Genomic DNA, 56479 nt, shown 5'->3' on the forward strand with positions numbered 1-56479 from the left:
GTTTAGGGTTTGGGGATCACCATGCAGTCCACACAGAATGTGCAACAGATCGATCCGAGCGAGATCGGGCTCGCCCCGGAGAAGCCGGAGAAGGCCGGCTACGACCAGCTGTATCGGCGGGTCCTGCGCGAGGTGCTGACCCGGATCGACACGCGCCTTGCGGCGATCGAGAAGCCGGGTGTGGCGGCGGACGCCGCGGCAGCGGCGAGCACCGGCCACGCGGCCGGCCATGAGGGCGGCCGCTGGGCACGCATCAAGGCGCCGCTCGGCAAGCTGCGCGGCCGCAACGCCGTGGGTCTCGCTCTGCTGGTCGTGCTGGTCGGAGGCTCCGTCGCCTGGTCACAGCGCGAGGCCGGCACGTCGTTGATGGATCGCTGGATGCCCGGCTCGAGCGAAACGTCTCAGGAGGAGGCCTCGGCCCAGCCGGGCAACGAGGATGCCATGATGTCGAATGCCTCGTTGCGCGGGACGGAGGATGGCGCCACCCCCGCCGCTCCGGGCACGCTGATGCAGCGGATGGCGCGCGACATCGCCGAGCTGCAGCAGGGCATCGAGCAGATCAAGTCCACGCAGGATCAGGCCAGCCGCGATCATACGCGCGCCATCGAGCAGTTGCAGGCCGGCCAGGACCAGCTGATGCGCCTGGTATCGCGGATGTCGAACCAGGCTGCTCAGGCGCGCGGCGCGACAGGGGCGCCGACCCCGCCGCAGCAGATCATCGTGACGCCGCAGCCGCGGACCACCACGGGGCTCGCTCGAAACCAGCCGCAGCAGCAGGGCTCGACCATCGGGACGTTCCTGACCCGCAACACCTCCGGGATTCAATCGCCGCTGCCGCGCTGATTGCGCGATCAGCAGCGGCCCGGCGCGATGCCCGCATGGCGCGGTTATGAGCAGGTGTGAACCTGCCCATCATAGCCGCGATACGTCCCCTTCGCAGCATCATAGGTCCGGAAGCTCTTGCAGCTGACGCCGCCCCGCTTCACGTCGTTCTTCTTTGCGGCGTGGCGCTTGCGCTTGGCCGGCTTGTCGTCATCGCCATTGGCGTGATGATGATGCGCATGCTGCGCTTCCGGCTTCGGTGATGCGCCTGCGCCATCCTGCTTGGTGCCGGCGGCGGTTGCGGATGCAGCCGGCGGCTCGGGCTTCTTGGTCTCGGTCGGCGCCGGTGCAGGCTTCACCTCGGCCGCGGCGGCGGGCTTTTCGACGGGTGCCGATGCAGCCGGCTTGCTTTCAGCGGCCTTGTCTTCAGGCTTGTCTTCAACCTTGGCCGGCGCCGGGACGTCCTTCGCGATAGCAGGCGTCTCAACCGCCGGTGCTGCAGGCTTCGCCTCGGTCACGACCGGCTTCGGGGCGGCGTCGGTCTCTGCCTTGGCTTCGTCCTTGGGGGCGGCCGGCTTGCCATCGGCCGGCGTTTCGGGGGCCGATGGCTTGGCCTCGGCCTCGACAGGCTTGGGCGCCTCGGCGGCCGCCGCCGGCTCGGCCGACTTTTCAGCAGCCGCCTTCTCCGGCTCCGCTGCGCCGGCCGGCTTGTCCGCGGCCTGCTCGGCGGGCTTGGTGTCGGTGGCGGCTTTCGCCTCGGGCTCTGCCGGCTTGTCAGCCGGCGCAGCGGCAGAACTCTCGGCGGCGGGCTTGGCCGCGTCGCTTGTCGAACTCTGCGCCCAGGCACTGGCGCTCGCGATCGCTCCCACGACACAGAACAGCACGCCAGCGCGGAGGATGAGGGCGGTCGGACGAACGATGGAAACTTGCATGCAGGAAATCTCGGTTATGGAGCCGGCAGCCAGCGGTTTACGTCAAATTCCTTGCCCTTTCCCCTCGAAATGCTCGCACGTGCAAAAGAGTCGCACGCGGTTTGCTTTCCGCATCGCGTCTTTGCTATCTCCGCGTGAAGCCACGCGGATGATCAATCAACGTCAGGTGATGGGCGGCCCGGCCGATTGACGCTGAGCCCCGCATTGATAGACGTCGGATGTCTGCTCAACCGCGGAGTGACTGTGATGGACCGTCGCAGGTTTCTCGCCGCCGGCCTTGCCCTCGCCGCGGCCGGTTCAGCCCGGGCACAGCAGCATCCGCATCCTCCGCTCACGCCCGCCCCCTCCTCCGTCGCGCCGTTCGCGCGGCTGCGCGAAGGCGGTGCGATGAGCGACCATCTGATGCCGGGCGAGGACGCGCAGCGCGTCGCCGACAGTCCGGCACCGGCGGGGCCGCCCGGGCGCTGGATCGCGCGTGCCGCCCTGCCCCTGCCGCGCTCGGAGATGGCCTGGGCGACCGCCTGGGCCGGCCGCATCCACATCATCGGCGGCTATGGCGAAGGCCGCGTCGACCGCACCTATCATCATGTCTACGATCCCCAGGCTGATCGCTGGTTCACGGCAGCGCCGCTGCCACGCGGCGCCAATCACGTCGCCGTCGTCGCGCATGACGGCCGCGTCTACGCACTCGGCGGCTTCGTCGAGCAGAACCGGCTCGCGATCGCCGATGCCAGCGCCTACGACATTGCATCTGATCGCTGGAGCGCAGTCGCGCCATTGCCACGGCCGCGCGGCGCGGCGGCGGTTGTCGCGCAGAACGGTCTGATCCATCTGATCGGCGGCGCCTCGGATCCAAAGGAAGAGCGCGCCAGCGTCGGCTGGCACGAGGTCTACGATCCCACATCCGATCGCTGGAGCCGCCGCAAGGCCCTGCCCGGCGCGCGCGATCACATTGGCTGCGTCGCGCATGACGGTCTCGTCCATGTCATCGGCGGTCGCTTCAACACATTCGAGTACAACACCGACCTGCATCACGTGTACATCGCCGATCGCGACACCTGGGAGACGCGCAAGCCGATGCCGACCGCGCGCTCCGGGCACGGGCTCGTCGCCTATCGCGGCCGTCTGTTCGCGATGGGCGGCGAAGCCGGCGTGATCGCCAACGGCCAGATTACTGAGCCGCGCGTGTTCGCGCAGATGGAGAGCTACGATCCGGCGTTGGACAGCTGGCAGCGGCATCAGCCGATGATCACCGCGCGCCACGCGGTCGGCGCCGCCGCCGTGGGCGACTGGATCTACGTCGCCGGTGGCGGCGCGGTGACCGGCGGTGCCGTGCAGTCGGCCGTGCACGAGGCGTTCACGCTCGCCTGATCACAGCCGCTCCTGCGCGCAACACAGACAATGTCGGCCGGAAACTCCGTTACGGCTGGGCCTGGCCGAAGCTCAGCAGATTGGCGATCCGACCGAGCACGTAGGTGAAGGTCGTGACCTCCGAGGGATAGGGCCCTCTGTTGCCTTCGATCGTCGTGACGATTCCGTCCGCATAGGAGTTGACGAGACCGATATGACCCAGCCACGGCTCTGCCTTGGTCGCGCGCGTGAACACGATGATGTCTCCGGGCTCCGGCGGATTGGTAACCGAGGCCGTGTAGAGCCAGCCCTTTTTCTTGAACTGCCCGAGAATATCCTGCGCGCCGACGGAGTATTTGAACGGAATTCCACTGGTCGAGTTCGCGAAGCAATACGACACGAAGCCGGCGCACCAGCTGCTTCCCATGGGCACGAGGCCGTTGAGATATTTCTCGACGTCGGGTCCAAGGTTGTCGCCGCCCTTCTCACCGGCTCCCCGGTCCATTTCCGCGATGGCGACCTTCAGGGCCGCGTTTCCGGATTGGGATCCGCCGCTGAAGGTACGAACCGGAGCTGACGGCGTGACGGGTGGTGGAGTTGGTGCGCGCCGGCCGAGAACCACGTCCATCGCATATTTCGTCAGCGGGCCGACTTCGCCGTCGATGACCAGAGGGGCTCCCCGCGGATCGAGATTCTGAGCTTGGAATTTCTTCACGGCGTTCACGACACCGGCATTGAAGATGCTGCCTGGAGCACTCAGCAGGCCCAACGACACCAGATCGTTGGTCAGTTGCAGGACGTCCGGTCCTTTGTCTCCGCTTTGAAGAAACATTGTCCATCCTCCCCAAGATCATCCGGTCGCGACACATGCCAGCCCGGGCCAGGCTTGCGCTGGCTCAGATGCCGACCGTCGCAACCTGCCCGTCAAGCAGTCCCCAGTCGGACAACGTGTAGTTTGCGGAATGCACGGTGCCGGCTCCGGTTGCGATCGTCATTTTTCGTGACAGGACGTCGTTCTTGTAGGTGCTGCCGATAGTGTCGGCGACGACCTGCGCAATGATCGAACGCTTCTGTTTCGCCGTCGTCGGTCGCGTCGACGCAAACGCAGCCTTGGCCTTGGCGAGACGGTTCTTGGACCTCATGCCGCCGTTCTGCACAGCCACGTCGTACAGCAGAAGATAATCGAGCTCCTGGTCAAGCTCGAGCGCACTGGCATCGCGCACGGCAATCTTCCAATAGACGTCATGCGCCCGATCGACCTGGATCTTCTGAACCTCGCGATATTTTCCGAGATCGCTGAAGTAGGTCCGCCACGGTTCTGCAACGGAATACTTCTTCGACCCGCGCGAGATCGAATCCGCCCAGGCGATCTTGTCGGCTGGGCTCGACGCCGGGCCCGTGACGGTCATGACCTCGTCGGCGTCATGGCCGAACGCCTTTGCGATCAGGTCCGGATAGCGCTGGTTGATGGTCGCCAGGACGCTCCCGAGCTCGCCGCCAGCCAAAGTGAAGCCCACGATGCCCCAGGTCACGCCGGCCCCATCGAAGTTGCCGACCACCTGCGTGAATCCCGTGCCTTCGAACGAGGCCGTCACCTGCAGCGATCGCTCGAAGATCGAGGGCGCTGGGCTGCGCATCAGGAACGTCCAGGTCGTATCCGCGACAGTCCCGGTCTCAGGGAATCCTTGCCTCGCCTGAAGCGCCGACAGCGCATCCTGCGTCTGCCGCCCGAACAGACCATCGACGGGCATGGCGTTTGCCCCAATGGCATTCAATGCAGCCTGAATATCCGCGATGACCGTTCCACTCGGTGAAACACAGCCTGGACGGGCCTTACAAAAAAAGTCACGGGGCACAGAAAAGTCCTTCCACGAAGAAAGAAGCACTGCGCGGCGAATAGCAATTACGTTCAAAATCGAAAGACAACCATAGCAAGCACTCCGTCGCATTTGCAAGCGACTTTGGCCGGCATCCGGAATCAAGTCGCCCGTTCAGGCCATGAGACCAAGCGATGGTCTCAGGGCATCAACGGTATCCGCGTCGGTCGAAGATATGTCAGGCCACTGGACGATACGCGGCCTGATCAGCGCCGCACGCATGCCGGCGCCTACGCGCTCGCCGCGTTGCGCGTGATCACGTGGCGATAGTAGGACGCGCTGAGCTTGGGCGTTCGCACCTGGCTGTCGAAATCGACGTGATAGACGCCGAAACGCTGCTTGTAGCCGAACACCCACTCGAAATTGTCCAACAGGCTCCACAGGAAGTAACCCTTCACGGGCACGCCTTCGGACGTTGCGCGCTGCAACTGGGCGAGATAGTTGCGCAGATACATCACGCGATCGAGGTCGTGGATCTTGCCGTCCGCCGTCACCTTGTCGTCGGACGAGGTGCCGTTCTCAGTGATGTAGATGGTCTTGAGATTCCAGATCTTGGCGGCGAGCTTCGGCACCCAATAGGCGGTCTCCGGCCCGACCAGCAGCCACGGCGAACTCATGTGCGGGAACGAAGCCGGCATCGGCAGCACGTCGAAGCCGGGCGCGCGCTCAGACGCCACCACATAGGCCTGCGGCGCGTAGATGTTGAGGCCGACGAAATCGACCGGCGCCGAGATCGTCTTCAGCTCATCGGGGGTGAATCTCGGCGCATCCTTGCCGGACCATGCCAGGAAGCCCTCGGTGTAGCGGCCCTCGAGGATCACATTGAGGAAGCCCGCATTCATCTCGCGCGTCGCGATCTCGGCGGCGCGGATATTCTCCGCGGTGTCGATCGCCGGCAGACATGCCGTGATGTTCTCGGCCATGCCGACGCGCGTGCCCGTCCGCCCCCTGGCGCGGATCGCCTGCAGGGCCAGACCATGTGCCAGCGCCACGTGGTGGCGCGCCTGGTTGACCTCCTGCGGCGGCAGCTTCAGGCCGGGCGCATCGATGCCGAGACCATAGCCGAACGGGATGAACCGGCCGCATTCATTGATCGTGAAGATGGTCTTGACCCGATCGCTCAGATGCTGCGCGACATGACCCGCATAGTGCGCGAAGGCCTTCGCCGCCTCGGCCGAGCGCCAGCCGCCGACGCGGTCCTGCAGCGCCTGCGGCAGGTCCCAATGATACAGCGTCGCGTAGGGCTCGATGCCCTGCGCCAGCAGCTCGTCGACCAGGCGATTGTAGAAATCGAGCCCCTTCGGATTGGGCGTCAGCCCGCCGTCGGGAAACAGTCGCGGCCAGGCGATCGAGAACCGATAGGCGCGGCAGCCGAGCTCCTTGATCAGCCGCACGTCGTCCTTGTAGCGGTTGAAATGGTCGCAGGCGACGTCGCCGGTGCTGGCGTCCTCGATGTTGCCCTGCATGTGCGTGAACACGTCCCAGATCGACGGACCGCGGCCATCGGCGGTGGCGCCGCCCTCGATCTGATAGGACGAGGTGGCCGTGCCCCACACGAAATCGGTGGGAAAACGACGCCCGGAATCATCCTTCACGGCGGCCTCCTCGGCTTGCGCGGGCGCGTTGGCCGCCCCGAGGGCTGCCAGTCCGGCCAGCTTGGCAAGATCACGGCGGGAGACGTCGTTCGGCATTGATGAACCTCAATCCTCTGGTCTTTTCGCCCCCGGCCCGGCGGGCATGGTCTACCAGGAACCATATCTCGGCGCCGATTTGAACCTGTGGAACCCGCCGAAATGAAGTTACAGTCTCGGCGAGTTCTCGCGACGCACAACCACCAGAGAAACCCTCCGCTCGACAGTGCCGGGGGATATGCCTATTTTCACGCGATGACCGACCACGATCACCCTCACGACCATCATCACGATCACTCGGAATTGTCCGAAACCGAGCTGCGCGTCCGTGCGCTCGAGAGCATCCTCACCGAGAAGGGCTACATCGACCCGGCCGCACTCGATGTGCTCATCGAGACATATGAGAGCAAGGTCGGGCCCCGTAACGGCGCCCAGGTGGTGGCGCGGGCCTGGACCGACCCGGCCTACCGGCAGCGGCTGCTCGCCGATGCCACGCCCGCGATTGGCGAACTCGGCTATGCCGGGCGCCAGGGCGAGCACATCGTGGCGGTCGAGAACACGCCCGCCCTGCACAACATGGTCGTCTGCACCTTGTGCTCCTGCTATCCCTGGCCGGTGCTCGGCCTGCCGCCGGTCTGGTACAAATCGGCGCCCTACCGCGCCAAGGCGGTGAAGGACCCGCGCGGCGTGCTCGCCGATTTCGGTTTCGAGCTGCCAGCGGCCACGAAGATCCGTGTCTGGGATTCAACGGCTGAAATCCGCTACTTCGTCGTGCCAATGCGCCCCGAGGGCACCGACGGCTGGAGCGAGGACCAGCTCGCCGCGCTGGTGACGCGCGACAGCATGATCGGCACCGGCCTGCCGAAGCGGCCGGACGAGGTGCAAAACGCTGGGGTGAAAGCCTGATGGACGGCGCACATGACATGGGCGGCGTGTCCGGCTTCGGTCCGGTCCGCCCCGAGCCCGACGAGCCGGTGTTTCATGCGCCCTGGGAACGGCGCGCGCTGGCGATCACCCTGGCGATGGCCCGACCCGGCGGCTGGAACATCGACACGTCGCGCTTCGCGCGCGAGAACCGCCCGCCCGCCGACTATCTCGGCATGAGCTACTACCAGATCTGGCTCGCCGGTCTCGAGCGGCTGATGCAGGAGCGCAATCTGGTCGAAGCCGACGAGCTGGCCGCCGGCAAGGCGCTGCACCCACCGAAGCCCGTCGCGAATATCCTGACCGCCGGCGATGTCGCGGCCATGCTGCACCGGGGCGGACCGACCGAGCGTGACGTCACGAAGCCGGCGCTGTTCGCCGTCGGCGACCGCGTCCGCGCCAGGACCATGCATCCGCCGACGCATACGAGGCTGCCGCGCTACGTGCGCGGCCATCTCGGCCGGATCGAGGCCGTCAGAGGCGTGCACGTGTTTCCTGACAGCAACGCCCATGGCGGCGGCGAGGATCCGCAATGGCTCTACACGGTGTCGTTCAACGGCGCCGAGCTGTGGAGCGATGCGCCCGATCCCCTGCTCGAGGTGACGGTCGACGCCTTCGAGCCCTATCTGGAGCACGCATGACCGCGCCCGGTCGTCACGCCGCCCTGGAGGCGACGCGCGCGCTGCCCGGCATTCCCGTCGATGCCGACGGTCCGGTGTTTCGCGAGCCGTGGGAGGCGCACGCGTTCGCGATGGCGGTCACGCTGCACGCCCGCGGGCTGTTCACCTGGCCGGAATGGGCGGCGGCGCTCGCCGAGGAGATTTCCCGGGCGCAGGCTGAGGGCGATGCCGATTGCGGGGATACCTACTACCGGCATTGGCTCGCCACGCTGGAGCGGCTGGTGGCCGAGAAAGGCGTCACCACCTCCACCACCCTCGCGCGCTACCGCGATGCCTGGGATCACGCCGCCGACCGTACCCCGCACGGCAGGCCGATCGAGCTGAGCCCGGATGACTTCACCGCTTGAGCGTTCCGTGCATCGTTAAAGTTCGATGACCAGGTTGCGCGGCATTCGACGATCCCCTCTTAACGGCCGGGTATGCATGACGCGAAGAGCCGTATTTGCGCGAAATTGAACGTTCACGAGTGTGTCCGTAGCGTCCCGCGCATCTTCGTTGCCGAAGTTGAGGGGGACGCCGAACAATGCCCGCGCCAGAGTCTTTCGCCACCATCATCGACACGCTCGCCAGCGTGCGCCGTGACTATCACGAGAAGCTGAAATCGATTCCGCAATACGAGGCCTTCCTGCTGATCGAGAGCTCGACCGAGAAGGCCGCAGGCGCGCTGCACGGCACCGATGCGTCGTCGTCGTCGATCGCCACCGACGTGATCGATTCGCTGCAATATGCGCGCACGCGCTTCGAGCAGCACATGACGTCGATTCCGCAATATCGCGTGCTCGTGGCGATCGACAAGGTCATCAAGGAAATCTCGCAACATCTGGGTCTTGCGGCCCATGAGGATGCGGTCGCCGAGCCGATCCCGGCACCTGCAGCGGCCGCGGACCATCACGCGCCCGAAGCCGCAGCAGCAGACGCGAAGGCGGTCGACGAGACCGCGGCCGCGACCGAGACCGCTACAGCCGGGCCTGAGGCCGAGCTCGAGAGCGCGCCGGCGGACGCCGCCGACGAGGCTGTTCAGCCGGAGGTGGCCGAGGAGACCGAGGTCACCGCGGACCCTGCCGCCGCCGACACGGACGACGAGGTGAAGCAGGCGGCCGAGGCCCCGGCCCTGCGCGTCGTCGACGCCAAATCGCCGTCGATCGTGCCCGCCGATCATGACGCCGATGCCAGCCATGACGATGATATCGTCGTGCTGAATGCGCCGGCGTGGGAGAAGAGCGGCCGCGACGCCAAGGACGACATCACCGCGCGTCTGGCCGCGCAGGCGGCCTCTGCCGCCATCAGCGACGCCGACGATGCGCATGACGTGTCCGATACCGATCTCGTCGTCGTCAGCAAGCGCGAGCCGTCGGACCACGAGGCGGCCTGAACGCAACGAAATCGATTTCATTGCCGATCTGATGCGGGGCCTGCGGGCCCCGCTTCTGTTTCAGGGCTGCGCGCTGCCGGCGATGTAGCCGTGCCAGCCCTTGGCCCGCAGCTCGCAAGCCGGACACTGACCGCAGCCATAACCCCAATCGTGCTGAGCGCCGCGCTCACCGAGATAGCAGGTGTGCGACTGGTCGCGGATGAGATCGACCAGGCCCCTGCCCCCGAGATCGTGGGCAAGCTGCCAGGTCGCCGCCTTCGACAACCACATCAACGGCGTGTGCAGCTCGAAGGGGCGCGCCATGCCGAGGCTCAGCGCCGTCTGCAGCGCCTTGATGGTCTCGTCGCGGCAGTCCGGATAGCCGGAATAGTCCGTCTCGCACATGCCGCCGACGATGTGGCCGATGCCGCGGCGATACGCCAGCGCCGCGGCAAAGGTCAGGAACACGAGATTGCGGCCCGGCACGAAGGTGTTGGGCAGGCCGTCGGCGCCCATCTCGATGGCGACGTCCCGGGTCAGCGCCGTCTCTGACACCGCAGCCAGCGTCGGAATGTCCAGCGTATGGCTGTCGCCGAGCTTGTCCGCCCAATCGGCGCGCAGCTGCCTCACGCCCTCGAACAGCCGGGCTCGGCAATCGAGCTCGATCGCATGGCGCTGGCCGTAGGCGAAGCCGACGGTCTCGACGCGCGCGAAGCGGTCGAGCGCCCAGGCGAGGCACGTGGTCGAATCCTGCCCACCCGAGAACAACACCAGCGCCGTTGCATTCTGCTCACTCATGGCCCCCGCTTAGCATCATCGTCCGGTCGGGCCAACCCGCCTGCCGCCGCCGCATGGCGGCTGTTTTCGCTGGGACGCATGCGCCGCTTGAGGCATACAGGGGGCGCCAAGCCGTTTGCTGCCAGGACCTGCAATGACCCCTTCCCGCGACATCTCACGCCTGATCGAGATCATGGCGGCGCTGCGCACGCCCGTCACCGGCTGTCCGTGGGACGTCGAGCAGACCTTCCAGACCATCGCGCCCTACACCATCGAGGAAGCCTATGAGGTGGCGGACGCGATCACGCGCGCGGATCTCGACGATCTGCGCGAGGAGCTCGGCGATCTCCTGCTGCAGGTCGTCTATCACGCCCGCATCGCCGAGGAGCAAGGCGCGTTCGCGTTCGGCGACGTCGTCGAAGGCATCACGAAGAAGATGATCCGCCGCCATCCTCATGTCTTCCCGGACAAGGATGGCAACGTCACCAAGCCCACCAAAGGCACCTGGGATCGCATCAAGGCCGAGGAGAAGGCCGAGCGCGCCGCGCGACGGCCGCCGGAGGAACAGATCAGCCGCGCGTCGCTGCTGGCCGGGATCAAGGCCGGGCAGCCGGCCCTGGTGCGCGCCATGGAACTGCAGCGCAAGGCGGCGACCGTCGGTTTCGACTGGAACGATCCACGTGCGGTGCTGCAGAAGATCCGCGAGGAAGCCGACGAGATCGAGGCCGCGCTCGACAAGAAGGATACGACCGAGCTGACCGCCGAGACCGGCGACCTCCTGTTCGCGCTGGTCAACCTCGCCCGTCACGCCGAGGTCGATCCGGAGACCGCGCTGCGCACCACAAACGCCAAGTTCGAGCGCCGCTTCGCTCACATCGAACACGCGCTTGCTGCCAAGGGGCGCACGCTGGACGAGGCCTCGCTCGACGAGATGGACGAGCTGTGGAACGAGGCGAAGGAGTTGGAGAAGTAGTTCGCGGCGACGCTGTCCCCGTCTCCGCCCGTCCTCGCGAGCAAACCGGAACGGCACACGGCGCCGACTTGGGACCCATGCTCCGCAGCCGACGTAGCAAGGTGAGATCGGAACGACGTGCGTGCCGCCGCACGCCATACTGCGGCTATGGAATCTCTGTCGCGGGGATGACGTTCGAGAATGAGGCGCCCCCGACCATTGCGGGCACGCCCCGCGATCATCCCGTCCAATTGGCGTTGGTGCCGCGGGTGTCGACATGCACGAAGGAATCGTAAACGCCAATGCCGCCGGCAAAGACGCCGCGTGACCGATACTCCTTCAGCTTGGCGGCCCAGATCGCCGGAGAACCGCTGTCACAGCTGAAGTCGATGGCCATGAACTGCATGTGGAAGCTGTTGACGGCCGATCCGTCGATGCACCTGTTGTAGAGCGGGGAGCGGTAGACGCTGAGGATGCGGATCGGCGCGCCGAGCTCCTCGCGCAGCTTGTCGAGCACGGCTGCCGTTGGCGCAATGTTGGGCCACAGCGTTTCGGGCGGATAGGTGTTGAGGCCCTTGCAGGAGCCTCCCGCATTCTGGCTGCCGAGGAACAGCAGCTCGTCGGCGTCGAAATGGCGCAGGCCGAGCTGGGCGACGAAGGCTGCGAACTTCGCATAGAGGGGCCAGCCGGCATGGGGACTGGCGCCGGACGCGGCTTCGACCAGCGGCGCTGAACCGCCGACCATGGCGGCCTCGCCCGCCTCATCATTGGGGGCCGTGACCTCGTCCTGCGGCGACGCCGCCACTGCGCTGACAAGATCGATGATGGCGGACGGCGCAGCGAGATCGGCGGCGTCCGCGGCAGCGGTGCTGATGCCCCAGCAGTCCAGCGAATAATCCGAGTCGTGAACCGTGCCGTTGCCGTCGACGAAGGTCATCTTGCGCGACAGCACATCCTTGCGCCATTTCGGACTGCTGCCGTCGGCGATGATCTTGGCGAAAGCCTTGCGCAGATCCTTGCCCGTCGCGGCAGAATGGCCAGCCTGCCGAAGCAGTGCCCGTTCGTCGTCGTCGAGCGAGTTCTGAACGGCCGTGTCGAACCAGAAGGCGGCATCCTGGATCGTCAGAGGCTTCCCCGACATGCAATCGGCGATGCGTGAGGTCGCAGCCTTCCAGTACACGTCATAGGCATGTTCGATCTGCGCGCGCCTGGCTTGCGGATAGGCGCCGACCCGCTTGAAGGCGTCCTTCCACGGCTTCGCCACCTCATATTTGCTGGCGCCGAGCGAGATGCTGTCGGCCCAGGCCAACCGTTCCGTCCTGGAGGCGGACAGGATCGACATCAGCTGCTGATAGAGCGCGCCGAACGCCGTCGCAATCGCGCCCGGGCGCATCGCCTCGATCCTGGTCAGCAGGTGGCCGATCTCGCCATTCGCCAGCGTGAAGCCGATCAGTCCGAACGTGATGCCGGCTCCGTCGAAATTGCCGACGACGCGGTCGAACGAGGTGCCTTCATAGTCGGCCGTGATGTTGAGGCAGAGGTCGAACAGCGCAGGCGCGCGCTCGCTGCGCGTCAGCCGCTTCCACTGCGCCGCGTCGATCCCGTCATGCTCCTCGAACCCGTTCGCCTTCTGCCAGCGCCGGAGTGCGCCCGCCGTGATGTTGCCGAACGAGCCATCCGGCTCGAGCGCCTGGCCAGACCGGATCAGGGCCGCCTGCAGCGCCATCACCAGCGGGCCGCTGGGATCGCGGAAACCGGCCGGCGCTCGGCCGAGCAGGATTTGTCCCACCGGCGTGGGCGCATGATTGGCGGGCGGCGGCGGTGGCGGTGCAACGACGACGTCGAGAGCAGGACCTCCGCCCGGATTGGGCGATGACGGATGTGCCGGTGTCTTGCCGGATTTCTGGTCGATCTTGTCCTTGAGGTCTTTCAGGTCGTCCAGGAAGAAGTTCGCGATGTTGTGCTTGATGGTCTCGATGGCAGCATCGAGAATCGCGCTGAGCCTGTTGAGGATTGCAGCCCGTTTCAGCAACTGGCCGAGCGCGATGTCTTCCTGAAGGTCGGCGAGCGCCACGAGTTGATCGCGTATCGCCTGTTGGACCTGCGCATTGCCATCAGCCTCGGCATAGGCTGTGCGCAGCTCGCCCCTGGTCTCTTCGATCAAATCGTCCAGCTCAGCCATGAGTACGTCCCCCTCGAGGGTTTGGCCGCTATTTGGCTGCCAGCTCCGCAAGATGCTTGCGGGCGGCCTGTGACGCGGTTTCGAGTTCAATTGCGACCGTGGTCAGTCCCGTGATGGTTCCGCTCACAGTGGGCGGCGCTTCGGCCGCCGCCTTCGCCTGATCGATCGACTTGATGGTGGCGTCGATGAGGATGACCCAATCGGCAAGCAGTTTTCGATAGGTCTCGAGCTTCTCGACCTCCTGCTGAGTGAGCTTGCCTTCGGCCGCGGTCACGGCCACCCGCGACCGCCGCAACGTAGCCGCCGTCAGGACCGGGAAAATCGCCTCCGTCCCCTGTCGGAGCTCGACGAGAATGGCGCGCACCGGTGCGTGATACTCGATCACGTAGTGTCTGAATTCCTCACGCGACTGATAAGTCAGCCCCATCTGAATGAACGGCTGCGCCTGGGTGAAGGCCGCGTTCAGCAGCGCACCGAGTGCCTGGATCTTGGCCTGGTTCGCGATCCCGAGCAGCGCCCCAGCCTCTCCCGCAGCATCGATGATCTTGCCGTTGAGCTGTCCAGCCTTCGCAGTCAGCGTCGCGGCGGTCTGGCCGGTCGCCAGCCCGTAGAGTAGTTCATTGTACGCCTTGACCGCATCGATCGAATGGCGGAACGCAGCCGTTCCAGGTGGATCGACAGCATCGGTGTAGTAGCGGGCGAGGTTGGGATCGAACGTCAGCGAGCCAGACGAACCATCGATACGATAGCGGCGCATGAACAGCGCGCGCTCCTGAACGGCAAGCTGATCGAGAATGGCGGTCGAGGCGCCATAGGTCTTGTCGAACGCCGTCCGATAGGCTTCGAACTGCTCGACGCCCTGGATCCCAGCGCATGACGACAGGGCCAGGCTGACGATAAACATCGTGACGAGCCGCAGGCTCGCTGCGACTGCCGAATACGCCTTAGCCACGCTTGCCCCCACAAACGAGACCCAGCTTTTTTTCTAGTTGAGCTCCGAAACTGTCGTGAGCTCTGCTGGCCGGCCCCGATTACATTGTGGCGAGATTAGGACATATCTCCGCGTGGCGCAACTCGGGCGTGCCGCCTGCGCGTCTTGATGTCTTCGGGACAAGCGCGGCGTGGGTGCGCTGAGGCAAAAAGGGTGCAAGCTCGAACGCGATGCAGCGCGCTCACACCTCCCGAGGCGCGCCATGATACCGCTCGACCACGAAGTCGCGCTTTGTGGCGTCGACGCGGACGGTCCTGTGGTCGCGTCCCTTCTGAAATTCTTGCTGAGCATTCGGCATTGCAGTGCAGACAGGAGATGCCGGCACTGTCAGCCGCATCATTGGGTCGGAGCGACATGGTCCGCGCTGCAGCCAGCCGGTCCTGGCGGCCGCTCGCGATCAGCCGCCTTTTGCCGAGAGGACGCGCTTTGCGATCGCGACGAAGTGCTGCGCCGCTGGCGACAATCCAAAATCCGCGCGGCTCAGCAACGAGACGTGCCGGTAGATCGTCGGCTGCGACAGCGGGACGGCCGCGAGCGTCGGGAATTGTGACTTCGGCAGCATGTGTCCGGGCAGGATGCTGATGCCTGCCCCCTCGGCCGTGAGCGCCAGCGCCGTCGTAATGAGTGACACTTCCAGGGCCGGCTTCAGCGTTCGCCCGGTCTGCGCCAGCGCCTCATCGATCTGACGGCGGATGCGCGTGCCCTGGCGCATCGTGATCAGGCTGGAGCTCATGATGCCGTCCCACGTCAGACGGCGGTGAGTTTCGAAGCGGCCGTCCTTGATCCCGATCGCCGAAAGCGGAGTTTGCATCAGCGGGTCGATCTTGACCTCCGGCGCCCCCTCGTCCTCGACGCTGCCGAGGCCGAACTCCGCATGCCCGGCCATCACGACTGCGAGGAGCTCCTCGGGCGCGACATCGCGCAGGTCGATGCTCACATCGGGGTAGCGCGATCGAAATGCCGCGAACACCCGTGGAAGCAGCGCCGATGCGACGCCCGCCGAGACGGCAATGGAGATCCGGCCGGCCTTGATCTCAGCGAGGTCGCGCATCCGCTGCGACAGCCCTTGCGCACCCGCCAGGATGCGTTCCGCCGCCGTGATCGCCTCGCGGCACGCCGCCGTCGGATGCAGGGCGCGCGTCGTCCGATCGAACAGCTTGAGCTGAAAGTTCTCCTCGATCTGCCGGATCAGCAGGCTGATGGCCGACTGCGTGACGCGCAGCTCGGCGGCCGCCTTCGTGATGCTGCCGAGCCGATACACCAGGGTCAGAGCCTCGAGTTGCCGCAGGGTCGGCGTCATAAGGATTCCTCATGAATGAATGAGATTTTTGGGGCTAATCGAAAGAGTCCGATCATGCAACATATTCGCAAAGAGCCGAAAGCCGCGCGCCGCGGCGAAACCGCCGCAACGAAATGGGGAGGGACATGTGACGCAAGGGATCAATCTCAATCGCTATGTCGATGAGCGGCCGCTGTCCGGTTTCCAGATCCGGGTGATCTGCCTGTGCGCGCTCGTGGTCGGGCTCGATGGGTTCGATGCGCAGGCGCTGGGCTTCGTCGCGCCCGCACTCAGCAAGGACCTGCATCTCGCGCCGGGCGCGCTGGGGCCGGTGTTTGGTGCATCCTTGTTCGGCGTCATGATCGGCTCGTTGGTGTTCGGTGCCCTCGCCGACTATCTCGGGCGCAAATGGCTGGTGGTCGCCGGCGTTCTCGTCTTTGCACTCGGATCGCTGGCGACGACCCAGGCGACAAGCGTATCCACCCTCGTCATCATTCGGTTTGTGACCGGCATCGGGCTCGGCGGCGTCCTGCCCAACACCATCGCCCTGACCGGCGAGTATTCGCCGCAGCGCCGCAGGACCCTGCTGATCATGCTGATGTTCATGACGGTGTCGCTGGGATCGGCGATCGGCGGAGCGGTGGCAGCCAAACTCATCACCGCCTATGGCTGGCAGGTCATCTTCCTGATCGGCGGCCTGCTTCCGCTCGTTCTGTGTCCGGTCCTGATCGTCTGGCTGCCGGAATCGCTGTCATTGCTGGCGCTCAAGAACAACAAGAGCGATCGCGTCCGCGCGCTGCTGATGCGCATCGATCCGTCCGACCGCCTTCCGGCCGATGCGCGCTTCACGATCGTCGAGGAGAGCGGCAAGGGCTTCCTGCTGCCGCAGCTGTTCACCAAGCGCCGTCTGGTGCCGACCCTGCTGCTGTGGGTCATGTTCTTCATGAACATGATGGACATCTATTTCCTCAACAGCTGGCTGCCGACGCTGACGCATGGGGTCGGGCTCGACGTCCAGGCGGCGATCGCCGTCGGTATCGCGTTCCAGCTCGGTGGAATGCTCGGCACCATCGGGCTCGGCCTGCTGATCGAACGATTCGGCTTCGATCGCGTGCTGTTCGTGACCTACGTCGCGGGCTTCCTCTCGATCGTCACCATCGGCGTCGCCGGCGCATCACTGCCGATCCTCGTGCCCGCCGTGTTCATTGCCGGCGTCGCTGTCATCGGCGGACAGATCGGCTGCAACGCCTATGCGGCGCGCATCTACCCGACCTACATCCGTGGCACCGGAATCGGCTGGGCCCTGGGCATCGGCCGCTTTGGCTCGATCCTCGGCGTCACCCTCGGCGGGTTGATGCTCGCCGCGCATTGGGACGTCGCGTCGCTGTTTCAGGCGAGCGCGGTGCCGCAGCTTTGTTCGGCGCTGGTGATCCTCGGACTCGCCGTCCTCGGCATGCGCGGCAGTCTTCCGACCTCCGACGACGCGCAACGCGGCGCGCTCTCGACACCCGAGCGGGCCTAGATCGAAAGCAAGAGAAGCTGACATGAAGACGATCCAAACCCAGGTCCTCATCGTGGGCGCCGGCCCCGTCGGCCTGACCGCCGCCATGGACCTTGCCTCGCGTGGCATCGACGTCGTCGTCGCCGAGATCAGGCGCGCCGGCGAGCCGCCGAACGTGAAGTGCAACCACGTGTCCGCGCGTTCGATGGAGGTGTTCCGCCGCCTCGGCATCGTCAGCCAGGTGCGAGAAGGTGGCCTGCCGGCCGACTTTCCGAACGACTGCGCCTATCGGACCGCGGTCGTCGGTCGCGAACTGACGCGCATCCCGATCCCGTCCCGCCAGGATCGCTACACGGCCTCGGGAGGACCTGACACCGATTGGCCGACGCCCGAGCCGCCGCATCGCATCAACCAGATCTATCTCGAGCCCATCCTGTTCGCCTGTGCGCAGGCGCAGCGCGAGATCAGAATCCTCAACCGGGTCGAGGTCGTTCATTTCGACCAGCACGACACCGGCGTGATCGCGCGGGCGCGCGATCTCGACGCCGGCGAGGACATCACCATTTCGGCCGACTATCTGATCGGCTGCGACGGCGGCCGCTCAGCGATCCGCAAGCTGATCGGCTCACGCCTCGGCGGCACCGATGTGGTACAGCGGGTGCAGTCGACCTACATCCACGCCCCCGCGCTCAAGGACCTGATCACCCAGAAGCCGGCGTGGATGACGATGTCGCTCAATCCGCGCCGCTGCGGCACCACTGTCGCCATTGACGGCCGCGACAACTGGCTGATCCACAACCACCTCGCGGCGGATGAGGTGGAGTTCGACAGCGTGGATCGCGATTGGGCGCTGCGCACCATCCTCGGCGTCGACGACCGTTTCCAGTACGAGATCATCAGCAAGGAAGACTGGATCGGCCGCCGCCTGGTGGCCGACCGTTTCCGGGATCGCCGCGCCTTCATCTGTGGCGATGCCGCCCATCTGTGGATTCCCTATGCGGGCTACGGCATGAATGCCGGGATCGCCGATGCGGTCGATCTGTGCTGGATGCTCGCCGGAGTCCTGCACGGCTGGGCCAGCCCTGCCCTGCTCGACGCCTATGAAGCGGAGCGGCAGCCGATCACCGAGCAGGTCTCGCACTTCGCGATGAACCATGCCCTCGCTGTGATGAGCCAGAGGCGCTCCGTGCCGGCCGAAGTGGAGATCGACGGCCCCGCCGGAGATGCGGCGCGGAGCAAGGTCGGCAAGGCGGCCTACGATCTCAACGTCCAGCAATATTGCTGCGCCGGCTTGAATTTCGGCTACTACTACGACCGCTCGCCGGCCATTGCCTACGACGGCGAAACGCCGCCGCCTTATGGCATGGGCCATTTCACGGCCTCGACGGTGCCCGGCGCGCGCGCGCCGCATGTCTGGCTGTCCGATGGACGCTCGCTGCTGGACGCGCTCGGCCCGGCCTACACGCTGGTGCGGTTCGATCCGGCCGTCGATGCCACGCCATTGGTCGACGCCGCAGCCCGGCACGGTGTTCCCCTAACGCTCGTCGACGTCGCGCGCGCAGCGTCCGGCTATGGCTTCGCTGACAGCCTGCTCGTGGTGCGACCGGACTCGCACATTGCCTGGCGCGGCGTGGCCGCACCGCACGAGCCCAACAACCTGTTCGATCGCCTGCGTGGACACGCAAATCAGCCCGAGGGCATGCGCCGTGACGATGCCGTCGTCGCCTGATCCGCGTCATCGCGCCATGACCCGCCACACCACCGCGCACTACTTCCTCGAGGCGCTCGTCGAGATCGGCGTCGACTATATCTTCGCCAATCTCGGCACCGATCATGTGTCGCTGATCGAGGAGCTTGCACGCTGGGACAGCGAAGGTCGACGGCGCCCCGAGGTGATCCTGTGTCCCCACGAGGTGGTCGCGGTGCACATGGCCATGGGCTATGCGATGATGACCGGCCGCGGCCAGGCCGTGCTGGTCCACGTCGATGCCGGCACGGCGAACGCCTGCATGGCCATTCAGAACGCCTTTCGCTACCGGCTGCCGGTGCTGCTGCTCGCGGGGCGGGCGCCGTTCGCCACGCACGGCGAGCTGCCTGGGGGACGTGATACCTACGTCCACTTCGTACAGGACAGTTTCGATCAGGGCAGCATCGTGCGTCCCTACGTCAAATGGGAATACACGCTGCCGTCGGGCGTCGTCGTCAAGGAGGCGCTGGCCCGCGCTGCCGCGTTCATGCACAGCGATCCGCCAGGCCCGGTCTCCATGATGCTGCCGCGCGAGACCCTCGCCGAGAGCTGGGACGAGGCGGCGATGCCGGCCTACCCGCCCGCACGCTATGGCAACGTCAAGGCGGGAGGCATCGAGCCGGAGCGCGTGCATGCGGTCGCGGACGTGCTCATGAAAGCGGAAAATCCGATCGCGCTGACGGCCTATCTCGGACGCAATGCCGAAGCCGTTTCGCTGCTGGAGCGGCTGGCGCTCGTCTGCGGAATCCGCGTCGCCGAGTTCAATCCGGTCACGATGAACATCTGCCAGGATTCGCCCTGCTTCGCCGGCTCCGACCCGGCGGCGCTGATCGCCGGTGCCGACCTCGGGCTGCTGATCGACATCGACGTGCCCTTCATTCCGCAGATGCTGAAGGCCGCCGATCGGCTGCGCTGGATCCAGATCGACATCGACGCCCTGAAGGCGGACATTCCGATGTGGGGATTTGCCACGGACCTGCGGATTCAGGGCGATTCAGCCGCCATTCTTCGCCAGGTCCTGGAGACCGTCGTCGCCCGCGGCGACGACACCTATCTGAGGAGAGTGCGAGACCGGATCGCGAGCTGGCAGCCGGCGCGCGAGGCAGCCCAGGCGAAACGGATATCTGCAGCCGCGCAGAAGGGGCGGACCGGCGCGATCAACCCGGCCTATGTGTTCGCGCGGCTGCAGGCGCATCTCGCGGAGGACGACATCGTCGTCAACGAGGCCGTCCGCAACGCTCCGGTCCTGCAGCAGCAGATTCGCCGCACCAGGCCGATGACCTATGTGGGCCTCGCGGGAGGCGGCCTCGGCTTCAGCGGCGGCATGGCGCTCGGGCTCAAGCTGGCCAATCCCTCGACCCGCGTGGTCCAGATCGTCGGCGACGGCGCCTATCACTTTGCCGCGCCGGATTCCGTCTACGCGGTATCCCAGCAATGCAGGCTGCCGATCCTGTCCGTGATCCTCGACAACAAGGGTTGGCAGGCCGTGAAAGCATCGGTGCAACGTGTCTATCCGGACGGTGTGGCGCAGCAGACCGATTCGTTCCTGTCCAGGCTCTGCACCGGACATCAGGGTGAGCAGCGGCGTCTGGCCGACATCGCCCGCGCATTCGGCGCCCATGGCGAACGGGTCGAGAACCCCGACGAACTCGATGCGGCGATCGAACGCTGTCTCGCGGCCCTCGAGACTGGGCGCGCCGCAGTGCTGCACGTCGACGTCACGCCATTATAGCCGTCTGGAGCCAACGCCAGATGAAGATGCGTGATCCGAACGGCGCAGGCTCACTTGCGTGGAAGCGCGGACGAACGGCTGGCTTACGCCACCCGCGGCACGCCGTGATAGCGCTCGACGACGATGTCGCGCTTGGTGGCGTCGACGCGCACGGTCATGTCGTAGTGGCCCTCGTGCAATTCCTTCGCGAGCACCTCGGCATTGCGGTGCAGCCAGGAAATGCCGGCGCCGTCGGCCGCATCGATCGTGAGGTCGAGCGTGGTCCGGGCCGCGGCGAGCCGGTCCTCGATCGCCTGCAGCAGCGGCGCGACGCCCTCCCCGGTCTCGGCCGAGACCAGGAAGCACGGCCGCTCCGGTGGCCGGCGTGCGGCGATGTTGGCGAGGTTCTCGCGCGCCGCCTCGTCGAGCCGGTCGATCTTGTTCCAGACCTCGATGATGGTGTCGGTCGCCTCGGGATCGATGCCGAGCTGACTGAGCACCAGCTCGACGTCGTGCTGCTGCGCTTCGGCATCCTCATGCGACATGTCGCGGACATGCAGGATCACATCCGCCTCCAGCACCTCCTCGAGCGTGGCGCGGAATGCCGCGACCAGCTGCGTCGGCAGGTTGGAGATGAAGCCGACGGTGTCCGACAGCATCGCCTTGCCGCCGTGCGGCAGGCCGATCGCACGCAACGTCGGATCGAGCGTGGCGAACAGCATATCGGCCGCCTGCACGTCGGCGCGGGTCAATCGATTGAACAGCGTCGACTTGCCCGCATTGGTGTAGCCGACCAGCGCCACCACGCGATACGGCACGCGCTGGCGGCCGGCGCGGTGCAGCCGGCGTGTCGCCTGAACCTTCTTCAGTTCGTTCTCGAGCCGGGTGATGCGGTCGCCGATCAGCCGGCGGTCGGCCTCGATCTGGGTCTCGCCCGGGCCGCCCATGAAGCCGAAGCCGCCGCGCTGGCGCTCGAGATGGGTCCACGACCGCACCAGTCGGCTGCGTTGATAGTTGAGATGCGCGAGCTCGACCTGCAGCGCGCCCTCCTTGGTCTTGGCGCGGCGGCCGAAGATCTCGAGGATCAGGCCGGTGCGGTCGAGCACCTTGGTGTTCCAGGCCTTCTCGAGGTTGCGCTGCTGGATCGGCGACAGCGCGCAGTCCATCACGACCAGCTCGGCGCCCTGGCTGGCGATCACGCCGGCGATCTCGTCGACCTTGCCTTTGCCGAGATAGGTCGCCGGGCGGATCTGCCCGATCAAAGCGAGGATGACCTCCGCGACCGTCAGGTTGATGGCGCGCGCAAGCCCTGCGGCCTCGTCGATCCGCGCCTCGACATCACGCATCTCGGAATGGCTCGCCGATGCGCCGTCGTCACCACGACGTGTCCGCAAATACGGGCCGACCACGATGACTCGGCCCGTTGTCTTGACGTCATCCGGCCTGGCGAGGCCGATGGTCCCTTCGCGATCGCGGGGTTCCAATCAGATCACTCTCACGCAGACGCGTCCTCGCCGCCCTCGAACAGCTGGATCGGGGCACCCGGCATGATGGTGGAGATCGCATGCTTGTAGACGAGCTGCGAGTGACCATCGCGCCGGAGCAACAGGCAGAAATTGTCGAACCATGTGACAATCCCCTGCAGTTTTACGCCGTTGACCAGGAAGATCGTGAGCGGCGTCTTGGTTTTGCGGACGTGGTTGAGAAAGGTGTCTTGTAGGTTTTGTGCGCGGTCGGCCGCCATTGTTGTTATCTCGCAGTCTTGTGCTTTTTCTTATTGAACTTTCGGCGACCCGATTGCAGCCCTCGGAAGTGCAGGTCTCGGAATCGTCGTGGTGGCCCATGATCCATTGAGATCCCCCTCGAGGGACCACGGGATGCCGGATTAGAAGACAGGCGAGCATATTAGGCAAGCCGATTACATGGACCCCGGTTCCAAAAGGACCCGATTCGTCCGTAAATATCCGGGGCCGGACGAATTTTCCAACGCATTTTCGCCCAACCCGGCAAACTTTGCCGGGTTGGCAGCTCAGCCCACTCCGAGCGCCTTCAGCTTGCGATGCAGGGCCGACCGTTCCATCCCGACGAACTCGGCGGTGCGCGAGATGTTGCCGGAGAAGCGGCTGATCTGCGCAATCAGATAATCGCGCTCGAACACCTCGCGCGCCTCGCGCAGCGGCAGCCCCATGATGTGCTCGCCATTGTTGCTGGTGGGCATCGCCGGCACCATCGATCCGACGTCGGGCGGCAGCATGTCGGCCGTGATGATCACCTCCGGGCCGCCGGCCGCGAGAATCATCACGCGCTCGACATTGTTGCGCAGCTGGCGGACGTTGCCGGGCCAGACATGCGATTGCAGCACCGCCATCGCGTCCTGCCCGATCTGCCGCTTCGGCAGGCCGGTCGTGACCGAGATCTGGTCCATGAAATAGTCGATCAGCTCGGGAATGTCCTCGCGGCGCTCGGACAGCGGCGGAACCCGGATCGGAACCACGGAGAGGCGGTGGTAGAGATCCTCGCGGAAGCGGCCGGCTGCGATCTCCTCCTCCAGGTTGCGCGCCGTGGAGGAGATGATGCGCACATCAACGTGCACTTTGGTGGTGCCGCCGGCGCGCTGGAACGTCTGATCGACCAGCACGCGCAGAATCTTGTTCTGGGTCTCGCGCGGCATGTCGGCGATCTCGTCGACGAACAGCGTGCCGCCATGGGCCTCTTCGAGCGCGCCGGTCTTGCGCGCCTGCTCGCCGTTCGACTGCTCGATGCCGAACAGCTCCTCCTCCATCCGCTCCGGCGTGATCGCAGCGGCATTGATGACGACGAACGGACCATCGGCACGCGGAGACTGGATGTGCAGGGTGCGGGCGGCGAGCTCCTTGCCGGAGCCGGGAGGGCCAACGATCAGGATGCGGCTGTTGGCCTTGGCGGCGCGCTCGATGGTCTGGCGCAGCTGGTTCATCGACGGGGAGCGGCCGGTCATGTTGCTCGCGGTCGGCGCCAGCTGCTTGAGCTCGCGCACCTCGCGCTTCAGCCGCGAGTTCTCCAGCGCACGCGTCGCCACCAGGATCAGCCGGTCCGACTTGAACGGCTTCTCGATGAAGTCATAGGCGCCGCGCTTGATGGCGGCGACCGCAGTTTCGATGTTGCCGTGGCCGGAGATCATCACGACAGGCAGATCGGGATGATCCTTCTTGATCTGCTCCAGCAGCTGCAGGCCGTCGAGCTTGGAGCCCTGCAGCCAGATGTCGAGAAACACCAGGTTCGGTCGACGGCCGGCGATCTCGGCCAGCGCCGAATCGCTGTCACGAGCCGTTCGAGTCGTGAAGCCCTCGTCGTCCAGGATGCCGGCTACCAGCTCCCGGATATCGGCTTCGTCGTCGACAATCAGAATATCACTCGCCATGGATCACGCCTGTCTCGTCAGCTGCCGGTTGCGGCTTGGATTTTTGGTTCATCGTTGGTCGCTTGAACCGGGCTTGCGGTTTCGCCGCCCGCCTCGGTCTTCTGCGCATCGCCCGTCGCGACCGCCTGTTCTTTGCCCCCAGGCTTTGCGGCCTGGCCGGACACTGCGAACCGCAGCCGCATCCAGGCGCCGCGCTGGCCGTCGCGGAAATCGGAGGCGTCCTTCAGCTCGAGCTTGCCGCCATGGTCCTCCAGGACGCGGCCGACGATCGCAAGACCGAGACCGGTGCCCTTCGCGCGCGTCGTGACATAAGGCTCGAGCAGTCGCTGCCGCGCCACCTTCGGCAGGCCGATGCCGTTGTCGATCACGTCGATCAGAACGTCGTCGCCCTCGCGCGAGGCCACGACGTCGATGCGGCCCTTGCCGAGCTCCTCCTCCGGCACCACCTCGATCGCCTCGGTGGCGTTCTTGATGATGTTGGTCAGCGCCTGCGAGATCAGCCGGCGGTCGAACTGCGCGCGCAGCGGGTCCTGCTTGATGTCGGTTTCGATGTCGATCTCGGGATGCGCGACCTTCATCAGGAACACGGCCTGCCGTACCGCATCGGCAACGTCCTCGCCCTCCATCACCGGCTTCGGCATGCGCGCGAAGCGCGAGAACTCGTCGACCATTCGCCTGATGTCATCGACCTGCCGCACGATCGTATCGGTACATTGCTCAAATATGGCCTTGTCCTCGGTGATGACCTTGCCGAATTTGCGGCGAATCCGTTCCGCGGAAAGTTGAATCGGCGTCAGCGGATTCTTGATCTCGTGGGCGATGCGGCGCGCGACGTCGCCCCAGGCCGAGGTGCGCTGCGCGGAGACGAGCTCGGTGATGTCGTCGAGCGTGATGATGTAGCTGTCGCTGGCCTGGTTGGTCTGCTCGGCGGTGACGCGCACCGACAGATTGCGCTCATGGCCGTCGCGCTGGATCGTGATCTGTCCCTGCACCAGCCGCTGCTTGCCCTCGCGCGCCGTCTTCATCATGTCGTCGAGCTCGGGCAGCACGTCCGACAGCGGATGATCGAGCACCTCCTGCTCGGCGTGACCGATCAGCTTCTCGGCGGAGCGGTTGAGAATGCCGACGCTGCCGGACGCATCGACGCCGATGATGCCGGCCGACGCCGACGACAGCACCGCCTCGATGAAGCGGCGCCGGCTGTCGATCAATTCGCTGGCGCTGACGAGCTCGTCGCGCTGCGTCCGCAGCTCCTGCGTCATCTTGTTGAAGGTCTGGCCGAGCTGGGCGAGATCGCCTTCCGAGCGGTGCTCGGGAACCCGGACGTTGAGGTCGCCCGTGGCCACCGTATGCGCGGCGTTCATCAGCTGCCGGATCGGCGACACCAGCCAGTTGGCGAAGTTCAGGCCGATCAGCACCGAGGCCATCAGGATGGTCAGCGCGATCACCGCGAACATCAGCGCGAAGGCGACCTGGATGCCGTAGCGCCGCGACTCGACCTGGGCATATTCGGCGACCGAGGTCTCGGTCTGCTTGAGCTGCGCGATCACGCGCGGGTCGAGCAGCCGGGCGACGTAGAGGAAGGTGTCGTTGAAGGCGCGCAGCCGGATCACGGCCGCGACATAGTTGGCGTCGGGGAACACCGCGATCTGCGGCTCGGTCTCGTTGACGTTGCTGAGGAAGTCGGCCGGCGGCGTCTGGAAGGTCTGCTGGATGCCGGTCTCGGCGGTCTCCAGCACGGTCCGATCCTTGTCGATCAGCATCGCGCCCGGAAGGTTGCGCGAGGCGGCGCTGGCGGTGAGCAGCTCGCGGAACGTGCCGCGATCCTGGTCGTAGAGCGGCCGCGCATGGGCGATATCGTTGGCCATGCCGAGGATGTCGCCGCGGATCAGCTGGGCGTGCTCATAGGTGTAGGCGCGCGCCACCGTCAGCGAGTTCTGGATCGCCTCCTTGGCGGGGCCCGAGAACAGCCGGTCGAGGCCGCGGTCGATGGTGACGTTGGCGACCAGCGACACCAGCACCGCCGGCAGCACCGCGATGACCGAGAACAGGCTGACGATCTGGACGTGCAGGCGCGCCGCGGCCCTGCCGCGCCGCCGCGCCTGGACCATCTGCCAGACCTCGCGGATGATGATCCCGACCAGGATCAGGATCATGCCGGCATCGATCAGCAGGAAGGTGTTGACCACCTCGGGCGTCGGCTCGATCGGGCTCAGGCCCACCAGCACGAAGAAGGTGAGGCATGCCGACAGCAGCGCGAACCCGACCGCCACCGGCGCCAGCCAGGTGCGCCAGGTCCAGCGCCGGCCGTCGGCAGACGATTGTTCGAAGGGGGTGGCCGAGGCCTCTGCGCTGGTCATTCCGGCAATGGGTGTGATGTGAACGCGGCACGTCCGGGGGAATCGGACTGATGCATTCCTACCACGCTGTTGCCAAATTGCGACTAATCCGCGGCGCGGGAGCGCGTCGCGGATATGTCTCGAATATTTCTCATCTATGGCGGCCCGGGCCACCCAATTGAGGTATTATATAACCCCTATCAGCCGCCGCTGCGGTAAACCTGGATCTCGAGGTCGCGGATCTTCTTGCGCAGCGTATTGCGATTGAGACCGAGCAGATCGGCAGCGCGGATCTGGTTGCCCCGCGTCGCCGCCAGCGCGGCGGTCAGCAGCGGGATCTCGATCTCCTTGAGGATGCGGTGATACAGGCCCGGCGGCGGTACGCCGTCCGGAAATCCCTGGAAATGCGACGAGAGGTATAATTTCACCGCGTCGTTGGTTGATTGCTTGGGCAGCAGTGCTGGAGCGAACTGGGCCAAGCCCGCGTGTCGCCCAGTTCGGTCGTCCTATCCCCCGCACGCCGTGGTCAAGTCGACGCCGGCCGTCTTCAGCAGCGGACGGATGTCGTCTGCACGCGCCGCGGTCAACCGCGTGACCGGACCGGACAAGGCGAGAGCGCCGAGCAACGCACCGCCCGGCCCGAATACGGGGGTCGCAAGCGCCGCGGAATGGGGATCCGTCACGCCGCTCGTGAAAATCGGTGGATCGATCTCCGCCGCCGTCCGGCCGCGGTCGAAGTGTCGAAGCACCTGGGCGATGGCCGATTTGTCCATCGGGCGCAGATCGCCGGGCTGAACATGCATCCGGATCTGGTTTGCGCTTTCGACCCGGAACAGGCACAGACGCTGATCGCCCCGGCGCGTGTAGAACGAGGCGGTTTCGCCCGTCGAACGCGCCAGCTGCTCCAGCACGGGGGTGACATGATCGGCAAGACCGAAGGCGTGCTGATAGCAGGCCGCAAGGCGCATCACCTCGGCATCGAGCCGATAGCCGCCGTCGTCAACGCGCCGGATCAAACCGAAGCTTTCCAACGACAGCGCCATGCGCATCACCGTCGTCTTGATCAGCCCGGTGCGCCTGGTCAACTCGGCAAGACTCACCTCGCCGTCGCCGCGTTGAAAGGCCGTCAATACGCTCAATGCGCGGTCCACCGCAGAGACGCCCTTCAGGCCCGATGATGTCTTGGGCTTTGCGGTGTTGCTGCGGGTGCTCGATTTCTTCGCCACGTCCTGATTCCCGAACCGGCCGCCGATCGGACGGCCGTTTCAGGACGGTATACACATCCCCGATGCGAAGTTCACGCGATCCGAACAGTGGCTCAGCCCATATGTTCGACGCCGCGCTTCTTCAGCTCCTCGTCGACCCATGAACGGTCGTTGCGACCGGCCGCGATCGCCGCAAGCTGCGTCGTCTCGGCATCGTGCTTCTTCTTCGCCGCGGCGAACACCGCCTCGGCGTCGGCGATCGGAACGCAGACGAGACCATCATCGTCGCCGAGCATGAGGTCGCCCGGATGGATCACCATGCCGTCGATCGCGATCGCGACGTTGATCTCGCCGGGGCCGTCCTTGTAGGGGCCGCGATGGGTGACGCCCGCGGCGAAGATCGGAAACCTGCCGGCGCGGATCGCAGCGGCGTCGCGGACGGAGCCGTTGATGACGACACCGCCAAGGCCGCGGCGCTCGGCGTGCGCGATCATCATCTCGCCGATCAGGGCATTGGAAAGATCACCGCCGGCATCGACCACGACGATATCGCCCGGCTCCGCCATGTCGAGCGCCTTGTGGAGCATCAGATTGTCGCCAGGGCGCGATTTCACCGTGATCGCCGGTCCCGCCAGCACGCCGCCGCCGTGCATCGGTCGCAACCGCGGACCTGCTGCGTTCATTCGCGACATGCTGTCGCTCACATTCGCGACCGGGAGCGCCCGATAGCGCTCGACCAGGGCGGTCGAAACCTTCTGTTTCGGATTCGGATAGATGCGGAAACCGACGGTCATGGCGTGCTCCTCATGCGATCGTCCCTGCGGCTCTGCCGATCGGCGGTTGACAAATTGAGCCGTCGCGGCGATATGTACAAAAAATGCAACGCCGTTTCAATTTTAAAATGCGGCGCGGGAAACGGTCAGCATCTCGTCAAGGAGCGGGTCTGCGGCGACAATGCCGCAGTTCGGCTGTGCCGCCGTCGCGCGCCGGTCAGTGGGCGTTGCCGCCACGAAGCAGAGGCAGCAACATGCGGTACAAACTTCTCATCACCGGGCCGGCGCTCACCGCGGAGGCGGCTGCCATCGCCGCCCGGCGCGGTGCGTCGCTGGTCGACAACCCGCATTATGCGAGCCCTCGGGAGCTGGCCGAGATCGCAGCCCGCGAGCAGCCCGACGGCATCATCGTCCGGCAGGGCATGATCGATGATCAGGTGATCGGCGCCTCGGCGAAGCTGAAGGCGATCGCCAAGCACGGGGTCGGCTATGACAACATCGACGTCGAGGCCGCCGACCGCCGCGGCATTCCCGTGTTCGTCGCCCGCGGCGCCAATTCACAGTCCGTCGCCGAGCTCGCTTTCGCCCTGATGTTCGCAGTGGCGCGGGAGATCCCGCATCTCGATGCGCGCATCAAGACCGGTCATTGGGACAAGGCGACGACGAAGGGGGCGCAGCTGTTCGGCCGCAGCCTTGGGGTCATCGGCTTCGGCGAGATCGGCCGCATTCTGGTCGGCCTGGTTCAACCGCTAAACATGCAGGTGCGCATCTTCGATCCCTACATGCCTGCGGATGCCCACGTCACGGGCGCCGTGCGAGCCGGCAGCCTCGACGAGATCCTGACGGCAAGCGACGTGATCAGCCTGCACTGCCCGTTGACACCGCAGACCCGCAACATGATCGGCCGCGACCAGCTCGCCCGCATGCGCCGCAACGCAATCCTGATCAACACCGCGCGCGGCGGGTTGATCGACGAGGCTGCCTTGTTCAAGGCGCTGCGCGACGGCGTCATCGCCGGCGCCGGCCTGGATTCCTTTGCCGAGGAGCCCGCCAGACCCGACCTTCCGCTGCTGACCTTGCCGAACGCCGTGGTGACTCCGCATGCCGGCGCCAGCACGCAGGAAGCCCGCGACGCGATGGGCGTGATCGCAGTCAACCACGTCATGGACGTACTGGAAGGCAAGACATTCGACCGGCGAGCGATCGTGAACAAGAAGCAGCTCAGCATCGCCTGAGCAACGCCGATAAACAAACTTGGGAGGATAAGATGGCTCAAGCTGCAGCGGCGCCGAGTGCGCTCGAACGGATCACCATGCGCCGCGTATCGTGGCGCATCATGCCATTCATCATGATCTGCTATTTGTTCGCGATACTCGATCGCGGCAATGTCGGCATGGCATCGCTGCAGATGGTGCAGGACTTGGGGATGTCGAAGGCGGTGTTCGGCTTCGGCGCCAGCCTGTTCTTCTTCTCCTATTTTCTAATGGAAGTGCCGAGCAACCTCGCCCTGCAGCGCTTTGGCGCCCGGCGCTGGATCGCGCGCATCATGATCACCTGGGGATTCATCTCGGCCGGTATGGCGTTCGTGCAAGGCCAGAACTCGTTCTACGTCATGCGCTTCATTCTCGGCGCCGCGGAGGCGGGTTTCTTTCCCGGCGTGCTGCTTTATCTGACCTATTGGCTGCCTGCGAACTATCGCGGCCGCCTTATCGCGCTGTTCGGCATCTCGATCCCGGCCGCGACCTTCATCGGCTCTCCGCTCGGTGGCCTGCTGCTGGGTCTCGACGGCATGCTCGGCCTGCGTGGCTGGCAATGGCTGTTCATCGTCGAGGGCGTGCCGTCGGTGCTGCTCGGCCTGATCTGCCTGGCGATTCTTACTGACCGCCCCGAGGACGCGCGCTGGCTGCGCGACGACGAGCGGACCTGGCTGTGCGCGGAGCTCAACCGCGAGAAGGCCGGGCGCCCGTCGGCGGCGACTAAGACGGGCTGGGGGTCGTTCCTGGCGCTGTTGCGTAACCCCATCGTCTGGGCCATGGCCCTCGCCTGCTCCGGCGCCTCGGCCGCCGGATCGGTGCTCGGCGTCTGGCAGCCGCAATTCCTCAAATCGTTCGGTCTCACCAACCTGGAGACCGGTTTGATCAACTCGATTCCTTACGGAGTGGCCTGCGTGCTGATGGTGCTGTGGGGCCGTCACTCGGACAAGACCCGGGAACGCCGCTGGCATACCGCGCTGACGCTGCTACTGATCTCGTTCGGCTTCCTTGGTGTCTTCGTCATTCACTCCCTGATCGGAACTGTGATCCTGCTCAGCCTGGTGCTGGTCGGTGCCTACGCATTCAAGGGCCCGTTCTGGGCGCTGTCGTCAGGCTGGCTCGGCGCCGGATCGGTGGCAGCGGGACTTGCGATGATCAATGCGGTGTCGAACCTGATCGGCGGCGGCCTCATGGTGAACATCTATGGCAGCGTGCTCGACGCGACGGGCAATTACGGCTTGGCGCTGCTGCCGATCGCGATCGTGACGATGATTGGCGCCGGACTGGTTCTCGTCATCAGCCGGTCGCGCAACGCCGAGCCGACAATTCTGGCTGCCGCGAAGGAGGCCTGACATGGAGCGATCCGCTCACCTCTCGCGGCGAAGCCTGCTGCTCGGTACTGCCGCGCTCGCCGCCCTGCCCCGCCTGGGCAAAAGCCAGACCGCGGCCCCCGTGCGATGGTCGGCGGGGACCGCGCCGCCTGCGAGGAAGGCTCCGCCGCGCGCGACCGACTGCCATTTTCATACCTATGACGCCGGTTACCCCACGGCGCCGGGCGCTGCGCTCACACCGCCGGATGCGTCGCCGGACGACTACAAGGCCCTGCAACGCCGGCTCGGCACCACGCGCGGCGTGCTCGTCACGCCGTCGACCTATGGCACCGACAACAGCCTGCAGCTGGCGTCGATGACGGCGCTGGGAGCCGACAATTTCAGGATGGTCGCCGTCTTCGCCGAAGACGTTTCGGACTCCGAACTGAAGCGCCTCGACTCGCTCGGCGCCCGCGGTGTGCGCTTCAACCTGCCATTCCCCGGCCCGCTGACGATGGCTTCGCTCGAGACGCTGTCGCCGCGGCTTGCGGCGCTCGGCTGGCATTGCGAGATCAACATGCGGCCGCAACAGCTCGAGGCCGCCCAGGACCTGCTGAAGCGCCTGCCGTCGCGCATCGTGATCGATCATCTGGGGGCGTTGCCTGCCGACGGCCTCAACAGCACGTCCTATGCGATCATTCGCCGGCTGCTCGACAAGGGCAACACCTGGGTCAAGCTGTCGGGCGCCTATCTCAACAGCCGGCCGCCTTACGCCGAGAGTGCCGGGATCACCGCGGCCTATGTCCGCGCGGCTCCGGAGCGCATGCTATGGGGCAGTGACTGGCCGCATCCGACACGGAAGGCCGACGACAAGCCTGACGATGCCGAACTGTTCGACCTGATGGCGAATGCGATGCCGGATCAGGCAACGCTGCAACGGGTCCTGGTCGACTCGCCTGCAGAGCTCTATGGATTTGCGCCATGAGTTGGTTTGCGCCGCCCCGCCGCATCGAAACCCGGATCTTCACCCGGCTGCCGGATCGGTTCCGCAAGGCCCAGCGCAGCGCCTGGGCTGATGCCAACCAGGGCGGCCGCGCCATCGACAGCTTTCTCGAAGGCCCATCTTTTGACCGCCAGGGCCGGCTCTACGTCACCGATATTCCGTTCGGCCGCGTCTTCAGCATTGATCCTGATGGCGCATGGTCGCTGATCACCGAGTACGACGGCTGGCCCAATGGCCTCAAGATCCATGCCGACGGCCGCATCTTCATCACCGACTACAAGCGCGGCCTGATGCTGCTCGATCCCGAAAGTGGCCAGGTGACGCCGTTCCTGGAGACCGCTGCGACCGAAAGCTTCAAGGGCGTCAACGATCTGGTGTTCGGACGCTCCGGCACGCTGTATTTCACCGACCAGGGCCAGACCGGCATGCAGGACCCGACCGGCCGTGTCTGGCGGCTCGGCACCGACGGTCGCCTGAGCTGTCTCGTGAGTACGATCCCGAGCCCGAACGGCATCGTGGTCGATTCCGACGAGACATTCCTGCTTGTTGCGGTCACCCGCGCCAATCAGGTCTGGCGTGTTCCATTGCCGCCGAGCGGCCTCACCACCAAGGTCGGCGTCTTCGTGAATCTGCACGGCGGTCCCGGTGGGCCCGACGGCCTCGCGCTCGACCGCGACGGCAATCTGCTGATCTGCCACACCGGCTTCGGGTCGGTCTGGCGGGTATCGCCGGTCGCCGAGCCGCTCGACCGCATCGTCTCGTGCGCCGGCGTCGGCACCACCAACCTCGCCTTTGGCGGCGCCGACAATCGCAGCCTCTTCATCACCGAGAGCCGGACCGGCTCCATCCTGCAGGCCGAATTGGAGACGCCCGGTCTGCCGATGTTTTCGCACGCCTGACGCAAGCGTCAGGCGAAGCCGAACAGCTGCGCCGGATTGCCGACCAGGATCTTCTCGCGGATCGCGGCATCCGGGGCCCAGCTGGACAGGAGATCGAACAGGACGGCGTCGTCCGGCTTCTCCTTTTCGGTCGGATGTGGCCAGTCGCTGCCCCAGATCACCCGGTCCGGCGCGGCCTGCACGCAGGCGCGCGCCACCGCGCTCGTGTCCGGGTAGTCCGGCGGACCGATCTTGGTGTCGGCATAGGGCTCCGACAGCTTGATCCAGCCTCGTCCCGTGTCGGCGAGACGCAGCATCGCCTGCGCGCCAGGATGGGCCAAGCCGACCGGCTGCGGAATGCGTCCGAGATGATCGAACACGACCGGCACCGGCAGCCCGGCCAGCACGGCCTCGTGCTGCGCGATCTGGTCGCCGGACATCAGCACCTGGACATGCCAGCCGAGCGGGGCGATGCGCTTGGCGGTCTGCTCCAGCCGCTCGGCCGTCGTGACGCCCCATGCTTGCGGGGTCAGGAAATTGACGCGGACCCCGCGCACGCCGCGCTGATCCATTCGCTTCAACTCGGTGTCATCGGTGTTTTCGTCGATGACGACAATGCCGCGCGCCTCTGCGCCGAACTGGTCGAGCGCATCCAGCAGGCATCTGTTGTCGACGCCATAGGTCGACGGCTGCACGATCACGTGCCGCGTGACGCCGAGCCGCTTCTGCAGCAGCCGATAGTCGGCGGCGGTCGCGCCATCCGGCCGGCCGCCGCGCCAGTGCGGCGAGACCGGGAAGCGCGCATCGTAGATGTGATGGTGACCGTCGCAGGCATTCGCCGGCGCGTTCAGCTTGGGCGGCTCCGAACCGGCCGAATTCGGCACGGCGTCAGCGGCCGCGGTCCGGGCGCCCGTCAAAACGACGGCGCCGGCCGCCAACAGGCTGCGGCGGGTGATCATGCGGCTTCCTTCGATGCGCTTGTGTCGCGGGCCGGATCGCCGAGCACGAACATGACGGCGGTGCCGGCCAGCAGGATCACGGATAGGACATACAGCGGCGTCGAGAAGCTCTTCGTCGCCTCCCTGAGATAGCCGATCATGTACGGGCCGACGAAGCCGCCGAGATTTCCGATCGAGACGATCAAGGCGAGCCCGGCCGCGGCCGCGCGTCCCGTCAGGAAGCCGGACGGGATCGCCCAATAGGTCGCCTGAAACGACAGGATGCCGACCACGGTGACCGTCAGCGCCAGCATCGCCGGCAGCGGCGCCGTCAAGCTCGCGCTGACCGACAACGCGACGCCTGCGGTCGCCAGCGCGCCGCAGACGAACCACAGGCGATGCCGGGCGCGGTTGGCGAGGCGCGCCCACAGCAGCATGCAGACCGCGCCCAGCGCGTAAGGCGCCGCGGAGATGAAGCCGACCGCGACATAGCTGACGCCGAAGCCGCGCACGATCTGCGGCAGCCACAGGCCGACGCCGAGCGAGCCGCAGATGCCGCAGAAATTGACCAGCGCCAGCACGAACACCTTCGGATTGGCGAAGGCATCGCGCAACGTGTTGCCGTGACGGGCGGCCAACGTCGCCTGCTCCGCCGCCAGTTGCACATCGAGCTCGCGCCGCTCGTCGGCATCGAGCCATGTGGCCTCGCCCGGACGATCCGACAATACGAACAGGCAGGCGATACCCAGCAGCACGGCCGGCAAGCCCTCGATGATCAGCAGCCACTGCCATCCGGCAAGGCCGCCGAAACCGTCCATCGTCAGCAGCGCGCCCGAGATCGGCGAGCCGATCATGTTGGCGACGGGAATGCCGACCAGGAAGGCGGCCGTCGCGCGGCCGCGCCAGACGCCGGGAAACCAGTAGGTGAAATAGAGGTACACGCCGGGCGTGAAGCCAGCCTCGGCCATGCCGAGCAGGAGGCGCATCGCGGAGAAACTCACCGGGCCGGCGACGAGGCAGGTGAGCGTGGACAGCAGGCCCCAGGTGATCATGATGCGCGCGATCCACAGCCGAGCGCCGACGCGCTGCATCATCAGATTGCTGGGGATCTCGCAGAGAAAGTAGCCAAGGAAGAACAGACCTGCGCCCCAGCCGAATTGTGACGGCGTCAGGCCGAGGTCGCGGTTCATCTGCAGGCCGGCGAAGCCGACATTGATGCGGTCGAGATAGCTGACGACGTAACAGACGAAGATGAAGGGGATGATGCGCCGCATCACCTTGCGCATCGTCGGCGTGATGTCGAATGCCGGCGCCGCGCGCGCAGCCACGCTGTCCATTCCGTTCCTCCGCGGTGCCTTGTTGGGCCGTCTTCCGGCCGAGCTTGGCGGCACAATAAAAGCGGAAAAGACAAAATGCAACGATGTTTCATTTTCAAGCTGCGCAAGTTGCTGTCTCGCACAGCAAGTCACGGCAAAGCGCCGCCCCGCTGCGGCGAGTCGGTGCGTGCGTGGGCGATGATGAGCGAGTGAATATCTGCGGGGCTATCGCCAAGCCGTCACGCGAACACGTCGCGCTGGACTGTGCGTGGGGCCATCTTCTCGAACGATCGGACGCTTGTGCCGGTCGCGGATGCTGCGCATGCGCCGCGGGCGGACTCCCCCGACGTGGTCGGGGGAGCTTCTCCCGGGGGCTAACCGCCGCTGCGGTAAACCTGGATGTCGAGGTCGCGGATCTTCTTGCGCAGCGTATTGCGATTGAGACCGAGCAGATCGGCGGCGCGGATCTGGTTGCCACGCGTCGCCGCCAGCGCGGCGGTCAGCAGTGGGATCTCGATCTCCTTGAGAATGCGGTGATACAGGCCCGGCGGCGGTACGCCGTTCGGAAATCCCTGGAAATGCGACGAGAGGTATGCCTCGACCGCACCGCCGAGATTGTCGATCGAGGTGGGCGCGTTGGAGCCGGTGGTCACCGCCGGCGGGGCCAGCTCGCCGTCGATCACCGAGGCGGTGATGACGTCCTGCGGATACAGCGCGGCGAGGCGCCTTGCGAGGTTCTCCAGCTCGCGGACGTTGCCCGGCCAGCGGTGCTGCTTGAGCCGCTCCAGCGCCGCCGCATCGAGCTTCTTCGGCGGCAGGCCGTCCTTCTCGGCGAGCGCGAAGAAGTGCCGGACCAGGTCCGGCAGGTCCTCGATGCGCTCGCGCAACGGCGGCAGCCGCAGCGGCACGACGTTGAGGCGGAAGAACAGATCTTCCCGGAAAAGCCCCTGCTGGATCAGGATGCGCAGGTCCTTGTTGGAGGCCGCGACGATGCGCACGTCGGTCTTGATCGGGGTGCGGCCGCCGACGGTGGTGTACTCGCCCTGCTGCAGCACGCGCAACAGCCGCGTCTGCGCCTCCATCGGCATGTCGCCGATCTCGTCCAGGAACAGGGTGCCGCCCTCGGCCTGCTCGAAGCGGCCGGAGGCGCGCGTGTTGGCACCGGTGAAGGCGCCGCGCTCGTGGCCGAACAATTCCGATTCGATCAGGTCGCGCGGGATCGCGGCCATGTTGACCGCGACGAACGGGCCGTTCCGGCGCTTGCCGTAATCGTGCAGCGCGCGCGCCACCAGCTCCTTGCCGGTGCCGCTCTCGCCGGAGATCATCACCGTGAGATCGGTCTGCATCAGCCGCGCCAGCACGCGGTAGATGTCCTGCATCGCCGGCGAGCGGCCGACCAGCGGGATCGATTCGAACTCGCTGTCGTCGGGCTGGCTCGCCGCCCGCTCCTTCGGCTCGGCCAAGGCGCGGCCGACGATCGCGATCAGCTCCTTCAGGTCGAACGGCTTCGGCAGGTACTCATAGGCGCCGCGCTCCGACGCCTTGATGGCGGTCATGAACGTGTTCTGCGCGCTCATCACGATGACCGGCAGGTTCGGCCGCATCTTCTTGATGCGCGGCAACAGGTCGAATGCATTCTCATCGGGCATCACCACGTCGGTGATGACGAGATCGCCCTCGCCCTGGCTCACCCAGCGCCACAGGGTGGCGGCGTTGCCGGTCAGCCGCACCTCGTAGCCAGCGCGTGACAGCGCCTGGTTCAGGACCGTGCGGATGGCCGTATCGTCGTCGGCAACGAGAATGCTACCTGCAGGCATAAGTGGTCCTCAATTTGATCCCTGAGAGGCATGCAACGACGTCCCCGAAACGTCATCGCCAATGCTGTTTTTTGGGCCGTGATCTGGTTGTTTGCTCGCGCTGTACATCGGCATCAGCACCCGGAAGGTCGTCTTGCGCGGCTGCGACTCGCACTCGATGATCCCGCCATGGTCGCCGATGATCTTGGCGACCAATGCAAGACCGAGGCCGCTTCCGGTCGGCTTGGTCGTGACGAACGGATCGAACAAATTGGGCATCAGGTCTTCCGGCACGCCGGGGCCGTTGTCCTTGACGCAGAACTCCAGCGGCAGCGACACCCGCGACTTCTTGCCGGGCACCGACAGCCGCACGCCGGGGCGGAACGCCGTGGTGAGCTGGATCTCCGCATCCGAGCCGAGGTCGACGACGGCTTCCGCGGCATTCTTGACCAGGTTCAGAAACACCTGGATCAGCTGATCCTGGTTGGCGAGCACCGGCGGCAGCGACGGATCGTAGTCCTCGATGAAGCGGATGTTGCGGGCGAAGCCCGACTGCGCCAGCCGCTTCACGTGATCGAGCACGGAGTGGATGTTGACCGGCCCGCGCGCCACCGGGCGGTCGTCACCGAACACCTCCATGCGGTCGACCAGGGTGACGATGCGGTCGGCCTCGTCGCAGATCAGCCGGGTCAGCATGCGGTCCTCGGACGAGGCCTGCTGCTCCAGCAATTGCGCGGCGCCGCGGATGCCCGACAGCGGGTTCTTGATCTCATGCGCCAGCATCGCGGCCAGCGCGATCACCGAGCGCGCGGCGCTGCGATGGGTGAGCTGGCGGTCCATCTTGTCGGCGATGGTGCGCTCCTGCAGCATCACCACGATGTGCCCCGGCCGCTCCGGCAGCGGCGCGACGTGCAGGTCGACCAGCCGGTCGGCGCCGGTGCGCGGCGTGCCGAGATCGACCTTGTACTCGTTGACGGGTGCGTTTGTCGTCCGCACCTGGTCGATCAGCGCCAGCAGCGGAGAGCCGAACGGCACCAGCTTCTTCAGCGACTGCCGCTGCAGGAACTGCGATGAGGAATCGAAGAACGATTCCGCCGCCATGTTGGCGTCCATGATCATGCCGTCCGGGCCGATGACCAGGACCGGATTCGGCAACGCGTTGAGGATGGCATCGCCATCGGATGGAAGGCGCTTGCGCTGTTCTGCGGCTGAGCTCATGCGGCTGCACTCCAGGCAAAATCGTCGAAGGCGTCACGCAGCGCCCGATGCACCAGGGACGGCTGCTCGGATGTCAGGATACGATCGCGCCAGGCCTTCAGTTTACCGGCTGGCGCGTTGGCAGACCGGGCGGCCACGTCGAGCCCCCAGCTGAGATGCTTGCGGGCGTGGCGCAGGCCGACACGCTTGCCATAGTGGCGGCAGATCTCGTCGTAGAGTGCGGTCAGATAAGCGAGCTGCCGAGACAGCTCCGGCGCGCCCTCTTCCACGCCACCGTCGAGACGGCGGCCGATCTGGCCGGGCAGCCAAGGGGCGCCTTGCGCGCCGCGGCCGATCATGACGGCGTCGGCGCCGGAGGCGTCGAGCGCCTCGCGCGCGTCCTCGAAACTCGTGATGTCGCCATTGACGACGACCGGCAGGTCGACCGCGTCCTTCACGGCGCGCACCGCGCTCCAATTGGCCTCGCCCTTGTAGAACTGCTGGCGGGTGCGGCCGTGCACGGTGATGAGCTGCACGCCGGCGGCTTCGGCGCGGCGCGCCAGCTCCGGCGCGTTCAGGCAGCGCTCGTCCCAGCCGAGCCGCATCTTCAAGGTGACGGGCACGTCGACCGCCTCGACCGTCGCCTCGATCAAGGTCAGCGCATGATCGAGATCGCGCATCAGGGCCGAGCCCGACTGGCCGCCGGTGACGTGGCGCGCCGGGCAGCCCATGTTGATGTCGATGACATCGGCCCCGCCGTCAGCCGCGACCTTGGCACCCTCGGCCATCCAATGCGCCTCGCAGCCGGCGAGCTGCACCACATGCGGCCCGACGCCGCTGGCCTCGCAGCGCAACCGGGATATCCACCGCCCTTTGACGAGATCGTCGCTGGCGGTCATCTCGGACACGACGAGGCCCGCGCCAAGCTCAGCCGCGAGTCGGCGGAACGGCGCGTCGGTGATCCCCGACATCGGCGCAAGGAGAGCCCGATTCGCGAGAGAAACCTCGCCTATTGTCAGAGGCTTGGCGGCAGTATTTACCGAACCGGTCACGGACGACTCTTCAAGCTCATGGACGCATCATTGCGTCTGCTCTGCACTCTCAAGCACAATTCTTGGGCAGTCAAGCGTCATGCCTACACTTTAGCCAAGACTTCCCGCATTTCAAGTGCAGTGCAGCAAAATATGCTTGTTCGGCAGTCATGGTAAACCCCGCAGCCGCCGGTTTTTTGCATGGCTCGGGATGCCTCGATCACGCCGTGGCGCATCTCTGGCGGGAGTGCCCGCGTTTTCGTCACCTCAGATGCGCACGAATGCGTCGGGATCGCCGTCGCGCGCATGCCATGTGTGATCGCGCTCGCTTAACAATGTCCGCAGATGTAAGAAGCCGCCAACCTACCCCTCATGTTTCCCAAGTAGCATCGATAGCCTGTTCCCATGACGACTTCTCAGCGGACTGCAGCCATTCTCGTCGCGGCCGGCCGGGGCCTGCGCGCCGGTGCCGGTGGTCCGAAGCAATACCGCACCATCGGCGGCCGCACCGTCATCCATCGCGCGCTCGCGGCCTTCGCCGACCATCCCGAGGTGACCGTGGTGCAGCCGGTGGTGAATCCCGATGACATCGACGTCTTCAATGCCGCCGTCAGCGGCCTGCGGCACGCGGCGCCCGCGCATGGCGGCGCGACGCGGCAGGCCTCGGTGCTGGCGGGCCTGGAGGCGCTGGTTCCGCACAAGCCCGAGATCGTGCTGATCCATGACGCCGCGCGCGCCTTCGTGACGCCGGCCGTGATCTCGCGCGCGATTGTCGCGGCCGGCAAGACCGGCGCGGCGATCCCCGTCGTGCCCGTGACGGACACCATCAAGGAGGTCACGGCGGACGGCGACATCACCGCGACACCGGAGCGGGCAAAACTGCGCATCGCGCAGACGCCGCAGACCTTCAAGTTCGACGTGATCCTGGAGGCGCATCGCCGCGCCGCGCGCGACGGGCTCACCGAGTTTACAGATGATGCGGCGATTGCCGAATGGGCGGGATTGACCGTCACGACCTTTGAGGGCGATGTTGCCAACATGAAGCTCACCACACCGGAAGATTTCGTGCGCGAGGAAGCGCGGCTCGCAGCAGCGCTCGGCGACATCAGAACCGGCACCGGCTACGACGTGCATGCCTTCGGCGAGGGCGACCATGTCTGGCTGTGCGGCCTGCGCGTGCCGCATAGCAAGGGCTTCCTGGCGCACTCCGACGGCGACGTCGGCCTGCACGCTCTGGTTGACGCCATCCTGGGCGCTCTGGCCGATGGCGACATCGGCTCGCACTTCCCGCCGTCCGACATGAAATGGAAGGGCGCTTCCTCCGACCAGTTCCTGAAATACGCCATCGAGCGGGTCACCGCGCGCGGCGGCCGCGTCGCCAATCTCGAGGTTACGATGATCTGCGAGCGCCCCAAGATCGGCCCGCTCCGCGACCAGATGCGCGCCCGCATCGCCGAGATCTCCGGCGTCGACATCTCGCGCATCGCCGTCAAGGCCACCACCAGCGAGCGCCTCGGCTTCACCGGCCGCGAGGAAGGCATCGCAGCGACCGCGAGCGCGACGATCCGGCTGCCGTGGGGTGTGTAGTTGCGACCAGATTGAGCTGAGCGATGCGGCAGACGACCTCGACCGTTGTTATTGGTCGACGAGATTGAACTATATGAGGTGAGAGTCGAACTCTTACTTTACGATGCCTGAATCGAGTTCTCACCGCGATCGCGGTGCGCTCCCTCGCCCCGTTCTTCACGGGGAGAGGGTTGGGGTGAGGGGCAGCCGCACGGGAAGTGCGTGTGGAGAGACCTGCACCCCCTCACCCGGATTGCATCTTGCGATGCAATCCGACCTCTCCCCGCTTCCGCCTTCGCTCTTCGAGCTACGGCGGACAAGGGCGGGGAGAGGTGGAGATCGCGGCAGCGCTTCGAACTCATCGAACGCGGTCTCATTCGGTGCGGTGAGTTCTGAGGTAGCTATCAGTTCGAGGACGAGCGGGACATGGCGAGCGAACGTCAAATCGGCTCCACCAGCGCGCTGGCCCGCTCGCTGCTCGACCTGTGCCGGTCGCGCAAGCTGATGATCGCGACCGCGGAGTCCTGCACCGGCGGCCTGGTCGCTGGTGCGCTGACCGAGATCCCCGGCTCCTCGGATGTCATCGACCGCGGCTTCGTCACCTATTCCAACGAGGCCAAACGCGCCATGCTCGGCGTCGAGGCCTCGACCCTGCAGACCTTCGGCGCCGTCTCCAAGGAGACCGCGATCCAGATGGCGGTCGGCGCCCTGGAGCGCGCCGATGTCGACCTAGCGGTCGCCATCACCGGCATCGCCGGCCCCGGTGGCGCCACCCCCGGCAAGCCGGTCGGCCTGGTCCATTTCGCCGTCGCCGCCCGCGACGGCCGCATCACCCACCGCGAACACCGTTTTGGTGCCATCGGCCGCAGCGCCGTCCGCACGCGCTCGGTGCTGGAAGCCCTGCGCCTGCTGATGGAGCTGGCCCGGCCGCAGGTCGCCGCCAAGCCGAAGCGCGCCGCTGCCACCCGGCTCCGCCCGCGGGTGGCCCGCACGCCAAGACTGCATCCGGTGAAGCGACCACGGCGGCCACGAACGTAGGGACTCGCGATGTGCCCTGCCCTCGCCACACCGTCATCGCGAGCGCAGCGACGCGATCCAGTCTCTGCCAGAGCATCCATACGAGATTGCGTCGCCCCAATCGCTTGGCAAAAACGATTGAGGAGCTCTGCCTAAACTACTGATCGGAAATCGTCCATGGGTGAACGCAACTACTACCTCTGCCAATTTCTATTCGACGGGCAACGCCCCTACGTCATTTGGGCGTCGAACAATACGGACGAGTTGATACGTCTGTCGAATGGAAAGATCGCTACTTTCCGAGACGAAAGCGGGGCCGCCGAGTTCTGTCGCGTGGCTGGCATATCGCTCATGACAGAGCCAGCCGTGGTCTATGACTTCGATTGTATTGCAGCGTGGTGTACGAATGCTGCGACTCGGGATATTGATCCCGCGGCATTCCTCGATGCCTGGAACATGCTCGATGACGCGAACAGCTTTAAATCAGGCGTGCGTAGCCTTCACGAGCACAGTTCGAGTGAGGCAGGATACGTTTACGACAAGTTGTTCTGGGCCAATAATCTTCCCTCCGCAACTCCGATCGGCACGCACTATCATCCAGCTTGGTCCGAGGAAGACATGAAGCAGATGTCCCGCATATTTCGTTTGGGTCTCGCGGAGTTGCGCGCCAACATCGACATGTCGTAGCTCATCGGCGGGGTACGCAGCAAAAATGTAGTCCGTATGGTGGCGGCAACGATGCACCGGAATGGTGGGCACTGCGCGCTCATACAGTCGCGCACAATACGAAAGACCTTGGCGCGCCTTTGCCCACCCTACACGTCTCGAGCTCTCCAGAACGGATGGCGACGCCGGGCTCGTCCAATCCGGACGTCCTTAGCAACCTCGCGCAATACAAGGCTCTCGATCAAATGGGCAAGGCAGTGCTGCCGCCGCATCCTCCGTCGTCATCCCCGCGCACGCGGGGATCCATACCCACAGGGCGGCGTTTGGCGGCACATCCGTGGCTACGATCTCGTCTCACCACATCTGCCGCGGAGTATGGGTCCCGGGTCGGCGCCTGCACGGCGCTTCGCGCCGCTCCGGCTGGCCCGGGACGACAGCGGTGGGAGAGCGGCGGACGCTCCTGGTTGGCCGACGCATTCGCTTCACGCGCGCCAGAACGGACGGCGGCACAGCCTCCGCGCCTCCTCGCGCGTCAGGCCATAATCCTCCAGCGACTCGTCGGCCATCCACGGCAGCTCCCTGGCGAAGCGTCGGCGCTCGCGCCAGCGCTCCCACCAGAGCCGCAGCAATGACGCGGGCTTGGATCCGCCGTGGATTCGATGAGGAGCCGGTCGCGCCAAGTAGTAGACGTTGGCGCCGGGCTCCGACGAGACGGGATGGCTCGACGAGAGATCACGACGGCGCGCGAAGAGCTTCGCTGATCGCGAGACGTCACGAAATGCGCTCGCCTTGATAGCGCTGAGGCTTGGATCGTCGGTCGTGCTCGGCATTGCGGGCTCCCCTGGAAGCGAAGAATCCTACCGGCAACAAAAAAGCCGCCAGGTTCCTGGCGGCTGTTCGGATCAAATGCTGCAATCGTCAGATTGTGCGCGATCCTCCCGCCGCCCGCGAGCTACGGTGCGTCCAACGACCAAAACGATGAGCGGCGACGGTGATCATGCCCGGCTCTATAGCCCGTCCATCTGGGGTTGTCATCCCCCCGGAATGCTGGGAACGCAGACGGAGCACCTCGCGTGCTGCGAAGAACTGCGCTATCGTCGCCTCAGGTTTCGTCTCGTACCTGGTCAAGCTCGCGAGCGTATGTCGGCGACAGCACAATGGGCATCACGATCTGCGCCAAGCACGGCCGCGTCCCGTTCGTCGAAACCTGCGGACATGTCGCGCAGCAGATCGAGCAGCGGACAGCTCCGACCGGCCGTCAGCTTACCATTCTTGGCCACCTCTTCGTCTGCGACGCCTGCTTCGAGCAACTCGGCTTCGATCGCTTCGCAAGCCTCGCAGAGATGCCGTTCGAGGACGCAATCGACGTCGATGATGGTCGTTGGCAATTGTACGACTCGGCCTATGATCGCCTGGAAGGCCGAACGACGTTCTGCCTGGACTGCTTTCGCGACCTCAGCCCGAATCGTGATCCATGATCCGCATCTTGTTACGATGACAACGCGGCACTGTCGCGCCAAGCTCGGATATCCATCACGGGTGACCTCTCAGATGACCCGCGCCTACATGTCGTCTCTCACCCCGAACCAATGATCGCCTAAGGAGAAATAGCTGTATCTCGCTGGCTTGTCGGAATTGAGGGGTGACGTGTCACCGTGGAAACGACAGACTTCAACGTGAATTGCGCCACCTGCCCAACCCGAGGTCCAGACCAGAATACATGTGCTTGGGTCTGGACCATCAGAGCGTGTCGCTGAAAGTGCTCCGAGATCGGCAAGGATCGATTGATAGAGGGCGTAGCGCTGCAGCGAGATCTCAGGAGTTGGCGGTTGCTGCGGCAGGCCAATCGATATCGTTCGTACGCCCCACGGCGCAACTTCTCTGATCTTCTCATCCTCGATCAGCATGGCGCGCAGTCGCTCATAGCCGTCACGCTTCATCTTGAAGCGTTCCGCTACAGCTTCGTTCGCGGGATGCTCCGTTGCGAGGTGCCAGGTCACGATCCCCGTCAATGACCCAAGCAAGAACAAACCAATTGCCAATCCCAATCGTCTCATCGTGAACTGCTCTCCTGAGCAGGCTGGGACGCAATCAGGTTGCGCCGCATCGGCAACGACTTTTGTCCGAGCATTTTGGCAACCGATGGCGCTGCCAGGGCCATTGATGTTGTCAGTCCGGAAACGCGGCCACCGTGCGCGCGAGCTGCCGCGCCAGAGACCCCGGAAGAGCCTCATCGAAAATCCCGCTCAGCGTGCGGTAGTACCAGATCGTGCCGGCGCGTCCGCCGCTGAAGCGGCTCCAAACGGCTTCGCCGACGTCATGATAGTCCTTCGCGATCGCCTCGGCGGGGTCGACCTTGTCGGCGAGCGAGACCAGCAGGGATGATGCAGGCTTGTCTGGCAGCTTGGCGAGATAGGCCTCCTTGCGCGGACGCCAGGCCGGCTTCGGGTCGTCCCAGGCATCCGTGCAGTCCGCGACGATCTCCGCGACCTGGTCGCCAAAGCGCCGGCGGATCTCGTCCAGCGTGGGCTGCCCGCCCTGGTCCTCGGCGGCATCGTGCAGCAGGCCGGCGATGGCCTGGACCTCGGTGCCGCCTGCCGTCAGCACGCGGCTGGAGACGCTGAGCAAATGCGCGATGTAGGGAATCGCGCTCCCCTTGCGCAGCTGGTCCCGGTGCAGTTGCGCAGCATAGACCAGCGCGTCGTCATACAGTTGGGAGAGTGGCATCGGCTTGCTTTCTACAACGGCTGACGCGGCGTCAGCCCAACATGTCATCTGTCGCGATCACGCGCAGTGTTTCAGTCATTCGGCCCGCGGTCGAGCCTTCCCACGGCCAACCCGCCGGGCAAATCAGTTCGTTCCTCGCGCCTTGAAAGCCCGGCGTCATGCGCTGCGCCGGAACACGAATTTCGTCAGCGCTTTCAATGGCCGACTCCCTGTCCAGTCCCTCCCGCAAAAATATTTGTATTTCGCTTTTTCGAAATTCGTGGTTCCCTTCCCTCATCCCGCCTCGGCACGAGGGGCGTATCGCGATCGTCACGACACGCGAGGTGGGGAGGCGATGGCCGCCGATGGGTCGTCGCGCGTCATGGACGTGCGGACGAACGGCTCTTGGCGGACGTGAAGTCGCAGCGTCCTGACACCCCGAAGCTGGTGTCACGCCGGTGGTGATGATGATCCGCCGGTCACGGGGGCAAGACAGCCGGTCCCCGGGGAGACTGCGTATAAGCGTGAAGACCATCGCGCAGGGAATGCCGGAGTTCGGCTGAACCTGTGGTGACTGCCGCCTGCTTTTTTGCTGCAGGCGGGCCATGGGTTGCGGCCAGCGCCCGGCATTCCCTGCGCCCTCGTGTTTCAGAGGGCCCGTCGAGATCCACAGCCCCGGGCGTCGTTGCGCCGCGGGAGATGCGCTGCGCGCCAGCAAGCCCCCCCTGTCCGTATTTCAGGATCGCGCCGCCCGATGATTATCGTCGGCGATCCCGCCCGAAAGGTTTTGGTTAATTTTGCCCTGCTACGTCTGTCGCATTCTTCTCTGACAGTGGATTCGGGACCCCATGGCTTTCTTTTCCGGCAAGTCGGCTGATCGTGTGCACAACCTTCTGATGGCCGAGCTGTTCGAACGCCATCGCGACGCCATCCTGGTGATGTCCGAGGGCAAGATCATCGCCTGCAACGAGTCTGCGGTCCGCTTCGGTGGCTTCCGCAGCAAGCAGGACCTGCTGTCGCGCTCGCCGGCGGCGATGGCGCCGGAGGTCCAGCCCAACGGCAAGAAATCCGCCGACATGGTGCGCGAGATGGACGCCAAGGCCAAGCGCGAGGGCCATGCGAGCTTCGAGTGGACCACCAAGCGCGCCGACGGCAGCCCGGCGCTGGTGCAGATCACCCTGGTGCCGACCCAGATCGAGGGCCAGACCTACGTCTTCAGCTTCCGCCGCGACCTCTCCGACCTCGTCGCCGCGCGCGAGGAGAAGAAGCGCGCGCTGGACCGGATCGCCAAGGATTTTGAAACCAGCGTCGGGGCCATTGCCAATGCGATCTCCGGTGCCTCGCGCGAGGTGGAGACCACGGCGGCCTCGCTGACCACCACGGCGGACCAGGCCGCGCAGCGGGTGGCGCTGGTGGCCTCGGCGTCGAGCTCGGCCTCGTCCAACGTGCAGTCGGTGGCCGGCGCGACCGAGGAGCTGTCGAGCTCGGTCAGCGAGATCAACCGCCAGGTCGCGACCTCCTCCACCATCGCCGCCGAAGCGGTCGAGGCCTCCTCGCGCACCAACGACCTCGTCAACAGCCTCGCGGATGCCGCCGCCAAGATCGGCGCCGTCACCGACATGATCAACGCGATCGCGAGCCAGACCAACCTGCTGGCGCTGAACGCGACCATCGAGGCGGCGCGCGCCGGTGATGCCGGCCGCGGCTTCGCCGTGGTCGCCTCGGAGGTGAAGAGCCTGTCGAGCCAGACCGCGAAGGCGACCGACGAGATCAGCGCGCATATCAGCGCGATGCAGCGTGCCACCAGCGACACGGTCGCCGCGATCCAGGGCATCGGCGGCACCATCGGCCAGATCAGCGAGATCGCCAAGACGATCGCGACTGCGGTCGACCAGCAGGGCCACGCCACCCAGGAGATCGCCCGCTCCGTCAGCCAGGCCGCCAGCGGCACCCGCGAGGTTGCCACCAACATCGGCTCGGTGAGCCAGACGGTGGAATCAGCGGGCGGCGCCGCCCGACAGATGCTGGGGGCTGCCGGCCAGCTCGCCAGGCACGCCGACGATCTGCGCGGCAAGGTGAAGGACTTTTTGACCGCCGTGCAGGCGGCGTAGGGTTTTGATCGCAGGCCTGCACGCCCGCGATCAGACCGGCTCCGCGACATTGTCGCGGAGCAGCTGTTTGAAGACGTAGATAGGATTAGGAACGACGGCATCGCAGCAGCGCCGTCTCACTGTGAGTTGGCACACTGGCGCCTCGCCCTCCGCTGTCGTCCCGGGCAAGCCGCAGCGGCGCAAGGCGCCGCGGAGGTGCCGACCCGGGACCCATACGCCGCAGCGGATGTGATGAGATGAGATCGGAACGACGGGCGTGCCGCCACACGCGATCCTGTGGTTATGGGTCCCGGCGTTCGCCGGGACGACAGCGGAGATTGAGGCGCGGTCGGAGATCAATCGCTGGCAGCGATTAACGAGCCTTACGTCGACGACACCGCCGGCTTGCGGCCGTAGATCGCGTCGGCGCGCTTCTCGAACGCCGCCGACATCCGCGCGAAGATGGTGTCGAACATCGAGCCCATCAGCATCGCCAGCATCCGGCTCTTGAACTCGTAGGCGATGAAGAACGTCACCTCGCAGGCGCCCTCGCCTGTTGGCTCGAAGCTCCAGCGGTTCTCCAGGCTGGAGAACGGCCCGCTGACATATTCGACCAGGATCTTGCGCCCTGCACGATCGAGCGTGACGCGGCTGGTGAAGGTCTCCTTCACGAGCTTGAACGACACCGTCATGTCGGCGACGATGACCTCGGTGCCATCAGGCTTCTGGCTGCGCTGGCGCACCACCAGCTTCTCGCACAGCGGCACGAATTCGGGATAGCGCTCGACATCGGCGACGAGGTCGAACATCCGCTCGGCCGTGTGCGGCACGCGCCGCTTGTTTGAGAATCTCGGCATCTCGTCTCGATCAGCGCGCGAGCGCGGCGCGCGCGGCCTTCAGCTTGGCGAAATCCTCGCCGGCATGGTGCGACGAGCGCGTCAGCGGGCTCGCCGACACCATCAGGAAGCCCTTGGTGTAGGCGACGGTCTCGTAGTTCGAAAACTCCTCCGGCGTGACGTAGCTCATCACGGCGTGGTGCTTCTTGGTCGGCTGCAGATACTGGCCGATGGTGAGGAAATCGACCTCGGCCGAGCGCAGATCGTCCATCACCTGCAGCACCTCGTGGCGCTGCTCGCCGAGGCCGACCATGATGCCGGACTTGGTGAAGATGGTGGGATCGATCTCCTTGACCCGCTGCAACAGCCGGATCGAGTGGAAGTAGCGCGCGCCGGGGCGGACCGACAGATAGCGCGACGGCACGGTCTCGAGATTGTGGTTGAAGACGTCGGGCTTGGCGGCGACGACCTGCTCCAGCGCGCCGTCCTTGCGCAGGAAGTCGGGCGTCAGCACCTCGATCGTGGTGGTCGGGCACTTCGCACGGATCGCGCGGATGGTCGCGGCGATGTGCGCAGCGCCGCCGTCGGCGAGATCGTCACGGTCGACCGAGGTGACGACGACATGGGCGAGGCCGAGCTTGAAGGTCGCTTCCGCGACATGCTCGGGCTCGCCGGCGTCGAGCGCTTCAGGCAGGCCGGTCTTGACGTTGCAGAAGGCGCAGGCCCGCGTGCAGGTGTCGCCCATGATCATGAAGGTGGCGTGCTTCTTGTCCCAGCACTCGCCGATGTTCGGGCAGCCGGCCTCCTCGCACACCGTCACCAGGCCGTTCTCGCGGACGATGTTGCGGGTGTCGGCATAGCCGCGGGTGGTCGGCGCCTTGACGCGAATCCAGCTGGGCTTGGCCGGCGAGATCGAGTCCGGCCGGTTCGCCTTCTCGGGGTGGCGCGGGCGCAGCGGCTCGCTGGAGACGGTATCGATGATGGTGACCATGGGATCCGTGCAAATCTCTGTTGCGCCCTAGCTATTCCGTGGCGGGGCGCGCCGCAACCGGCTGGCCGAGGATACCAGGGCATGGCAGATATGGGCAGCGCCCCAAGCGCTGATCGAAGCGGATTTCCGAGAGAAATGGCGCGAAAACCGGCAAAATCCCCCGGGGTTTCACGGCCTCGGCGCCATGGCGCAGGCCAACGGCTGACGCGGGCGTTCTTCGCCCGCGACGTGCTCGATGTGGCGCCGGACCTGATCGGGGCGACGTTCCTGGTCGACGGGGTCGGCGGTGTGATCGTCGAGGTCGAGGCTTATCACCACACCGACCCGGCAGCGCATTCGTTCCGGGGGCCGACGCCGCGCAATCAGGTGATGTTCGGCCCGCCCGGCTTTGCCTATGTCTACCGCTCCTACGGCATTCACTGGTGCGTGAATTTCGTCTGTGAGCCCGAGGGCTCGGCGAGCGCGGTGCTTATCCGCGCGATCGAGCCGACCTTCGGCGTGGACGAGATGCGGCGGCGGCGCGGGCTGGAGGACGTCCGCACGCTGTGCTCCGGCCCGGGCAAGCTGACGCAGGCGATGGGCATCACGATTGCGCACAACGGCCTGGCGCTCGATGCTGCGCCGATCGAGCTGTTCGCACGGCAGGCCGATGTCGAGGTCGTCACCGGCGTGCGCATCGGCATTACCAAGGCCGTCGATTTGCCCTGGCGCTTCGGCCTGAAGGGCTCGCGCTTCCTGAGCAAGCCCTTTCCGCCGTCATCGCGAGGAGCGTAGCGACGAAGCGATCCAGGGGCTTCACTGGGAGTCTGGATTGCTTCGCTGCGCTCGCAATGACGGTAGAGAGAGAGCGTCGTGTCAGACGCCCTGCAACCTGGACAGCGCGTCCTGGAACTTGGCCTTGCGGGCCAGTGCCGCGTCGCGCTTCTCCTTCTCCTCCTCGACGAGCTCCTCGGGCGCGTTGGCGACGAACTTCTCGTTGCCGAGCTTCTTGTCGACGCGCTCGATGTCGGCCTCGGCCTTGGCGATCTCCTTGGTCAGGCGGGTGCGCTCGGCGGCGAGATCGACGACGCCCTTGAGCGGCAGCGCGGCGACCTCGCCGCGGACGACGAGCTGAGCGGAGCCATCGGGGGCCGAGTCGGCGAACGACAGGTCGGCGACACGGGCGATTCGCTTGATCGCCTCGAGCCAGCGCGGCGCACGGGCCTTGGTCTCAGCCGAGGCGCCGACGAGAACGAGCGGGATCAGAGTCGAGGGCGGGATGTTCATCTCGGCGCGCACCGAGCGGATCGAGCTCATGAGATCGACCACCCAGCCGATCTCACCCTCGGCCGCCTCGTCCTTGAAGGACGCGGCATCGAACGAGACCAGGATCGGCGGCACCAGCGGATCACCGAAGCTCGCCGCCGACAACGCGGCGATCTCGGCGAGAGTCGGCGCATCGGTGCGGTGCGGCCAGGGCGACAGGGTCAGCAGGCCGTCGCGCTTGGCGGTCGACTCCCACAGCGCCTCGGTGATGAAGGGCATGAAGGGATGCAGCAGCTTGAGGATCTCGTCGCGCGCCCAGGCGACCATGGCGCGGGTCTCGGCCTTGGCCGGGCCGTCCTCGCCGAGCAAAGTCGGCTTGGAGAGCTCGACATACCAGTCGCAATAGACGTCCCAGACGAAGCGGTAGATCGCATTGGCCGCGTCGTTGAAGCGATAGGCCTCCAGCGCGTCGGTGATCTCCCGCGTCGCCGCGGCCGCCTCGTGGGCGATCCAGCGGTTGAGGGGCTCCTTGGCCGCGGCCGGGTCGAAGCCTTCCGGCACCGTGCAGCCGTTCATCTCAGCGAAGCGGCTGGCGTTCCAGAGCTTGTTGGCGAACTTGCGGTAGCCGTCGACGCGCTGGGTCGACAGCTTGATGTCGCGGCCCTGGGCGGCCATCGCGGCCAGCGTGAAGCGCAGCGCATCGGCGCCGTGCTCGTCGATCAGCGCCAGGGGATCGATGACGTTGCCCTTCGACTTCGACATCTTGGCGCCCTTCTCGTCACGGACGAGCGCATGGATGTAGACGGTCGAGAACGGCACCTCGCCCATGAAGTGCAGGCCCATCATCATCATGCGGGCGACCCAGAAGAAGATGATGTCGAAGCCGGTGACCAGCACGTTGGTCGGGTAGTAGCGCTTCACCTCAGGGGTGGCATCGGGCCAGCCGAGCGTCGAGAACGGCCACAGCGCCGAGGAGAACCAGGTGTCGAGCACGTCCTCGTCGCGCGTGATGAAGCCCTCGCGCTTGTTGCGGTCGAGCGCCATCTCGCGCCCCTGCTCGGCGCTGATGACCTCCTGCTCGACGTAGTAGGCGATGGCGTGGGAGACGGCCTCCTCCTCGGTCTCGGCGACGAACGCCTTGCCGTCGGGTCCGTACCAGGCCGGGATCTGATGGCCCCACCACAGCTGGCGCGAGATGCACCAGGGCTGGATGTTCTCCATCCACTCGAAATAGGTCTTCTCCCAGTTGCGCGGCACGAACGTCGTCGCGCCCGACCTAACGGCTGCGATCGCCGGCTGCGCCAGGGTCTTGGCGTCGACGTACCACTGGTCGGTGAGGTATGGCTCGATGACGACGCCGGAGCGGTCGCCATGTGGCACCATGTGTGTGTTCGGCTCGACGCGCTCGAGGAAGCCGAACGCCTCCAGCCGCTCCAGGATCTTCTTGCGCGCGGCGAAGCGCTCGACGCCGTGGAACTCGCGGGCGAACTCCTCGGAGCCCTCGGGCAAGCCGCGCAGATAGTCCTCGTTGTCGACGAGGGCGACACAGCCCTCGCGATCGAGAATGCTGATCTGCGGCAGGCCTTGGCGGCGGCCGACCTCGAAATCGTTGAAGTCGTGCGCCGGCGTGATCTTGACCGCACCGGTGCCCTTCTCCGGATCGGAATAGGTGTCGGCGACGATCGGGATCTCGCGCCCGACCAGCGGCAGGATCACACGCTTGCCGACGAGGTGCTGATAGCGCTCGTCGTCCGGATGCACGGCGATAGCCGTGTCGCCGAGCATGGTCTCCGGGCGCGTGGTGGCGACGACGATGAAGCTCGTGGGATCCTCGGGGCTGAACGTCCTGCCCTCGATCGGATAGCGCAGGTACCAGAGGTTGCCCTTGACCTCGAGCTGCTGGACCTCGAGGTCCGAGATCGCGGTCAGCAGCTTCGGGTCCCAGTTGACCAGGCGCTTGTCCTTGTAGATCAGGCCGGCGCGGTGCAGCTCGACGAACACCTTCACGACCGCCTTGGACAGGCCCTCGTCCATGGTGAAGCGCTCGCGGCCCCAGTCGCAGGAGGCGCCGAGGCGCTTCAGCTGGTTGATGATGGTGCCGCCGCTCTCGTCCTTCCACTGCCAGACGCGCTCGAGGAACTTCTCACGCCCCATCTCGCGGCGGCCGGGCTGCTGGCGCTCCATCAGCTGGCGCTCGACCACCATCTGGGTCGCGATGCCCGCATGGTCGGTGCCCGGCTGCCACAGCACGTCGCGGCCGCGCATACGCTCGAACCGGCACAGGATGTCCTGCAGCGTGTTGTTGAGCGCGTGCCCCATGTGCAGCGAGCCGGTCACGTTCGGCGGCGGGATCACGATGGTGAAGGGATCGGCGTCGCGGCGATCGGGCCGGCCGGCGGAGAACGCGCGGGCATCCTCCCAGATCAGGGACATGCGACCTTCGAGGTCGGCAGGCTGATAATTCTTATCGATCATGACATTTCCAGCAGCCGCAGGGCCGCCGTCCAATCCGGTCTATCGCGGAACTTGTCCGGGTCTTCGGTTGCGACCTGAAAAAGCTCTCGCAAGCTGTTGGTGCTTGGGCACTTTTCGGACTGATCTCCAGCCATCGATCGCGCGCGCGTGTCACGCCTCGATCCGCCGGCCGGCATCAGCTTGAACGGGCTAGAAAGCCGCCGCGGGCCGCCAAGTCAACAGCGGCGGCAAACAATGCCCGATATGCCGGACCACGGCAGAGCTCCGACGTCCGTGCCGGACGGATGAGCGCAACGGCAGGCTCAGCGGCCGCCGCGCGAGACCCGCTCGATCTCCGCCTTGACGATCCGCTCGACCAGCGCCGGGAGGTTGTCGTCCAGCCAGGATTTGAGCATCGGCCGCAGCATCTCCTTGACGAGATCCTCCAGCGTCCTGGCGTTGTTGCTCAGCACGGTGTTGGCGAGCGCGTTGAACGCCGACTCGACCGCGTTGACCGTATTCGTCGACAGGATCGGCTGCTTCGGCGGCGCCGGATCGAACGAGGTCTCGAAGCTCGGTGGCCGCTGGTGATTCTGATGGCTGCTCTGGTTGACCCGCCCGGACTCGATGAACTCGATGTCGTCCTGCGGATCCACCTTCCGGAAGGACGCAGCGGCGGGAGCCGGGCTGGGAGCTGGAGCGGGGGTCGGTGGTGCCACGGCCATGTCGTCCGTCAACTCGAGTACTTCTGGTTCGGGATCGGGCTCGGGCTGCGCCGGCCGAACCTCTGCGACCGGAGTCGTTTCATCCAAACCCGCCAGCAATGCGTCGATATCGTCCTGGTTGTTGCTCGCGGCAGCCGGCGGCGGCGGGGGCGGCGGTGCCGGTTTGGCAGGCGCCGCCGCTGCAATCTTCGACGGCGGAATGTCGTTCATCACCGGCTTTGGCGCCGGCGCGGCGGCCTTCGCGGGCTCCGGCGCAGCGGCCTTTTCCGCCGCCGGCGGCTTGCCCTCATCGTCGGCAATAATACGCCGGATCGACGCCAGAATCTCCTCCATCGAGGGTTCTTGGACCTTTGCAGGCTGCGTCATTTCCGACTCCAAATCAGCGACACCGCCGCTCTCGTCCGCTCGGCGCTCCAGTCCCGGGCGCCAGGTCCAAGCGGCTTGGACTTCTCAAAGAACATGCCGACTTGTCTCCAGACGACGCCTTATCGATGCAAAACAACAGAACGATACTGCCCATGTCGGAGACTATTCTTGGGGGAACTTCCGACGTAGTCCGAATCGTTCGGCGGCCATTTTGAGGCTATGTCATGGCAACAAATGAATGCAAGCAACGCCCGCGGCGAACCGGTGGAGCACGGAGTTCGCCGGGCAAGCGTCGCGCAATCATCACAACTACAGCATGTGCCATAAAAAAATCCCCCGGCCAAGGACCGAGGGATCAGCTTCGATGTTTAAGATTCGACTAACGGCCGTCCGGCGTCCGTACACCCGCCCAATTGTCCCGGACCTGCTGGTAGTGCACGCTGGCATCGTACGTGGCAGTCGGCAGGTTCAGCACCTGCGGAGACAGCCGTCCGACGGTCTGGAGCACCGAATAGGATGCGACCACACGATCGTGCTGGGCGGTCACCAGCGAGACCCGTGCATTGACCAGCGCCTGCTGGGCGTTGAGCACGTCGAGCGTCGTACGCTGCCCGGCCTTCGCTTCCTCGCGAACGCCATTCAAGGCAATCTCGGACGCCGAGACCTGGGCCTGTGCCGACTGAACCTGAGCCTTGCCCGCGAGCAGCTTGCCCCACGCCGATACCACGTCGGACCGAGCCTGATCCCGCGTCTGCTCAAGAACCAGACGCTGCTGCGCCAGCGATTCTTTGGATTGGCGGATCAGGGAGTACTCCGCGCCGCCCTGATAGATCGGCACGTTCAGCTGTGCGGTCGCAGCGGCGTTGAAGGCGCGATAGGACGTCAGAGCCGTCTCGTAGGACTGGGTCGCCGATGCCTGCAGAGTCACGGTCGGCAGCAACGCGCCTTCCTTGATCTTCACGTCCAGGTACTGGACGTCGATGCCATACATGGCCGAGGTCACGCTCGGGCTCTCGGTCAAGGCGGTTTCGATGGACTGCTGCAGGGTCGAGGGCAGATAGCGGTCGACCGGTGATCCCGGCGCCAGATTTTCAGGATCGTTGCCGATGATGCGGCGGAAATTCGAGCGCGTCGCCGTCAGATTGGCTTCGGCCGTGAGCTGCTGGGTGCGGCCGGCTGCAAGCTGCGCCTCGGATTGCGCCACGTCGGTGCGGGTCACCTCACCGACGTTGAAGCGATCCCGGGTCTGCTTGAGAGTCTGTTCGAGCACGCGCGTATTGCTGCGCTGGACCTCGACGATCGCCGCATCACGCAGATAATCCATGTAGATCGTCGCGGCCTGCAGGAGCACCTGTTGCTCCAGAACCCTGAGAGCCTCGCGCTGACCTGAAACATTCGCCTCAGCCTTGCGGACGCCGTTCGCGGTCTGCTGGCCATTATAGAGCGTCTGGTTGACCGTCAGGCCGACGCTGCGCGGCCGCTGCGCGCCGTGCACGGCCGGCGTGGCAGGTGCGGTTTGCGCGTCCGTATAAGAATAACCCGCCGACGCCGTCAGATTGACCTTGGGCCGATATCCAGAGAGCGCCTGCGGCACGCCTTCGTCGACCGCACGGGCCTGGGCCCGCGACGCGTTCAGTTGCGGGTTGTTCTGATAAGCGCGCACCAGCGCAGCCTCGATCGTGTCGGCAAGCGCAGGCACCGGTCCCGCACAAGCCATCACGAGAACCGCAGCCGCCGCCGCGGTGACGAGCTTCACCCCAAACATCCCTGTTCCATTCTCTTGTGACCGGCTCGAACGCCAGAGCCGGGCCGTAACCTGTTGAAGAGACTCCCGCGCACCTCGCACCTTATTCTCCATGCAAGCGCAACGGAACCACCCTCGCCCGGAACTCATGCTGAAATCTCTCAACGTGCAGCATCCGGGCCACACTTCTGATTTGAAACAGAATTTTGACTGCCCGACGCCGCGAAGACGACTCAGCAGGGTCCCATTGCGCACACGACCACCGCATGCGCATCGAGTCCCCCAAGGACCTTCGAGGACGCCTTAGAAAACGAACTCAGGAACCCGTTCGAGACCGGGAACGACCGGCGCCGCAGCATCGAACAAGACCCTGCTGCCAACGTCACCATGCGATCGCGTAAAGATCATGGCGCGGGCGGGCCGGTTCTTCGCAAACACGCCGACCAGGCGACCGCCGTCCTTGAGCTGGCGACAAAGTCCGTCCACAGCGATCTCGGTGGCTCCGTTCAGGAGAATCACGTCGAAACGGTCGTCGGCCGGATCTCCCTGCACGGAGGGCGCGACGCGAATCGTCACCGGGCAGCCCGCAATACCGGCCAGCAACTGCTTGGCCCGCCCTTCCAGGGCCGGGTCGGCCTCGGTCGCCGTCACACTGCCGGCAAGCTTTGCGGCGAGCGCAGCGAGATAACCCGTCGCACAGCCGACGATGAGCACACTGTCCGTCGGCTTGATCTCGGCGGCCTGGAGCAGTTTTCCGGTCAGCATCGGCTTGATCAGAAAGCGCTTCGGAGCGCCGCCTTCGGAAACATCCAGGTCCAGATCGAGATAGGCGAGCGCCTGCCGGTCAGCGGGAACATAGGCCTCCCGAGGCACGGTCAACAAAGCATCCAGCACGCGGTGATCGGTGACGTCGTTGGTCCGGACCTG

At 65.7% G+C, this 56479-nt stretch carries 50 protein-coding genes and 1 pseudogene (1 of these 51 only partly in view); 21 read left to right on the plus strand and 30 right to left on the minus strand.

Translation table 11 applies throughout. The features are described from left to right. Positions 1–21 precede the first annotated feature (21 nt). Positions 22–843 (plus strand): hypothetical protein, encoded by an 822-nt coding sequence (locus QQL87_RS02130; protein WP_284416031.1) that lies wholly within the window; start codon positions 22–24, stop codon positions 841–843. A 44-nt stretch (positions 844–887) separates the two neighbouring features. Here QQL87_RS02130 and QQL87_RS02135 read toward each other — a convergent pair whose 3' ends face one another. Further along, the gene (locus QQL87_RS02135) at positions 888–1754 is read right to left on the minus strand and encodes a BA14K family protein (RefSeq protein WP_284416030.1); all 867 of its coding nucleotides are present in this window, start codon (positions 1752–1754) and stop codon (positions 888–890) included. Between QQL87_RS02135 and QQL87_RS02140 the strand changes: the two genes are divergently transcribed. Both QQL87_RS02140 and QQL87_RS02145 read left to right on the plus strand, forming a co-directional pair. Continuing rightward, positions 1753–1944 (plus strand): hypothetical protein, encoded by a 192-nt coding sequence (locus QQL87_RS02140; RefSeq protein WP_284416029.1) that lies wholly within the window; start codon positions 1753–1755, stop codon positions 1942–1944. The genes QQL87_RS02135 and QQL87_RS02140 overlap by 2 nt on opposite strands. A gap of 56 nt (positions 1945–2000) precedes the next feature. After that, entirely contained in the window at positions 2001–3125 is a 1125-nt protein-coding gene (locus tag QQL87_RS02145; RefSeq protein WP_284416028.1) for a Kelch repeat-containing protein, read from the plus strand. Between the two features lie 49 nt (positions 3126–3174). Here QQL87_RS02145 and QQL87_RS02150 read toward each other — a convergent pair whose 3' ends face one another. The 3 genes from QQL87_RS02150 to QQL87_RS02160 form a co-directional block, all read right to left on the minus strand. After that, positions 3175–3936: a CHAP domain-containing protein gene (locus QQL87_RS02150; RefSeq protein WP_284416027.1), complete on the minus strand. Its 762-nt coding sequence runs from the start codon at positions 3934–3936 to the stop codon at positions 3175–3177. Positions 3937–4000: 64 nt separating this feature from the next. Then, positions 4001–5053: a peptidoglycan-binding protein gene (locus QQL87_RS02155; RefSeq protein WP_284416436.1), complete on the minus strand. Its 1053-nt coding sequence runs from the start codon at positions 5051–5053 to the stop codon at positions 4001–4003. Between the two features lie 158 nt (positions 5054–5211). Then, positions 5212–6672: a GH1 family beta-glucosidase gene (locus QQL87_RS02160; RefSeq protein ID WP_284416026.1), complete on the minus strand. Its 1461-nt coding sequence runs from the start codon at positions 6670–6672 to the stop codon at positions 5212–5214. Positions 6673–6867: 195 nt separating this feature from the next. Here QQL87_RS02160 and nthA point away from each other — a divergent pair, with 195 nt between their 5' ends. From nthA to QQL87_RS02180, 4 genes are all read left to right on the plus strand, one after another. Then, the gene (gene nthA / locus QQL87_RS02165) at positions 6868–7518 is read left to right on the plus strand and encodes a nitrile hydratase subunit alpha (protein WP_284416435.1); all 651 of its coding nucleotides are present in this window, start codon (positions 6868–6870) and stop codon (positions 7516–7518) included. After that, entirely contained in the window at positions 7518–8177 is a 660-nt protein-coding gene (gene nthB, locus QQL87_RS02170; RefSeq protein WP_284416025.1) for a nitrile hydratase subunit beta, read from the plus strand. Before nthA ends, nthB begins: the two co-directional genes overlap by 1 nt. Continuing rightward, on the plus strand, positions 8174–8563 hold the full coding sequence (locus QQL87_RS02175; RefSeq protein WP_284416024.1) for a nitrile hydratase accessory protein: 390 nt from the start codon (positions 8174–8176) through the stop codon (positions 8561–8563). The genes nthB and QQL87_RS02175 overlap by 4 nt, the downstream gene beginning before the upstream one ends. A gap of 176 nt (positions 8564–8739) precedes the next feature. Next, entirely contained in the window at positions 8740–9588 is an 849-nt protein-coding gene (locus tag QQL87_RS02180; protein ID WP_284416023.1) for a hypothetical protein, read from the plus strand. 60 nt (positions 9589–9648) lie between these two features. On the opposite strand, the gene queC is transcribed toward QQL87_RS02180, so the two are convergent. Beyond that, positions 9649–10365 carry a 7-cyano-7-deazaguanine synthase QueC gene (gene queC / locus QQL87_RS02185; protein ID WP_284416022.1) on the minus strand — a complete coding sequence of 239 codons (717 nt, stop codon included), beginning with the start codon at positions 10363–10365 and terminating at the stop codon, positions 9649–9651. Between the two features lie 133 nt (positions 10366–10498). Between queC and mazG the strand changes: the two genes are divergently transcribed. Continuing rightward, positions 10499–11317 (plus strand): nucleoside triphosphate pyrophosphohydrolase, encoded by an 819-nt coding sequence (gene mazG, locus QQL87_RS02190; RefSeq protein WP_284416021.1) that lies wholly within the window; start codon positions 10499–10501, stop codon positions 11315–11317. Positions 11318–11534: 217 nt separating this feature from the next. Here the strand turns inward: mazG and QQL87_RS02195 are convergent, their stop codons facing one another. From QQL87_RS02195 to QQL87_RS02205, 3 genes are all read right to left on the minus strand, one after another. Then, positions 11535–13478, minus strand: a complete 1944-nt coding sequence (locus tag QQL87_RS02195; RefSeq protein ID WP_284416020.1) for a D-Ala-D-Ala carboxypeptidase family metallohydrolase — start codon at positions 13476–13478, stop codon at positions 11535–11537. Between the two features lie 28 nt (positions 13479–13506). Beyond that, positions 13507–14430 (minus strand): hypothetical protein, encoded by a 924-nt coding sequence (locus tag QQL87_RS02200; protein WP_284416019.1) that lies wholly within the window; start codon positions 14428–14430, stop codon positions 13507–13509. Positions 14431–14866: 436 nt separating this feature from the next. Beyond that, positions 14867–15769 carry a LysR family transcriptional regulator gene (locus QQL87_RS02205; protein ID WP_284416018.1) on the minus strand — a complete coding sequence of 301 codons (903 nt, stop codon included), beginning with the start codon at positions 15767–15769 and terminating at the stop codon, positions 14867–14869. Positions 15770–15896: 127 nt separating this feature from the next. Here QQL87_RS02205 and QQL87_RS02210 point away from each other — a divergent pair, with 127 nt between their 5' ends. The 3 genes from QQL87_RS02210 to QQL87_RS02220 are packed head-to-tail and all read left to right on the plus strand — an operon-like array spanning position 15897 to position 20728. Continuing rightward, positions 15897–17270, plus strand: coding sequence for an MFS transporter (locus QQL87_RS02210; protein ID WP_284416017.1), 1374 nt, complete (start codon positions 15897–15899; stop codon positions 17268–17270). 22 nt (positions 17271–17292) lie between these two features. After that, positions 17293–18978, plus strand: a complete 1686-nt coding sequence (locus QQL87_RS02215; protein ID WP_284416016.1) for an FAD-dependent oxidoreductase — start codon at positions 17293–17295, stop codon at positions 18976–18978. Between the two features lie 16 nt (positions 18979–18994). Then, complete coding sequence (locus QQL87_RS02220) at positions 18995–20728, plus strand: thiamine pyrophosphate-requiring protein (protein ID WP_284416015.1); 1734 nt, start codon at positions 18995–18997, stop codon at positions 20726–20728. Positions 20729–20811: 83 nt separating this feature from the next. On the opposite strand, the gene hflX is transcribed toward QQL87_RS02220, so the two are convergent. From hflX to QQL87_RS02255, 7 genes and pseudogenes are all read right to left on the minus strand, one after another. Further along, the gene (hflX, locus tag QQL87_RS02225) at positions 20812–22191 is read right to left on the minus strand and encodes a GTPase HflX (protein ID WP_284416014.1); all 1380 of its coding nucleotides are present in this window, start codon (positions 22189–22191) and stop codon (positions 20812–20814) included. Between the two features lie 11 nt (positions 22192–22202). Beyond that, positions 22203–22451: an RNA chaperone Hfq gene (hfq, locus tag QQL87_RS02230; protein WP_006613906.1), complete on the minus strand. Its 249-nt coding sequence runs from the start codon at positions 22449–22451 to the stop codon at positions 22203–22205. Positions 22452–22736: 285 nt separating this feature from the next. Beyond that, positions 22737–24107, minus strand: coding sequence for a nitrogen assimilation response regulator NtrX (gene ntrX / locus QQL87_RS02235; protein WP_284416013.1), 1371 nt, complete (start codon positions 24105–24107; stop codon positions 22737–22739). Positions 24108–24124: 17 nt separating this feature from the next. Beyond that, positions 24125–26467 carry a sensor histidine kinase NtrY-like gene (locus tag QQL87_RS02240; protein ID WP_284416012.1) on the minus strand — a complete coding sequence of 781 codons (2343 nt, stop codon included), beginning with the start codon at positions 26465–26467 and terminating at the stop codon, positions 24125–24127. A gap of 179 nt (positions 26468–26646) precedes the next feature. After that, positions 26647–26877 (minus strand): annotated as a pseudogene (locus tag QQL87_RS02245) (helix-turn-helix domain-containing protein); the annotation flags it as partial. 75 nt (positions 26878–26952) lie between these two features. After that, positions 26953–27672 carry an IclR family transcriptional regulator gene (locus QQL87_RS02250; protein WP_284416011.1) on the minus strand — a complete coding sequence of 240 codons (720 nt, stop codon included), beginning with the start codon at positions 27670–27672 and terminating at the stop codon, positions 26953–26955. A 92-nt stretch (positions 27673–27764) separates the two neighbouring features. Next, entirely contained in the window at positions 27765–28445 is a 681-nt protein-coding gene (locus QQL87_RS02255; protein WP_284416010.1) for an RraA family protein, read from the minus strand. 233 nt (positions 28446–28678) lie between these two features. On the opposite strand from QQL87_RS02255, the gene QQL87_RS02260 reads away from it, so the two are divergent. From QQL87_RS02260 to QQL87_RS02275, 4 genes are read left to right on the plus strand one after another with little or no spacing between them, the layout of a single operon-like run. Then, positions 28679–29659, plus strand: coding sequence for a hydroxyacid dehydrogenase (locus tag QQL87_RS02260; RefSeq protein ID WP_284416009.1), 981 nt, complete (start codon positions 28679–28681; stop codon positions 29657–29659). 32 nt (positions 29660–29691) lie between these two features. Further along, entirely contained in the window at positions 29692–31029 is a 1338-nt protein-coding gene (locus QQL87_RS02265; protein ID WP_284416008.1) for an MFS transporter, read from the plus strand. Position 31030: 1 nt separating this feature from the next. After that, positions 31031–31972: an amidohydrolase family protein gene (locus QQL87_RS02270; RefSeq protein ID WP_284416007.1), complete on the plus strand. Its 942-nt coding sequence runs from the start codon at positions 31031–31033 to the stop codon at positions 31970–31972. Continuing rightward, positions 31969–32889 (plus strand): SMP-30/gluconolactonase/LRE family protein, encoded by a 921-nt coding sequence (locus QQL87_RS02275; RefSeq protein ID WP_284416006.1) that lies wholly within the window; start codon positions 31969–31971, stop codon positions 32887–32889. Before QQL87_RS02270 ends, QQL87_RS02275 begins: the two co-directional genes overlap by 4 nt. 8 nt (positions 32890–32897) lie before the next feature. Here the strand turns inward: QQL87_RS02275 and QQL87_RS02280 are convergent, their stop codons facing one another. The 5 genes from QQL87_RS02280 to dusB all read right to left on the minus strand — a co-directional run bounded on the left by QQL87_RS02280 (position 32898) and on the right by dusB (position 39128). Further along, positions 32898–33827: an amidohydrolase family protein gene (locus tag QQL87_RS02280; RefSeq protein WP_284416005.1), complete on the minus strand. Its 930-nt coding sequence runs from the start codon at positions 33825–33827 to the stop codon at positions 32898–32900. Then, the gene (locus tag QQL87_RS02285) at positions 33824–35143 is read right to left on the minus strand and encodes an MFS transporter (RefSeq protein WP_284416004.1); all 1320 of its coding nucleotides are present in this window, start codon (positions 35141–35143) and stop codon (positions 33824–33826) included. The genes QQL87_RS02280 and QQL87_RS02285 overlap by 4 nt, the downstream gene beginning before the upstream one ends. Before the next feature lie 353 nt (positions 35144–35496). Beyond that, the gene (ntrC, locus tag QQL87_RS02290) at positions 35497–36939 is read right to left on the minus strand and encodes a nitrogen regulation protein NR(I) (RefSeq protein ID WP_006613895.1); all 1443 of its coding nucleotides are present in this window, start codon (positions 36937–36939) and stop codon (positions 35497–35499) included. Positions 36940–36948: 9 nt separating this feature from the next. Then, a complete protein-coding gene (locus QQL87_RS02295) occupies positions 36949–38136 on the minus strand; it encodes a two-component system sensor histidine kinase NtrB (RefSeq protein ID WP_284416003.1) in 1188 nt (395 codons plus the stop codon). Continuing rightward, on the minus strand, positions 38133–39128 hold the full coding sequence (gene dusB, locus QQL87_RS02300) for a tRNA dihydrouridine synthase DusB (protein WP_502871128.1): 996 nt from the start codon (positions 39126–39128) through the stop codon (positions 38133–38135). Before dusB ends, QQL87_RS02295 begins: the two co-directional genes overlap by 4 nt. A gap of 423 nt (positions 39129–39551) precedes the next feature. On the opposite strand from dusB, the gene QQL87_RS02305 reads away from it, so the two are divergent. From QQL87_RS02305 to QQL87_RS02315, 3 genes are all read left to right on the plus strand, one after another. Beyond that, complete coding sequence (locus QQL87_RS02305) at positions 39552–40733, plus strand: bifunctional 2-C-methyl-D-erythritol 4-phosphate cytidylyltransferase/2-C-methyl-D-erythritol 2,4-cyclodiphosphate synthase (RefSeq protein WP_284416002.1); 1182 nt, start codon at positions 39552–39554, stop codon at positions 40731–40733. Between the two features lie 405 nt (positions 40734–41138). Further along, entirely contained in the window at positions 41139–41750 is a 612-nt protein-coding gene (locus QQL87_RS02310; protein WP_284416001.1) for a CinA family protein, read from the plus strand. A 156-nt stretch (positions 41751–41906) separates the two neighbouring features. Further along, positions 41907–42416, plus strand: a complete 510-nt coding sequence (locus QQL87_RS02315; RefSeq protein ID WP_284416000.1) for a hypothetical protein — start codon at positions 41907–41909, stop codon at positions 42414–42416. 461 nt (positions 42417–42877) lie between these two features. On the opposite strand, the gene QQL87_RS02320 is transcribed toward QQL87_RS02315, so the two are convergent. Beyond that, positions 42878–43225, minus strand: coding sequence for a YjiS-like domain-containing protein (locus tag QQL87_RS02320; protein ID WP_284415999.1), 348 nt, complete (start codon positions 43223–43225; stop codon positions 42878–42880). A gap of 327 nt (positions 43226–43552) precedes the next feature. On the opposite strand from QQL87_RS02320, the gene QQL87_RS02325 reads away from it, so the two are divergent. Continuing rightward, entirely contained in the window at positions 43553–43873 is a 321-nt protein-coding gene (locus tag QQL87_RS02325) for a hypothetical protein (protein ID WP_284415998.1), read from the plus strand. Between the two features lie 84 nt (positions 43874–43957). Here the strand turns inward: QQL87_RS02325 and QQL87_RS02330 are convergent, their stop codons facing one another. From QQL87_RS02330 to QQL87_RS02340, 3 genes are all read right to left on the minus strand, one after another. Next, positions 43958–44452: a hypothetical protein gene (locus tag QQL87_RS02330; protein ID WP_284415997.1), complete on the minus strand. Its 495-nt coding sequence runs from the start codon at positions 44450–44452 to the stop codon at positions 43958–43960. A 112-nt stretch (positions 44453–44564) separates the two neighbouring features. Further along, positions 44565–45122 (minus strand): HD domain-containing protein, encoded by a 558-nt coding sequence (locus QQL87_RS02335; protein ID WP_284415996.1) that lies wholly within the window; start codon positions 45120–45122, stop codon positions 44565–44567. Between the two features lie 31 nt (positions 45123–45153). Further along, positions 45154–45399, minus strand: a complete 246-nt coding sequence (locus QQL87_RS02340; RefSeq protein WP_284415995.1) for a hypothetical protein — start codon at positions 45397–45399, stop codon at positions 45154–45156. Between the two features lie 550 nt (positions 45400–45949). Between QQL87_RS02340 and QQL87_RS02345 the strand changes: the two genes are divergently transcribed. Beyond that, positions 45950–47212: a methyl-accepting chemotaxis protein gene (locus QQL87_RS02345; protein ID WP_284415994.1), complete on the plus strand. Its 1263-nt coding sequence runs from the start codon at positions 45950–45952 to the stop codon at positions 47210–47212. Between the two features lie 362 nt (positions 47213–47574). On the opposite strand, the gene QQL87_RS02350 is transcribed toward QQL87_RS02345, so the two are convergent. Then, complete coding sequence (locus tag QQL87_RS02350) at positions 47575–48048, minus strand: type II toxin-antitoxin system RatA family toxin (RefSeq protein ID WP_284415993.1); 474 nt, start codon at positions 48046–48048, stop codon at positions 47575–47577. Between the two features lie 10 nt (positions 48049–48058). Then, positions 48059–49018 (minus strand): lipoyl synthase, encoded by a 960-nt coding sequence (gene lipA, locus QQL87_RS02355; protein WP_284415992.1) that lies wholly within the window; start codon positions 49016–49018, stop codon positions 48059–48061. Between the two features lie 135 nt (positions 49019–49153). On the opposite strand from lipA, the gene QQL87_RS02360 reads away from it, so the two are divergent. Then, the gene (locus QQL87_RS02360) at positions 49154–49792 is read left to right on the plus strand and encodes a DNA-3-methyladenine glycosylase (RefSeq protein ID WP_284415991.1); all 639 of its coding nucleotides are present in this window, start codon (positions 49154–49156) and stop codon (positions 49790–49792) included. An 81-nt stretch (positions 49793–49873) separates the two neighbouring features. Here the strand turns inward: QQL87_RS02360 and QQL87_RS02365 are convergent, their stop codons facing one another. The 4 genes from QQL87_RS02365 to QQL87_RS02380 all read right to left on the minus strand — a co-directional run. After that, positions 49874–52738 (minus strand): valine--tRNA ligase, encoded by a 2865-nt coding sequence (locus QQL87_RS02365; protein ID WP_284415990.1) that lies wholly within the window; start codon positions 52736–52738, stop codon positions 49874–49876. Positions 52739–53040: 302 nt separating this feature from the next. Then, complete coding sequence (locus QQL87_RS02370; protein WP_284415989.1) at positions 53041–53808, minus strand: PopZ family protein; 768 nt, start codon at positions 53806–53808, stop codon at positions 53041–53043. Positions 53809–54187: 379 nt separating this feature from the next. Next, a complete protein-coding gene (locus QQL87_RS02375) occupies positions 54188–55573 on the minus strand; it encodes a TolC family outer membrane protein (protein WP_284416433.1) in 1386 nt (461 codons plus the stop codon). A 282-nt stretch (positions 55574–55855) separates the two neighbouring features. Beyond that, positions 55856–56479 carry the 3' portion of a protein-L-isoaspartate O-methyltransferase family protein gene (locus tag QQL87_RS02380; RefSeq protein WP_284416432.1) on the minus strand. The gene runs 42 nt beyond the window's last position, so 624 of the gene's 666 nt are visible here — the last part of the coding sequence; its start codon lies off the right edge, out of view; the stop codon is at positions 55856–55858.

Source organism: Bradyrhizobium sp. SSBR45G, from assembly GCF_030159255.1.
Taxonomy (GTDB): domain Bacteria; phylum Pseudomonadota; class Alphaproteobacteria; order Rhizobiales; family Xanthobacteraceae; genus Bradyrhizobium.

Coding starts and splice junctions, on each gene's coding strand:
- QQL87_RS02130 (WP_284416031.1), top strand. CDS start 22: ATGCAGTCCACACAGAATGTGCAACAGATCGATCCGAGCGAGATCGGG.
- QQL87_RS02140 (WP_284416029.1), top strand. CDS start 1,753: ATGCAGGAAATCTCGGTTATGGAGCCGGCAGCCAGCGGTTTACGTCAA.
- QQL87_RS02135 (WP_284416030.1), bottom strand. CDS start 1,754: ATGCAAGTTTCCATCGTTCGTCCGACCGCCCTCATCCTCCGCGCTGGC.
- QQL87_RS02145 (WP_284416028.1), top strand. CDS start 2,001: ATGGACCGTCGCAGGTTTCTCGCCGCCGGCCTTGCCCTCGCCGCGGCC.
- QQL87_RS02150 (WP_284416027.1), bottom strand. CDS start 3,936: ATGTTTCTTCAAAGCGGAGACAAAGGACCGGACGTCCTGCAACTGACC.
- QQL87_RS02155 (WP_284416436.1), bottom strand. CDS start 5,053: ATGCGACGGAGTGCTTGCTATGGTTGTCTTTCGATTTTGAACGTAATT.
- QQL87_RS02160 (WP_284416026.1), bottom strand. CDS start 6,672: ATGCCGAACGACGTCTCCCGCCGTGATCTTGCCAAGCTGGCCGGACTG.
- nthA (WP_284416435.1), top strand. CDS start 6,868: ATGACCGACCACGATCACCCTCACGACCATCATCACGATCACTCGGAA.
- nthB (WP_284416025.1), top strand. CDS start 7,518: ATGGACGGCGCACATGACATGGGCGGCGTGTCCGGCTTCGGTCCGGTC.
- QQL87_RS02175 (WP_284416024.1), top strand. CDS start 8,174: ATGACCGCGCCCGGTCGTCACGCCGCCCTGGAGGCGACGCGCGCGCTG.
- QQL87_RS02180 (WP_284416023.1), top strand. CDS start 8,740: ATGCCCGCGCCAGAGTCTTTCGCCACCATCATCGACACGCTCGCCAGC.
- queC (WP_284416022.1), bottom strand. CDS start 10,365: ATGAGTGAGCAGAATGCAACGGCGCTGGTGTTGTTCTCGGGTGGGCAG.
- mazG (WP_284416021.1), top strand. CDS start 10,499: ATGACCCCTTCCCGCGACATCTCACGCCTGATCGAGATCATGGCGGCG.
- QQL87_RS02195 (WP_284416020.1), bottom strand. CDS start 13,478: ATGGCTGAGCTGGACGATTTGATCGAAGAGACCAGGGGCGAGCTGCGC.
- QQL87_RS02205 (WP_284416018.1), bottom strand. CDS start 15,769: ATGACGCCGACCCTGCGGCAACTCGAGGCTCTGACCCTGGTGTATCGG.
- QQL87_RS02215 (WP_284416016.1), top strand. CDS start 17,293: ATGAAGACGATCCAAACCCAGGTCCTCATCGTGGGCGCCGGCCCCGTC.
- QQL87_RS02220 (WP_284416015.1), top strand. CDS start 18,995: ATGACCCGCCACACCACCGCGCACTACTTCCTCGAGGCGCTCGTCGAG.
- hfq (WP_006613906.1), bottom strand. CDS start 22,451: ATGGCGGCCGACCGCGCACAAAACCTACAAGACACCTTTCTCAACCAC.
- ntrX (WP_284416013.1), bottom strand. CDS start 24,107: ATGGCGAGTGATATTCTGATTGTCGACGACGAAGCCGATATCCGGGAG.
- QQL87_RS02240 (WP_284416012.1), bottom strand. CDS start 26,467: ATGACCAGCGCAGAGGCCTCGGCCACCCCCTTCGAACAATCGTCTGCC.
- QQL87_RS02255 (WP_284416010.1), bottom strand. CDS start 28,445: ATGACCGTCGGTTTCCGCATCTATCCGAATCCGAAACAGAAGGTTTCG.
- QQL87_RS02260 (WP_284416009.1), top strand. CDS start 28,679: ATGCGGTACAAACTTCTCATCACCGGGCCGGCGCTCACCGCGGAGGCG.
- QQL87_RS02265 (WP_284416008.1), top strand. CDS start 29,692: ATGGCTCAAGCTGCAGCGGCGCCGAGTGCGCTCGAACGGATCACCATG.
- QQL87_RS02270 (WP_284416007.1), top strand. CDS start 31,031: ATGGAGCGATCCGCTCACCTCTCGCGGCGAAGCCTGCTGCTCGGTACT.
- QQL87_RS02275 (WP_284416006.1), top strand. CDS start 31,969: ATGAGTTGGTTTGCGCCGCCCCGCCGCATCGAAACCCGGATCTTCACC.
- QQL87_RS02280 (WP_284416005.1), bottom strand. CDS start 33,827: ATGATCACCCGCCGCAGCCTGTTGGCGGCCGGCGCCGTCGTTTTGACG.
- QQL87_RS02285 (WP_284416004.1), bottom strand. CDS start 35,143: ATGGACAGCGTGGCTGCGCGCGCGGCGCCGGCATTCGACATCACGCCG.
- ntrC (WP_006613895.1), bottom strand. CDS start 36,939: ATGCCTGCAGGTAGCATTCTCGTTGCCGACGACGATACGGCCATCCGC.
- QQL87_RS02295 (WP_284416003.1), bottom strand. CDS start 38,136: ATGAGCTCAGCCGCAGAACAGCGCAAGCGCCTTCCATCCGATGGCGAT.
- QQL87_RS02305 (WP_284416002.1), top strand. CDS start 39,552: ATGACGACTTCTCAGCGGACTGCAGCCATTCTCGTCGCGGCCGGCCGG.
- QQL87_RS02310 (WP_284416001.1), top strand. CDS start 41,139: ATGGCGAGCGAACGTCAAATCGGCTCCACCAGCGCGCTGGCCCGCTCG.
- QQL87_RS02315 (WP_284416000.1), top strand. CDS start 41,907: ATGGGTGAACGCAACTACTACCTCTGCCAATTTCTATTCGACGGGCAA.
- QQL87_RS02320 (WP_284415999.1), bottom strand. CDS start 43,225: ATGCCGAGCACGACCGACGATCCAAGCCTCAGCGCTATCAAGGCGAGC.
- QQL87_RS02325 (WP_284415998.1), top strand. CDS start 43,553: ATGGGCATCACGATCTGCGCCAAGCACGGCCGCGTCCCGTTCGTCGAA.
- QQL87_RS02330 (WP_284415997.1), bottom strand. CDS start 44,452: ATGAGACGATTGGGATTGGCAATTGGTTTGTTCTTGCTTGGGTCATTG.
- QQL87_RS02335 (WP_284415996.1), bottom strand. CDS start 45,122: ATGCCACTCTCCCAACTGTATGACGACGCGCTGGTCTATGCTGCGCAA.
- QQL87_RS02340 (WP_284415995.1), bottom strand. CDS start 45,399: ATGAGGGAAGGGAACCACGAATTTCGAAAAAGCGAAATACAAATATTT.
- QQL87_RS02345 (WP_284415994.1), top strand. CDS start 45,950: ATGGCTTTCTTTTCCGGCAAGTCGGCTGATCGTGTGCACAACCTTCTG.
- QQL87_RS02350 (WP_284415993.1), bottom strand. CDS start 48,048: ATGCCGAGATTCTCAAACAAGCGGCGCGTGCCGCACACGGCCGAGCGG.
- lipA (WP_284415992.1), bottom strand. CDS start 49,018: ATGGTCACCATCATCGATACCGTCTCCAGCGAGCCGCTGCGCCCGCGC.
- QQL87_RS02360 (WP_284415991.1), top strand. CDS start 49,154: ATGGCGCGAAAACCGGCAAAATCCCCCGGGGTTTCACGGCCTCGGCGC.
- QQL87_RS02365 (WP_284415990.1), bottom strand. CDS start 52,738: ATGATCGATAAGAATTATCAGCCTGCCGACCTCGAAGGTCGCATGTCC.
- QQL87_RS02370 (WP_284415989.1), bottom strand. CDS start 53,808: ATGACGCAGCCTGCAAAGGTCCAAGAACCCTCGATGGAGGAGATTCTG.
- QQL87_RS02375 (WP_284416433.1), bottom strand. CDS start 55,573: ATGTTTGGGGTGAAGCTCGTCACCGCGGCGGCGGCTGCGGTTCTCGTG.